Source organism: Streptomyces sp. NPDC050625, from assembly GCF_040654755.1.
Lineage (GTDB): Bacteria > Actinomycetota > Actinomycetes > Streptomycetales > Streptomycetaceae > Streptomyces.
Genome location: NZ_JBFAIQ010000004.1, coordinates 510,981 through 566,144, shown reverse-complemented (window position 1 = coordinate 566,144; position 55,164 = coordinate 510,981). Strand labels below are relative to the sequence as shown.

Below are 55,164 nucleotides of genomic sequence, written 5' to 3'. Positions count from 1 at the left end.
CATCCAGGCCTCGGTGATGACGCCGAGCGTGCCCTCGGAGCCCAGGAACAGCCGGTCGGGGGACGGACCGGCTCCCGAACCGGGCAGGCGCAGCGACTGATTGACCCCGACGGGCGTCACCACGCGCAGCGACTCGACGAGGTCGTCGATGTGGGTGTACAGCGTGGCGTAGTGGCCGCCGGCCCGTGTCGCGAGCCAGCCACCCAGGGTGGAGAACTCAAAGCTCTGCGGGAAGTGGCGCAAGGTGAGTCCGTGCGGCCGCAGTTGGGCCTCCAGACCGGGGCCGAGGGCGCCGGCCTGGATCCGGGCGGCCCGGCTGACCCGGTCGATCTCCAGCACCTGGTCGAGGCGGGAGAGATCCAGGGACACCACACCGCGATGCCGGTCCGCGCGGTACTCGACGCCGCCGACGACCGAACTTCCCGCACCGTAGGGGACGACGGCCACGTGCGCGTTCGCCGCCCAGTCGAGGACGTCGACGACCTCCTGCTCGCTTCGGGGACGGCCGACCAGGTCGGGCGCTGCGGCGAGGTCGCCGTTCAGGGCGCGGAACACATCCCGGTAGGCCTTGCCGTATGTGTGCGAGGCCCGGTCCCGGGCAGTGGACGACATCACGGGGGCGAGTGCGCGGGGCGGGTCGATGCGCACCTTCGGGAGTGCGAGGGCGGAGACGTCGGGCACGGGCAGGGGGCTCTGTGCCGCACCGGGGACCAGGGCTCCGAGGGCGATGCAGTCCGCATCCGGCAGTGCCTGGTCCGCGGCGCCCCAGCCCCACCAGGAGCGGAGCGGGGACGAGTCATGGGTGGACGCGGGTGGTGCGCTTCGGTCGGCCATATGAATTGACCCCTCAGTAATTTACCGTTCGGTAATTTCCGTAACGTATAGTCCGCGCATGACGACTGCAAGGGCCTCGGCCGCGCCGGATCCGGTCGGCAGTTCGGAACGGGGCCGAGGCAGAAGCCGCGGCGCCGGGACCAAGGGCGTCCCGCGCGCCCGGCGGGAGGAGCAGATCCTCGGCGCGGCCCTTGAGGAGTTCGGACGGCACGGACACGGCGCGGCGTCGATGGCCGAGATCGCCCGCCGCGTGGGCGTCACCAAGCCGATGCTCTACACCTACTTCGGCTCCAAGGACGGCCTGCATGTGGCCTGCCTCGACCACATCGGCCCGCTTCTCCTCGCGGCGATGCGCGAAGCCGTTGCGGCGAGCCCGTCGAAGGACCGGCTCCCCGTCACCGTACTCACAGCGGTCTTCGAGGCTCTGGAAGAGCGGCGGCACGCATGGTTCGTCCTCTACGACCGGACGCTGCCGCACGATTCCGAACCATGGCGCGCAGCCCGGCGTCACCGTGCGGCCATCGACGAACTGGCGATCTCGGGCACTGCCGCGCTGCTGCACGACCAGGGCAACGTCGACCCCCTGGACGCGGACGCCCTCAAGCATGTGTGGACGGGTACGGTCAGCGCGCTGGTCGGCTGGTGGGTCTCCCACCCCGAGCTGTCGGCACAGGACATGGGCGCGCGCTGCGAACGGCTGCTCTCCGCCATCCGGAACCACGTCTGAGGCAGCCCCCCGAGCGGTTGATGTCCGGCGTGGCCGGGAGACATCTCGTTTGACATCCGACGCCTCCCGACAGCAATGTATCTGCGTGACGCAGATAATGTGTCGCGAAGATGCAGGCGGCGGCATCGAAAGGCCCATCCCCTCGCCGCCTCCCGAACATCCTGAAAGGACTGGTCGACATGACCGTTCTCGTCACCGGAAGCCGCGGCGCCGTCGCCCAGGCCCTCATCCGTCTGCTGCGCGAGCGCGGACTTCCCGTCCGGGCCGCCTCCAGCACACCGGACGGCCCGGACGTCGTTCACTGCGACCTGAGCGACCCGTCCACCTTCGCCACCGCCCTCAAAGGCACGACCTCCGTCTTCCTCTATGCCGAGCCGTCGCGGATCGGCGAGTTCACCGAGGAGGCCACGGCCGCGGGCGTCGAGCACGTCGTACTGCTGTCCTCCTCCACCGTGCTCGCCCCGGACGCCGAGAACAGCCCGGTCGCCAAGTCCCACCTCGACGTGGAGAAGGCGCTCGACGCCTCCTGCCTGCACACGACCGCGCTGCGTCCCGGAACGTTCGCGGGCAACGCGCTCGCCTGGAGCCGGAACCTGCGGTCGGGGCGGCCGATCAGCCTGCCCTGTCCCGGTTCCCACAGCGACCCGATTCACGAGGCCGACATCGCCGAGTCCGCCCTCGCCGTACTCACCGAACCCGCCCTGGGCGGACGCCCGTACACCCTGACCGGCCCGGAATCCCTCACCTTCACCGAGCAGATCGGCATCCTGAGCCGGGTGACGGGCCGCTCCGTCCCCGTGCGGGCAGTGACCCGTGAGGAGTGGAAGCAGGAGACCGCCGGGTACATCCCGGCCGCGTTCGCCGACTCGCTGATGGACTGGTGGCAGTCCACCGACGGCCGCCCGATCGAACTCACCGCGGCCGTGGAGCAGTTGACCGGACATGAGGCCCGAACGTTCGAGACCTGGGCACGGGACCACGTCGGCGACTTCAGGGCGTAGCCGGAAGAGACGTCAGGGCGTAACCGGAAGAGATGCCCTTCCCCCTCCTCGCTGCCCCTGCTCACACGGGGCCGACAGGACCCTGGTCCTGCACCGTCTCCGAGGCCGGTTCCACAGGGGACGTCGTGGCCGGGCTCGGCCCTGACAGGGTGCGGCGCCGGCCGATCCAGGCGGCGACCGGTTCGGTGTAGCGGGCGGTGAGCGGGCCCAGAACCACGAGAATCAGCACGTAGGCGGTGGCGAGCGGGCCGAGGCGGGGTTCGATGCCGGCGGTGACGGCGAGTCCGGCGATGACGATGGAGAACTCGCCACGGGCGACCAGGGTGCCGCCCGCGCGCCAACGGCCCTTGGCCGAGATTCCGGCTCGCTTGGCCGCCCAGTAGCCGGTGGCGATCTTCGTCAGACCGGTGACGACGGCCAGCAGGAGGGCGGGCAGCAGGACCGGCGGGATCTCGGCGGGGTCGGTGTGCAGCCCGAAGAAGACGAAGAACACGGCGGCAAACAGGTCCCGCAGCGGTGCCAGCAGGTTGTGGGCGCCCTCGGCGACCTCGCCGGACAGGGCGATACCGACGAGGAAGGCACCGACGGCGGCGGAGACCTGGAGCTGCTGGGCGAGTCCGGCGACGAGGAGGGTGAGGCCGAGCACGACCAGCAGGAGCTTTTCGGGGTCGTCGCTGGAGACGAAGCGGGAGATGTGGCGTCCGTAGCGCACCGCGGTGAGCAGGACGAGTCCGGCGACACCGAGGGCAACGGCCAGCGTGAGGCTGCCCGCCGCGAGTCCGGCCCCGGCGAGCAGGGCGGTGATGATGGGCAGGTAGACGGCCATGGAGAGGTCTTCGAGGACCAGGATGCTGAGGATGACCGGGGTTTCACGGTTGCCGAGGCGTCCGAGGTCGCCCAGGACCTTGGCGATGACGCCGGAGGAGGAGATCCAGGTGACACCGGCCAGTACGACGGCGGCGACCGGACCCCAGCCGAGCAGCAGCGCCATGGCGGCGCCGGGCAGGGCGTTGAGCGCGGCGTCGACGAGGCCGGCCGGGTACTGCGTCCTGAGGTTGGAGACCAGGTCGCTGGCGGTGTACTCCAGGCCGAGCATGAGCAGCAGCAGGATCACGCCGATCTCGGCGCCGATCGCGACGAACTCCTCGCTGGTGCCCAGCGGGAGCAGACCGCCCTCGCCGAAGGCGAGCCCGGCCAGCAGGTAGAGGGGGATGGGAGAGAACCGCAGGCGCCCGGCGAGCCGGCCGAGCAGCCCCAACGCCAGGATGATCGTACCGAACTCGATCAGGAAGACGGCGGAGGAGTGCACGCGCCTCAGTCCCGTCCGAGTATCGCGGCGGCTGCCTGCACACCCTCGCGGGTGCCGATCACGATCAGGGTGTCCCCGCCGGCCAGCCGGAAGTCCGGCGCCGGCGAGGGGATCGCCTGTGCCCGCCTCAGCACGGCCACGAGGGAGGCGCCGGTCTCGGTACGCATCCGGGTCTCGCCGAGGACACGCCCGTTCCAGTAGGAGGCCGCCGACAGCTCGATCCGCTCCGCGACCAGCCCCAGGTCGGTCGTGGACAACAGGTTGGGGCTGTGATGGGCCGGTGCCAGCGCGTTGATCAGCGAGGCCGCCTCCGGCTCGGTCAGATGCAGCGACTGCGCGCACGCGTCCGGGTCGTCGACCCGGTAGACGTTCACCGTTCGGGTCCCGTCACGATGCGCGATCACCGACACCTGGCGGTGCTCCCGCGTCGTGAGGTCGTACTGGACACCGATTCCCGGCAGCGGCGTGGTGCTCATCCGCGGAGCAGGCACAACCTCTCCCTCCCTGTTCGTCGCGATGGTGGTGCGTCCGCCGCGGATCACTGGTGGTCCGGTGCGGCGAGGGGTCATGTTGCCAGGTGCGAACAGGCCGGGGACATGGGTGTCAGCACGGATGGACGCGAGCTGCCGGCAGCGGTCAGAGTGGGGCGGGGCATTGGGTCCCGCCGCAGGCCAGAGCCCTGATACGGGCCGGTCGGCGGCGGTACGAGACAGTGGAGGTGAGGACCACCGGAAAGGAGCGCACGATCATGACGTTGTACTGGAGGATCTTCCTCCTCAACGCCGCGGTGCTCGTCGTCGCGGTCCTGCTGCTCCTGGGCCCGGTCACCGTCTCCACCCCGGTGCTGTTCGGCGAGGCACTGGTTCTGATCGCCGGGCTGGTGGTGATGCTGATCGCGAACGCCGTCCTGCTGCGACTCGGACTCGCACCTCTTGCCCGCCTGAACCGGGCGATGGCCACCGCCGATCTCCTCAGGCCCGGCAACCGCGCGACCGTCACCGGACCCGGCGACGTCGCCGAGCTCACCAAGACCTTCAACGCCATGCTCGCCCGGCTGGAGTCCGAGCGGGCCACCAGCTCCGGCCGGGCCCTGTCCGCACAGGAGGCCGAGCGCAAGCGCCTCGCCCAGGAACTCCACGACGAGGTCGGACAGACCCTCACCGCCGTCCTGCTCCAACTCAAGCACGCGGCCGACCACGCCCCGCAGAGCGTGCGCGCCGACCTTCACCAGGCCCAGGAGACCACCCGGGCCGGGCTGGACGAGATCCGTCGCATCGCCCGCCGGCTGCGCCCCGGTGTGCTGGAGGAACTCGGTCTGCACTCCGCGCTGCGCGCCCTGACGACCGAGTTCACCACCCCTCGTACGAGCGCAACCGCCTACATCTCCCCCGGTCTGTCACCGCTCGACCCGGCCACCGAACTCGTCCTCTACCGCATCGCCCAGGAAGGGCTCACCAACACCGCTCGCCATGCCCGTGCCACGCGCGTGGAGGTCCATCTGAGCCCTCTGCCGGACGCCGGGGTGGCACTCCTGGTCCGCGACAACGGTACGGGCATCGGGAAGGCGCCCGAAGGCGCCGGCATCAGCGGGATGCGGGAGCGCGCCCTGCTCATCGGCGCCGACCTCGACATCGGCCAAGGCCCTCGGGGCGGGACCGAGATACGCCTCCAAGTGACCGGCAACACAGCTGACGACCGCATCCAGGAGCACGTGCGATGACTGCACCGGCCCGCATCCTGCTCGCCGACGACCACGCCCTGGTCCGCGGGGGCGTCCGCCTCATCCTCGATGCCCAGCCCGATCTGACCGTCGTGGCCGAAGCCGCCGACGGCGCCGAGGCCGTCGCCCGGGCCCGGGCCACCGCCATCGACCTGGCCATCCTCGACATCGCCATGCCGCGCCAGACCGGTCTGCAGGCCGCCCGTGAACTTTCCCGGATCCTCCCCGACCTGCGCATCCTGATGCTGACCATGTACGACAACGAGCAGTACTTCTTCGAAGCGCTCAAGGCGGGGGCCTCCGGATATGTACCGAAGTCCGTCGCCGACCGAGACCTCGTCGAAGCCTGCCGTGCGGCCCTGCGGGACGAGCCGTTCATCTACCCCGGCGCCGAGTCCGCCCTCATCCGCACCTACCTCGACCGTGCCAGAAGCGGCGACCGGCTCCCCGCGCGCCCCATCACCGAGCGCGAGGAGGAGATCCTCAAACTCGTCGCCGAGGGACACTCGTCCAAGGAGATCGCCCAACTCCTCGTGATCAGCGTCAAGACAGTGGAACGGCACCGCGCCAACCTCCTCCAGAAACTCGGCATGCGCGACCGCCTGGAACTCACCCGCTACGCGATCCGCGTCGGCCTCATCGAGCCCTAGAAGCGACCCACATGTTGATACCGCTCGCCCTGCTCACCGTGCTCTTCGCACTCGCCCTGCGATACACGCTCAGGGCAGCCCGCCTGCCGGACATCCCGCCCTGGCGCAGGTTTCTGCCCCTGGCCCTTCTCTTGGTCGCGGCCGGAGCCAGCCTGCTGCGCGCCGTCGAGGTCCTCGAACCCGCCCGCCTGATCGCCTTCCCCTGCAACATCGCCGCCATCGCCCTGGCCGGACGAGAGATCCGCGAGCACCGCGCCCGCGCCTCCGCAGCGCACTGAACCGCCGGCGGGCTACAGGTCGTTGCCCGCGTACGACAGGTTGAAGCTCTTGTTGGTCAGGGGGAAGTCCGGAACGATCGTGTCCGCCAACGCGACCGGTAGCGCGGGCCAGTTGAAGAAGGACGGGTCGACCGGCTTGACCCGGGCAAGGGTGGCGTCCGGGGCGAGTTCGACCCGGGTGGCGATGGTGCCGCGCCAGCCCTCGACCAGGCCCACTCCGGTGCCGGGGCCCGCACCGGGTGGCGGCTGGGCGGCGAGCACCGCCCTGGGGGCGGTCAGTCCGTCGGCGAACTGCTCGATCAGGGCAAGAGAGGTCTCGATCTCCTCGGCGCGGACGAGGAAGCGGGCCAGGACGTCACCGCCGTCGTGGACGGGTACGCCGAACTGCGTGCCGTAAGCGGTGAAGGGGTGCGCCACGCGGGTGTCGTCGGCGATGCCGCTGGCCCGGGCGACGTAGCCGAGGCAGCCGATCTCACGGGCGGCGGCGGTGTGCAGGATGGCCGTTCCGGTGAAGCGGTCGCGGACGGTGGAGTGGCCGAGGGCGAGGTCGGCGATCTCCCGGATGTCCGTGCCGATCGCCTTCAGCCGGGCTGGATCGGGCAGGGCGAGCAGGGCCGCACCGCCGGGTACGACACCGCCGCGCAGCAACCGGTGGCCGGTGATCTCCCGGTTGAGGCGCAGGAGTTGTTCGCGCACTCGCTGGGCATGGGCGTTGAGGATGCCGTGGCCGACGTCGTTGCAGAGCATGCCGAGGTCGGCGACGTGGTTGTGGACGCGCTCCAGCTCCAGGAGCATCGCGCGGGCGCGCTGTGCCGCGTCCGGCACCTCGGTGCCGGTGGCTTCTTCGACGGCGAGGCAGTAGGCGAGCGAGTGGCCGACTGCCGTGTCGCCGCTGATGCGCTCGGCCAGCGGGAGCCCGGCGGCGATCGACCGGCCTTGGAAGAGTTTCTCGATGCCCTTGTGGACGAACCAGAGGCGGGCCTTGAGCTTGAGGATGGTCTCGCCGACGACGGAGAAGCGGAAGTGGCCGGGCTCGATCAGGCCGGCGTGCACGGGACCGACGGGGATGTCGTACACACCGTCGCCTTCGACCTCCAGGAAAGGGTACGGCCCCTCCTGTTCGCTGAAGGTCGGTGCCGGTCCGGCGTCGGGACGCATGGGGTACCAGCCGCGCGGCCAGTGGAAGTGGCGGACGAGACGGCGGGGCAGTGGATGGTCGAGGGGGACGATGCCGAACAGGTCGCGCATCTCGCGCTCGAAGCGGCCTGCGGGGAAGGAGAGCGGGGCAAGCGTCGGGACTTCGGGGTGGTCGGGGTGGAGGCGGACGTGGAGTTCGGTGCGGGTGTCGGGCGGGCCGGAGGTGAACAGATACACCACGCGTGGCCCGGTCTCGTCGATGTGCGCGGCGACCAGGGCGAGTCGGTGGTTCTTGCTGAGCAGCTCCTCGGCGTGCCGGGGCAGTGCGGAGGGGCTCACTTGGTACGTCGTACGCATCGCTTCAGTGGCCTCCGATCACTTGGGCGGCGGCGTCCAGCAGGTCGGTGAGCGGGCCGGTGGCCAAGCCCAGGGCGGCGCAGGCGGCCAGGCCCAGCATCAGTGGCCCTGCGGCGGACGGATTCTCCTCGGCCGGAGTTCCCGGTCCGAGCAGCATCCTGGCCGTGCGGGCGGCGAGCGCGGCGAAGGCGACCAGCACGAACAGCAGGGCCGCCGCCGTGGCCCAGCGCAGGCCCGCCCCCGCGGCGAAGCCGGCTCGGGCGATGCCCAGTTCGGAGGCGAAGAGACTGAACGGCGGGAAGGCCATCAGCGCCACCAGCGCAAGCCCGAACGCCCCGGCCGTCCGGGGCACTTGGGCGATCAGCCCGCGCACGCGGCCGATCCGCGCCGTGCCCGTCACCTGCAGAATGCTTCCGGAGGCGCAGAAGGCGACGGACTTGGCGAGCCCGTGGCCGGCGATGTGCAGGAGCGCGGCGGACAGGGCGAGCGGGCTGCCGATCGCCGCGGCCAGGGAGATCAGGCTCATGTGCTCCATGGACGAGTAGGCGAGCATCCGCTTGTAGTCGCGCTGAGCGAGCAGGAGTCCGGCTGCCAGGGCGAGGGTGAGCAGGGCGATCCCGGCGAGCAGGACGCGGGTGAAGTCCGGGCCGAGGGCCGCGTCCGCGATGACCCGGTAGCGCAGGACCGCGGCGAACGCCACCGACAGCAGGACCCCGGACATCAGCGCGGAGACCGGCGCCGGGGCCTGGCTGTGGGCGTCGGGCAGCCAGGCGTGCAGCGGGACCAGGCCGGCTTTGGCGCCGAAGCCGAGGACGACGAGCGTGATGCCGAGCCGGGTCACCGCCGGGTCGAGGCGGTCGGCATGGGCGACGAGGGTGGGCCAGTCGAGCGCCCACGCCTCGGCGATGCCCGCCTGTCTGGCCGCGTAGTAGATCAGCACGGTGCCGAGGAACGCGAGCGCGATGCCGGCCGAGCAGATCACCACGTACTTCCAGGCGGCCTCCACGGAGGCGCGGGTGTGGCGGTGGCCGACGAGGAAGGCGGTGACGATGGTGGTGGCCTCGACCGCGACCCACAGCACGCCGAGGTTCGCGGTGACCAGGGCCAGGCACATCGCGGCCAGGAACGCCTGCACGAGGACGTGGTAGCGCCACGCGGCCTCGTCACTCGTCCGTCCGGCGGCCCGCTCGCCTCTCAGATACGCGGGCGCACAGCCGCAGGCGATCAGTGCGACGGCTCCGACCACCAGCAGCATCCACGCGGTCAGCGCGTCCGCGCGCAGCAGACCGGAGTACGCCGACCTCGGTCCTTCCGCGACGACGTCCGCCGCGAGCACGCTGCCGCACACGAGGATCACGGCCGGCGAGACGAGCCCCACCCAGTCCAGCGGGTGGCGCTTCGGGGCCTTGTCGGGCGGTGCCTCCGCGACCAGTACGGTGCCCCGTGCGGGTGCTCGTTGCAGGGGTGCGGGAAGCGCCGGGGAGGCCGAGCGGATGCGCAGTGCGGCAAGTGCGTACGCGCCGGCCACGGCCAGTGGCACGGTGGCGGGCGCGGTGAGGAGCAGCGCGGAAGCAGTAGGGCTCATCAGTCGTGCAGCTCCCGCAGGTCGTCGATGTCGGTGGTGCCGAACGCCGCCCGCATCCTGGTGGTGAGGATCTGCAGCACCAGCACCGCCAGGAGTACGTCGAAGGAGACGCCGAGTTCGACGATCAGCGGCACGCCGGAGGTGGCCAGGAACGCCGTGGCGGTGATGCCGTTGTCCAGCAGCAGGAACCCGACCACCTGGGCCAGCGCCCTGCGCCGTGTGACCAGGACGAAGAAGCCGATCAGGACGACGGCGAGGCCGACCGGCAGGGCGCGGGTGGCGGGTGTCGGGTTGAGCTCGGTCAGCGGTCGGGCCACCGCATAGGCCAGCAGTGTCAGCAGGGCGGCGGTCAACAGGGAGGCGGCGACGTTGACGAGGGGCTGTGTCTCGCGTGTCTCCGCTCCCCCGTCGCCGTGCCACTGCCGGTCCTGGGTGAGCGCGGCCAGGGCGCGCCGCATCAGATACGGCAGGAGGCCCGCCCTGAGGGCGCCGATGCCGAGTCCCACGGCGATCAGGTCCCAGCGTTCCTCGTGCGCGCCGAGCAGGACGGCGATCGCGGCGAGCGCGATGCCCTGCAGAGCGAAGACGCGCACGATCGAGGCCAGTTCGCGTCGCCACAGCACGATCACGGCGGCCAGCAGGAAGGCGCCGCAGGCCAGATCGAGGAGCTGGGTGTAGAGGCCGCTGCTCATGACGCTCCGCTCAGGAAGTACGAGACGGTCACCGCGAGCAGGGCCAGCAGGAAGGAGCCGGCGAGCAGTTCGGGCACGCGGAACAGCCGGACCTTGGCCCAGAACACCTCGGCCGCCGCGAGCACCGCGCCCAGCAGACAGACCTTCACCACGAACAGCACCAGCGCCACGGCGAGGGCCGCCCAGGAGGCGTGGGTGGCGATGCCCCAGGGCACGAACAGGGCGGAGAGCAGGCCGAGCAGCAGGGTGAGCCGCATCTGGGCGCCCAGTTCGACCAGTGCCAGGTCCGGACCGGCGTACTCCAGCACCATCGCCTCGTGGATCATGGTCAGTTCGAGGTGGGTGGAGGGGTTGTCCACCGGGATCCGCCCGGTCTCGGCGAGCACGGCGACCGCGAGGGCGGCCGTGGCCAGCAGCCCGGCCGGGGAGGCGAGGCGGGCCGGTTCATGGACCGCGCCGGTGACGATGGCGGGGATGTTGGTCGTCCCGGCCGGTATCGACAGGGCGAACACCGAGAGCAGGAGGGTCGGCTCGACCAGCGCGGCGACCGTCATTTCCCGGGAGGCGCCCATACCGCCGAAGGCGGTGCCGGTGTCCAGCCCGGCCAGCGCGAGGGCCATGGTCCCGAGCGCGATCAGCGCCACCACCAGGATGAGGTCCGCGTGGGAGCTGACCGGGGTGTCGGTGGACAGCAGCGGTACGAGGGCGGTGGCCACGACGGTGGTGGCGACCAGCAGCGCGGGGGCCGTACGGAAGGCGGGCCCGGTCCCCACGGGGGTGATGGGCTCCTTGCGCAGCAGCTTGCGGGCGTCCCGCCAGGGCTGGAGCACCCCCGCACCGGCCCGGCCCTCCAGGCGGGCCCGAACCTGCCGCATCCACCCGGTCACCAGGGGCGCCCCGGCGCCGACCACGACGATCTGACCGGCCACGGCGGCGTATCCGACAGCACTCATCTGTTCGCTCTCACCAGCCCACCACCAACGCCACCAGCAGGACGACCAGGCCGGCGAAGCCGTAGCCGAGATAGAGGTGGACACTGCCGCTCGCCAGCCGCCGGGCCGCCCGTCCGGTGCCCGCCAGGGCGGACAACACCGGTTCGTACAGCCGGTGTTCGATCCGGTCGGGCACCCGGCGCTGGAAGCGCACCCGTTCCACCAGGTAGGCCGACTCGCGCACCGGCGTGACGTTCAGGTCCTGCTCGGGGGCGAGGACGTCGTCGAAGACCCGTTGCAGCGGTTCGGCGAACGAGGTCGCGGTGTAGGCCATGCGCGCCGTCGGCGCCCCGCCACCGCAGTCCCACAACCGGGCGTTCGCCCGGCGCCGACGGCGTCCGTAGAGCCGGGGCAGTCCCGCGGCCAGCATGAGTGCGGCGCCGAGGGCGGCCACGACCCACACCGGTGACAGGGAGGCGGAGATGTCCGCGAGCCGCACCCGCGCTCCGCCGCCCGACACCGCGCCGGTACCCGGCAGCCCGACCGCGCTCACGGCCCGGTCGAGGCCGTCGCCCAGCAGCCCCGGCACCACGGCGAGCGTCGCACACGCGGCAGCGAGCAGTCCCATCCCGGCGATCATCAGGGGCGGCGCCTCCCGCGCGTCCTGCGCCGACGAGCTGCGCGGCCGGGCGAAGAAGCCCACTCCGAGCGCCTTGACGAACGCGACGGCAGCGACGCCGGCCGACAGGGCGATCAGCGCCACCGACAGGGGCAGCACCACCGCCACCGCAACGCCCGGGACCTGCAGTCCGTGGATCAGGGATTGCAGCAGCAGCCACTCACTGATGAACCCGTTGCCCGGCGGCAGCGCCATCGCTCCGAGTGCGGCCAGCGCGAACAGTCCGGCGGTGGCCGGCATCCGCGAGCGCAGACCGCCCAGCTGGTCGAGGTCCCGTCGGCCGGTGGCGCGCAGCACGGATCCGGCCGCGCAGAACAACAGGGCCTTGAAAGCCGCGTGGTTGACCACGTGCAGCAGCGCCGCCGCCAGCGCCAGCGCGGCCAGCGGCTGATTGCCGTAGGCGGCGAACAGCCCGCAGGCCCCGACCCCGATCAGGACCAGGCCCATGTTCTCGCTCGTCGAGTACGCCAGCAACACCTTCAGATCGGAGGCGATCGCCGCCTGCAGGATCCCGTACACCGCGCTGGCCCCGCCGACCGCCATCACTGCCAGCCACCACCAGGCCGGACCGCCGCCGAGCAGGTCGAGGCCGGTGCGGACGAGGCCGTAGACGCCGAGATTGACCATGGCCGCGCTCATGAGCGCCGAGACGGGGCTGGGTGCTTCGGGATGGGCCCGGGGCAGCCAGGCGTGCAGCGGCAACGCGCCCGCCTTCGACGTGAACGCCAGGCCGACCAGCACGAAGACCAGCCCTCGCATCGCCGGCGACACGGTGTGTGCGCCCGCTCGTAGTGCGGTGAAGGTCTCGCCGCCCGCATCGGCTGCGAACAGCGCGAGCCCGGCGAGCAGCAGCACCAGGCCGAGGTGTGTCATCACCGCGTACCAGACGGCGGCCTGCCGCACCGAGGCCCGCCCGCGGTGTTCGGCGAGGACCAGCACCAGCGAGGCGACCGCCATCAGCTCCCACAGCAGCAGGAACGTGGACACCGACGCGGCCACGGGCACCAGCACCAGGGTGAGCGCGAACAGCGGAAGCACCGCCTGCGCCGTCCGCGAGCCGAGTCCGTGCGGACCGTGCCCGGCCGCGTAGCCGATGCCGTACACCGCGACCGCGGCCACGACGGCCCCCGCCACCGCCATGAACAGGCCCGCCAGCGCATCCACCGCCACATACGACCCGGCCAGCGGCAGCAGCCCGGGAAAGACGGCCGACCAGCGGTTTCCGCCCAACGCAGCCACACCCGCCGTACCACCACCGACCCCCACGCCCGCCGTCAGCACTCCCACGACCGGCACGCGCAGCCGATACGGCAGCCCGAACCCGGCCAGCGCGCCCGTGCCGCCCAGTGCCGTGGCCGTCGCCAGGGCGGCCGGGATCACGCTCACCTTCCCGTCACTCTGCGCAGCGCCGCCACGATCTCACTCGGCTCCGGCGGGCACCCGGGCACGGCAAGGTCCACCGGTACGACATCGGCGACGGCGCCCTCGACGCCGTACCCGCCCGCGAACTCCCCGCAGTTGATCGCGCAGTCCCCCACCGCGATCGTCAGCCGCGGCTCGCCCATCGCGGCCACCGTGCGCCGCAGCGGCTCGGCCATGTTCCGGGTCACGGGCCCGGTCACCAGCGCCACGTCCGCGTGCCGGGGCGAGGCCACCAGCCGGGCCCCGTAGCGCTCGGCGTCGTACACCGGGTTGAAGGCCGCGGCGATCTCGATCTCGCATCCGTTGCAGGAGCCCGCGTCCACGCACCGCACCTGCACCGATCCGCCGAACGCCCTTGCCTCGTCCGGGACTTCGCCCTCCGGGGGCGGCGGTGCGGGCTCGGCCACCCGACCGGTGGTGCGGATCTTGCGCAACAGGCCCATGAGCCCCTCCCTGACACGGTGAGGACTTGTCTGCGAGTGACCAACGCGCCATCCCGCGAGTGAAGTTACGGTGCTTTGCCGTGGTTTTGCGTCCTTGGCCGAACTCGTACGGGTTCGGGAGGAGGCCGTGGCTACGGCGGCGGCTTTGCCTCGCCCTGCGCGGCCTGCAGATGGGCGAGGAGTTCGGCCTGGTCGGCCAGCACTCCGGACAGGATCGTGCGGGCCACTCGAAGCAGGTCGGCAACGTGGGGGCTGGCCAGCGAGTAGTAGACGCTCAAGCCCTCCTTGCGGGTCCTGACCAGGTTCGCCCGCCGCAGCACGGCCAGTTGCTGCGAGAGATGGGCGGGCTCGATGCCCACTTCGGGAAGCATCTCCGACACCGCGTGCTCGCGCTCGCTCAGCAGCTCCAGGACACGGATACGGGCCGGGTGGCCGAGTGTTTTGAAGAACTCGGCCTTGAGCTGGTACAGCGGCGTACTCACCGTGCGGTCACCTCCCCGGTGCAGCAGCACGACCCCGTCGGCCGGGCCTCGGCGCATCCCGTCCACCCATTCCCTGCAGTGACGACCTCAGCAATTGCTAAGATTAGCAACTGCTGAGGTCGTATGAGAGAGGTTTGCGTGAGGATCACCCCGCTGCGCGGCACCGGCGTCGTCTGGCACAAGTGCCCCGCCTGCCGGCTCGAGTGCAGGCCCGCCGCCCTGGCCCCGGGCGGCTCCTGCCCCCGCTGCGGCAACGCCCGGCTGCTGAAGCTGTCCCTGGGGGGTCACCCCGGTCGGTCGGCCTCCCACCGCGACGGCGACTGAACCACGCACGGCGGGCCGACCGGGGAGGGGCACGATGGGTGACTGGGACATCCAGTGCGGCACCGCAGTCCGCTTCGAATGGGGACCCGCAGGCGCACGTCGTCTCGCCACCGAGGCCGCGTGCCTGGTCGCCGTCGACGTACTGTCGTTCACCACCGCAGTGAGCGTCGCCGTGGAGAAGGGAATTCGTGTCCTGCCCTTCTGGTGGCCGGACGGGCCGGCGACCGAGGTGGAGCGGACCGGCGCCGCGCAGGCCGCCGCCGCGTACGCCCGTCAGTCCGGCGCCAGGCCGGCCGCCCACCGCCACACCGTCACCCCTGAGACGCCGAGGTCCCTGCCCCCGCCCATCTGCGCGCCGCCCCCTTCGTGGCCCGCCTTGTGCTGCCGTCGCCGAACGGCGCGTCCATCGCGGCCGCCGCACCACGCGGCGTGCGGGTGATAGCCGCCTGTCTGCGCCATGTCACCGCGGTCAGCAGCTGGCTCGTCGCCCGCGGCTACGGCACCCCCGAGCATCCGGTCCCCGTGATAGCCGCGGGTGAGCGGTGGCCGGAAGGGAGCCTGCGTCCCGCCCTGGAAGACCTGCTGGGCGCCGGGGCCCTCATCTCCGAGCTCTGCTGCCAGGGGTGCGGTCCCGCTCTCCGCGGAGGCGGTCGTCGGCTGGCCGCCATGGGATTCGTCGGGGACGTGGCCATCGCCACCGAGGAAGACGTCTGCACCGTCGTGCCCGTACGGGACGGCGACGGCGCCTTCGCCCGGGGCTGAGCCGAAGAGGTCACCCGCCTGCCTGTTGTCCGGCCGGCCATCCAGTGGTGCGCCACTCGTGGCGCCCCTCCACTTGTTCCGCGCGCTCCGGGCCGTGAACCGCCAGCGCGGCGGCCAGGTCGGTGTGGACCGGGATCGGCGGGCCGTCCCCGGTGGGGACGAGCGACCCGTCGGCTGGAATCGCGGCCAGCTCCAGGCCGCGGCCCGCCTCCTTGAGGCGCCGGGCGGCCTCGATGATCGCCAGCTGTCCCTCGGCCGACCAGCTGCGCAGCTCGGTCAGGTCGACGACGACCGGGCCGGTGCCGCGCGCCAGCGCCCAGCCGACCGCGCCGGTGAAGCGCCGGACGGCGTCGGGGCCCAGGTATCCGGCGACGGAGAGGATGCCGAAGTTGTCCTCGACGGTGTAGCGCCAGTCGATGGTCATGATGGTGAACTTCCTTGCGCGGGTGGGCAGTCGACGTCTGCTGTCCGGGGTCAGAGGGGGAGGGTGATCCAGATGCTCTTGCCACCGCCGTCGGCATCCGCGCGGACCACCGCGGTGCCGCCCAGGGCGAGCGTGAGCTCCATGACGGTCGCCAGACCGCCGGTGCCCGTTCCGGTGCCGGTCCCGGTGCCCGTGCCGGTGACCGACCCGTACAGCGGGGGCTGGTACGGGTGGCGGTCGTGGACGGCCAAGGCCAGGCAGTCCTGGCCCGCCGCGTAGATCACCGTCAACTGCGGGGAAACCAGGGCGGCGTGCCGCACGCTGTTGGTGACCAGCTCGGCGAGGATCAGCAGGGCCGGGTCCACCGTGGGGTGACGCAGTCCGATCCCCCACTCGACCAGCGCCTGCTCAGCGGTCTCGCGGGCCATCCGTACAGCTGAAGGCTCGGCGGGCAGGGTGAGCACGTGCCGGTAGGGCAGTGCTTCCAGCTGTGTCGACATCACTCACGCCTCCCCGCGGGCGAGACGGAAGCCCGTGACCGTCTTGGGGTGCAGGCGCAGCAGGGTGTCGTGCGGGCCGTGCGCCCAGCCGGCCAGACTGCGCCGGTAGTGGGCGGCCTCATCAGGGTCCGTGACCACCTCGGCCGCTCCGGAGACGGTGACCGTCCAGCCGGTGCCGGACACGGCGCGGATGTCGTCCACCTGGTACGTCGCCGCCGCCGACACCGCCGCGGCGGGTACCGGCGCACGGACGACCAGGCGGCCGTACTCCCATACGTGCCGAGCCGGCCGGATCACGGTCAGGTCCCGCTGCGCATACACCAGCCGCCCCAGACTGCTGCCCTCCAGCAGCCACAGGGCCTCCGCACCGGAGACCTCGACCATACGAAGGTTGGCGGGAAGAGTGCTCATCGCAGGGCTTCCTCGCTGGGGGTTCGGGGGTTCGGTACGGGAAGGACGGGCAGGACGCCGGAGCACTCCAGGTGGTCACGGGCGGCCCGGATCGCGTCGGGGGTGGAGGCGTACTCGCGGCCCTCGGCGCTCAGCGACTCCAGCGCGCCGACGGAGTCGAGGACCTGGCGCTGACCGGGTCGTATGCCCGACACCAGGACGACGATTCCGCGGCGGTGCAGCTTCTCCACCGCGTCCTTGAGGACCAGGGCGCCGGTCGCGTCCATGGTGGAGATCCGGGACATGCGCAGGATCACGACACGGACGTCGGCGACCTCGGTCAGCTCCAGCAGGAAGCGGTGGGCGGCGGCGAAGAACAGCGGGCCGTCGATGCGGTACGCCACGATGTGCTCGGCCAGGAGCGCGTGCTCCTCGGCGCTGTGGTCGCCCCGGTCGAGCGGCACCTGATCGAAGCGCGCCTGCTTGGCCACCGCACGCAGGGCGAGGGCGCCGGCCACGACGAGGCCGATGATGACGGCATACACGAGGTCCAGGGCCAGCGTCGCCACGGCGGTCAGGACGAGGATGAGCGCGTCGGAGCGGGTCGCCTTCGCCATGGCCTTCAGCGATCCGACCTCGACCATGCGGATCGCGGTGGCCAGCAGGACACCGGCGAGCGCGGCCAGCGGGATCCGGGAGACGAGAGGCGCCGCCGCGAAGACGATCACGGCGAGAACGGCGGCGTGGGTGAGGGAGGCGAGGCGGGAGCCCGCGCCCGTACGGACGTTGACCGCGGTGCGCGCGATGGCGCCGGTCGCGGGCACGCCCCCGAACAGCGGGGCGGCGACGTTGGCCAGTCCCTGCCCGAACAGCTCCCGGTCCGGGTCGTGCTTCTGCCCCACCGTCATACCGTCCGCGACCGAGGCGGACAGCAGGGACTCCAGGGCGGCGAGGGCCGCGACCGCCACGGCGGGAGCGAGCAGGGTCCCCACCGAGCCGAGGTCGAGGAAGGACAGGGACGGCACGGGCAGTCCCGCCGGAAGGTCGCCGATCGGCTTGGCCGCGTCCAGGTGGGCCAGCTGAGCCACGATCGTCGCCGCGATCACGGCGACGATCGAGAACGGCACGGTCGGCCGCCACCGGGCACCGAGCAGCATGATCGCGGCCACCGCGACGGCGAAGCCGACCGCCGTCCAGTTCGGAGCCTTCGCGAACTCCTCCACCGCCCGCCAGGTCACCACCAGCACCCGGTCGCCCTCCGGCTTGGGCACACCCAGCGCGTTCGGGATCTGCTGCAGGCCTATCACGCAGGCGATCCCGAGGGTGAAGCCCTCGACCACCGGGGCGGGCACGTACTGCATGTACTTCCCGGCCCGCAGCACCGCCAGGCCGACGAGCAGCACGCCCGCCATCAGCCCGACGGTCAGCACTCCGCCCGGCCCGTACTCACCGACGATCGGCACCAGCACGACCGTCATGGCACCGGTCGGGCCGGAGACCTGCAGGTTGGATCCGCCGAACACCGCGGCGAGCGCCCCCGCGACCACGGCGGTGGCCAGGCCCGCCTCGGCGCCCAGCCCGGAGGAGACGCCGAAGCCGAGCGCGAGGGGCAGCGCGACGATCGCCACGGTCAGACCGGCGAGCAGGTCCCGGCGCGGGTCGCGCCGGATCTCCGCAAGGTCGGAGCGGTTCGGCAACAGCACCATGATCCGGGCCCACGCCCGGCCGAATGCCGAGGTCACTGCGCGACGACCTCGGCTTCCCGCAGCTCGGCCAGCAGCTCGCTGCGGCCCGCCAGCATCTCGGTGAGGATCCGCCGCGCTGCCTTCATGAGATCGGCGACGTCGCCGCCGGCCAGTTCGTAGACAACCGTCGAGCCCTCGCGCGTCGAGGTGACGATGCCGGAGCGGCGCAGCACGGCCAGCTGCTGCGACAGGCCCGAAGCCTCGACCTCGATGGCGGCCAGCAGGTCCCGTACCGGCATCGGCCCGTCCTGCAGCAGCTCCAGGACTCGTATCCGCACGGGATGCCCCAGCATCCGGAAGAACTCGGCCTTGGCCTGGTACAGCGGAACGGACACGACTCCTCGGCTTCCCCTACGAGACCCCACTGCGGGGGCGGACGCGAAACGCTGCGCCCGCGGCTACCTGCGGACACAGCAAAGACAGCATCTAACTAATTGCGAACTTTTGCAATTCCGCATCCTGTGGCGCCCCGGGTGAACCCGCCAGGGACCCCCGCTCGGGAGGGTCAGGCCTTCTTGACCACGCTCGACTTGAGCTGCATCGCTCCGAAACCGTCGACCTTGCAGTCGATGTCGTGGCCGTCGACCCCGTCGACCAGCCGGATGTTGCGCACCTTGGTCCCGGCCTTGATCCCGGAGGGGCTGCCCTTGACCTTGAGCGCCTTCACCACGACCACGGTGTCGCCGTCCTGGAGCACATTGCCCACGGCGTCCTTGACGACGCGCTCTCCGGCGAGGTCACCGCCCTCGGCACCGGCCTCGGCGGGAACCCATTCGTGGCCGCACTCGGGGCACACCACCAGGGCGTTCATCTCGTAGGTGTACTCGCACGAGCACTTCGGACAGGGGGGAAGATTCTCGATCATCCCTCCAGCCTATCCGCCCTGGTACCTCGGTCATTCCACTCGGCACGGCGGCCGGTACGGGAGGTTCCCCAGGTGGTTCCTCCACCGTTGCCGGTCGAGGGCGTTGCCGGTCATGGCACAGATGTGGCGCACGGCCTCGTCGACATCCAGGTCCCACAGGCGTGCCGTGCCGTCGTCGGCGCCCGTGGCCAAAGTGCGGCTTGCGGGGCCGAGGACCGCTGACCGCACGGCGCCGGAATGGCCGACCAGCGCATCACCCGTGGCGGAGGGGTGCGCGGGGTCGGTGACGTCCCACAGCCTGATCAGGCCGTCCGTGGTGCCGGTGGCGAGTGTGCGTGCGTCGGGGCCGAAGGCGAGCGCGGAGACGGAGCCGGAGGCGTCGATCGGGGAGCTGAGCGGCCTTGGACGGGCCGCGTCCGAAACGGTCCACAGGCGCAGGGTTCCGTCCCTGGAGGCCACCGCAAGGGTGTGTCCTTGCGGGGCGAAGGCGACCGACTCGCCGGTGAGGGTCCGGGCAGCGCGGACCGGATGGGAGGGGTCGTGGGTGTCCCAGAGCCTGACCCTCCGTGTGGAGCCCGCGAGGGCAAGCGTGTGTCCGTCGGGGCTCAGCGCGAGGGACGGGGGTGTGTCGAACGCGAGGAACGGGGGTGTGTCGAAGATGTCTTCCTCGGGCGATTCAGCGCTTCCGAGGAGGCGAGGACGGCCGGGGCTGCCCACGTCCCACAGCCGGACCCGGCCGCCACCGTCGACCTGTCCATCACCCCAGGCCCGTGCGGCACTTCCACCGGACGCTTCGCTCCCGGCGTCGACGATGGGCTCCGCCACGACCTGGGGCTGCTCGTACTCGGCCATCGTGCGGCCGTCGGCACTGAAGGACAGGGCGGAGATCATGTGCTCGCGCCTGACCGACGTACGGCCCAGCCGGCGGGGACGCGCCGGATCGCTGACGTCCCACAGTCGCGTACCACCGTCCGGCTCCGCCACCGCAAGTAGGCGACCCCGGGGTGCGAATACGGCGGAGGTGCCGGGAAGGGCGCCGAGGCGCTTGGGGTTTCCGGTGTCCGCCGTGTCCCACAGCCTCACCTGCTCCGGACCGCAGGTGGTGACCAGGCTCCGCCCGTCGGGGCTCATCCCGCTCACCGAGACATCGGAGCAGTCCGTCAGCACGGGCGGCAGGCTCCATACCCGGATGACCCGGTCGTCGGTGACCAGGCTGCGGCTGTCGCGGCCGAAGACGAGGGCAATGCCGCCATAGGACGTCTGTCCCAACGGTTCGCCCAGTTGCGTCGGTTCGTCGTCGTTCGCGGTGTTCCACAGTTGGACTCCGTTGTCCCCGGCCACGGCGAGCGTACGGCCGTCGGGACTGAAGGCCACCGCGGCTATTTCGGATCCGTCCGCATTTTCGAGCGGTGGGGAGAGGAGTTCCGGGCGTCGGGGGTCCGCGATGTCCCAGAGCCTGACCTGCGTGTCGCCGTCGTCCGCGGCCAGGGTCCGCCCGTCCGGGCCGAACACCACCTCTTGTGTTCCGCCGGTACCAAGGTGCAGGACGCCCAGTGTCCGGAGGTGCATCGGATCGGCTGTGTTCCACAGCTGTGTGATGCCGCTCTGACTGCTCGCCGCGGCCAGGAGGTGGCCGTGCGGGCTGAAGGCGGGGAGGTCACCGGGCAGGGAGTGGCCCAGTCGTGCGGGGTGCCTGCGGTCACGCATGTCCCACAGGTAGACCCTCTGTCCGCCCGCCGCGAGCAGGCGCCCGTCGGGGCTCAGCGCAACGGTGTTGCCGATCGTGTCGCCCGGCAGGCCGAGAGTGGTGAGGTCGGCCGGGTGGCTGGGGTCGGAGGTGTCCCACAGCCGGATCCTCCCGTCGGTGTCGTCCTCGGCGGCCAGCAGGCTTCCGTCCCCGCTGAGCGCCACCACCGATCCGCGCAGGGCACGGCCCACGCGCCGGGGGTGGGTGACGTCACGGATGTCCCACAGCCGGATGACGCGGTCGGGCCCGGCGAGGGCCAGCAGCCTGCGTGACGCGTCGGCCGCCACCCGGCCGTTGCCGAAGTTGTTCACATCGTCCGAACTGCGGCTCTGGTCGGGAGTCTCGGAGAACAGCGCCGAATTGGCGGCGCCGAGCAGACTCGTGTACGTGCGTTCCGAGCGGCGCATCCGGTACGACGCAATGTCGAGCTGGGCCGCCAGGGAGGCGTTCTGCACCTGGGCCGGCAGCTGGATGCCGCGGAGCTGGTCCGCCTCCGCGGCGATCTGCCGGGACATGGCAACCGTGCGCTGGGCGCGGGCCGTGGCACGCTGCTGGAAGGCGACGGTCGCCGCGGTTGCGGCCACGAGGACCAGGGCCGTCAGGCCGGCGACCAGAGAACGCAAGCGCCGCGTGGTGCGCACGGCCGCCCGCTGTTCGCCGGCCCGGGCCTCCAGGCTCGCGGTCAGGAACGCGCCCTCCAGCCCGGTCAGTTCGTCCCGAACGGTGAACGTCTCCTCGGCGGCGGCCAGACGGGTGCCGCGGTAGAGCGCGCCGGGGTCCCGGTCCAGCGCGTCCCAGGCCTGCGCCGCCTCGGTGAGCCGACGGTGCGCGCGCAGCCGTTCGCGGTCGCTGTCGATCCAGCCGCGCAGCCGGGGCCAGGCGGTGATGAGTGCCTCGTGGGCCAGGTCGACGGTGTCGTGGTCGAGGGTGATCAGCCGGGCGTGGGCCAGCCGCTCCAGGACGGTCGCCACGTCGCCGGGGCCGTTCGCGCCGAGCTCGGCGCGGGTGACGGGGCGGCGCGTGTCCTGTGTGCCGTCGCCCGGGGTGACGAGCCGTAGGAGGATGCGACGGGCCGACTCGGCCTGGCCGGGCGTCAGTCGGGAAAAGACGCTCTCGGCCGTGCGGGCGACCGCACCGTGCAGGCCACCGGCCGCGTCGTACGCCTCCTCGGTCAGTGCGCGGCCCTTGCGGCGGTGCCAGGTCTCCAGCAGAGCGTGCGACATCAGCGGCAGGGCGCCGGGTTCGCCCTCGACCTCGTCGAGGATTCGGGCGGTCAGGGAACGCTCCACGATCAGCCCGCCGACCTGGGCGGGTCTGACCACTGCCGCACGCAGCTCTTCGCGGCTCATGGGCCCGACCAGCAGGCTGCCGTCCTGCAATGCGGAGGTCAGCCCCGGGTGTTCGGCGCAGCGGCCGAGGAAGTCGGCACGTACGGCGATAACGACACGCAGCCGAGCCGCGGGATCGGTGGCCGCCAGCAGGCGGCCGATGAACTGATCGCGTTCCGCAGGATCCGAGCAAAGGGTATAGATCTCTTCAAACTGATCGACGATCAGCCATGTGTCGCCGTCGCCGTCCTTGGGTGTCAGGCGCGCGGCATGGGTGCGCAGCGGGTGTTCGCCGGGGGTCAGGACGCGCAGCGCGGCGGGCCGCGGACCGGTCGGGCCCGGAGTGCGGAGGCGGGGGATGAGGCCGGCGCGCAGGAGCGAGGACTTACCGCTGCCCGACGGGCCGAACACCGCGGTGAATCGGCGGGACGACGCGAGTTCGAGCAGCCGGCCGGTGGGCTCGTCCCGGCCGAAGAACAACTCGGCGTCGGCGGGTTCGAAGCGGGCCAGGCCCCGGTAGGGCGGCACAGCGTCCTCGTCCTCGATGCGCGGCTCGGCCGCCGCTTGTTCGGCCGCCTCGCGCCAGCGCGCCTCCCACTCCGCCGGATCCCCGCCGCAGGCACGGACGTAGGCCAGCATCACCGGCAGTGTCGGCAGCCGCTCCCCCGCGGCCGCCTGCGACAAGGTGCTCGCGCCTTGCCCCGCGCCCTTCGCCATCGTCCGGTAGGTGGGACTGCCGGCTTCCGCCCGCAACTTGCGCAACTCGGCAGCAAACCGGGCCACCGGCCCATGGCTCGGATCGAGCGGACTTTCCGGACGCCCCGCCACCGGCAGCGCCCCCTCCCGTTCTCGGCCGCTTCCCCCGTGGACGCGACGCAAGGCCGGACAAGGTACGGAGCCGAGGCGAGGAGGGCAACCCGAGGGTGCTCAGTTCGGCCACCCCCGCACACCAAGCCCCTCAACGCCGCGTGTGCGGGCCCAGATTGAGCAGCACCGTGCCGAGGTGGGCGGAAGTGAGGGCCGGTCCGGGCAGAGGGGGCGTGGCCGGGCGGGCGCGACGTAGCGGGCCGACGCTGGATGGATGGCGGCAGTCGTTCGACCGCCAACCTCCAGCTGGCACGCGGGTACCGCCGGGTGCTGGCGGTCGTACCGATTCCCCAGGCGGTCGGGCCGCATCCGAGCGCCTCGCAACAGGCCGCGGAACTGTCCGACGCCGGGGCGCATGTCATCCTGCTGACCCCGGACCACACAGCGCGCCGTGTCATGGACCACAACATGATGGACGACAGGCGTCGGCCGGCCGCCGCCCGCGCGGGCCACACCCAGGCCAGTGCCCTGGCCCCCTCGGTGGCGGACATCTGGCAGGGGTGACGTGGGGGCGCCGTGTGAATCCGTGTCGGTCATGGCCGTGTGGGCCCTGCATGGGTGGCCGTGAGGTGGTCGTCGTGGGCCGTCGAGGACTCGTCGTACCCAGGATTCGGGCGGTGGAGTTCGACGAAGGGGCGGCCGGCTGCCGTCCACCGGCCGGTGGGAGTCCAGCCGGAAGCGTCGGCGGCATCCAGCAGGGCTGTCGTGCCGACGCGGGCCCAGGTGAACGGCCGCCCGTGGCGCCCGTGAGCGTCCTCGACGCGGACGGTGAGGCGCTCGTCGACGTCATCGCCCGCCGCCTCGACCAGCAGACGGCCACCGAGGCGGACCAGATCCCGCATGCGGACGAGCAGGGCGACCGGGTCCCCGCCGATTCCCACGTTGCCGTCCATCAGCAGAGCGGTGCCCCAGCGGCCCTCTCTCGGCAGGCGGTCGAAGACGGATCGCCGAAGGGCGACTCCGCCGTGACGCCGGGTCCTGGCGATGGCGGCCGGGCTGATGTCCACACCCAGCGCCGGTACGCCGCGCGCGGCCAGGGCGGCCACCAGGCGTCCCGGTCCGCAGCCGACGTCCAGGACGGGACCGGTGCAGCGGCGCAGCACGCCGGTGTCGGCGGTGTCGGGGGCGGCGCACCAGCGCTCCACGTCCAGCGGGAGCAGTTCTGCCGTCCCGGGCGTGCAGGGCGTCATGCGGCGCAGGTACAGCGGACCGCGGCCGGTGCGCAGGGCACGGGCGTAGGGATCGTCCGTCCAGGGCTCACCGGGCTCCGCGGGCGCCAGCCGATCGGCGGGCTGTGCCGGCGCAACGCGGCGTGCGGGCAACGGAATCACGATCTGCGGATGCGGTCCCGCCGGTGTCGACGTCCCGAGCAGCGGCAGCGCCTCTGCCTCGTCGAGGCGGGGCAGTACAACGTCCACGGGGAAGGAGGATGTCTCGATCACCCCACTCACCCTACGAACACAAAGCGGACATAAGGGGTTTGGTGTTCTTACCGATCGCTGACGTCGCCCTTCCTTACAGTTCGCTGACGTCGCCACCGGGACCGGGCCTGGGCGAACACCCGCAAGGCGGCCAAGAGGGTCGTCACTGCGGTCACGGCCGCCAGCGCGATGAGCCAGTTGCGCGGATAGTCCAGGGGGAGCACCGAGGCATTGGCCCGCGGCCCCGGGCGCAGCAGAACCGGCAGCGCCACCACCGTCAACGCACCCGCGGCCAGCAGCGCCCCGCGGACCGGCCCGCGAACGCCGCCACGGACCAGCACCAGCCCGGCCAGCAGCACCAACGGCGCGATCAACGCGTCGTGCAGAAGGATCGCCCCGCCCAGCCAGACCAGTACGTCCGTCAAGTCACGGACGTCGAGCAGCAGGAACACGCCGACACCCATGAACGCCACGCCGAGCGCACCCGCGAGGTAACGCGTCACCTTCATGCCAGCACCTCCAGCCGACCCACCCACTTGGTCTGCAGCACGCCCGGACGGTTGGGGGCGATGAGCCGCGCCGGGTAGCCGTGGTCGGGGTCGAGTTCTTCTCCGTTCAGGCGCAGGGCGAGCAGGGTCAGCGGGTCGCGGGCGTGCTCGTGCCCCATCTCCGACACCCGGTAGCCGCCGCGCAGTTGCAACGACACCACCCTCACCCGCGCATGGGGCGGAGCGCCGGCCCGATCCAGCAGGTCCACGATCCGCACGCCCGTCCAGTGCGCCGACTTGCTCCAGCCCTCCACGCAGGCCATCGGCAACTCCACCAAGTGCTGGGGCAGGGCACGCAGTTCGTCCAGCGTCAGGGTGTACGGCCGCGGCCCGGCCACCACCAGGCGGTACTCCTCGTCGGCGATCCGGCCGACTCCGGCCGCCGCAGCGGTCCGGTTGACGGGCAGGGCCTGCGGGCCGTGGTCCGGATGGCGGGGCGCGATCAGGATGAAGTCCTTCAGGGCGGTGAAGGACTGGCCCACCGTGGTCAGCGTGACGGCCCCGACGGCCGCGCCCACCGCGGCCAGCAGCGACCGCCGGTCCAGACCGTCCTGCGCGGGCAGGGCGAGGGTCCCGGGCGACCGTCGGCTCCAGTGCGCCCGGATCTCGGGTGCCTTGACCGCGATGTGCAGGACCAGCGCCCCGGCCACCAGCCACGCCACCGCGTAGTGCACCGGTACGAACGAGAACGGCCACGGGTACCACTGGGCCGTGTTCAGCAGCCCCGTGGCCAGTTCGAAGACGGCCCCGGCGACCAGCACCGCGACCGACAGCCGCTCAAGCGCGTGCCGGACCGACCGCAGCGGCGGCCACTCGAACAAGCGCGGATACACGGTCCACAACTTGGCCAGCAGCAGCGGAACCGCCGCGATACCGGAGGCGACATGCAGGCCCTGGGTGACCCGATAGCCCCATACCGGACGGCTCGGGATGTCGATGGCCGGCCAGCCCGGCGGATGTTGCATGAAGTGGCTGATGAGACCGGTGATGAAGCACACGACGAACGCCGCACCCAGCCAGCGACCGATCGAGGTCGCCGTGCGGGCATCGTGCAGCCTGCCCTTGAACACCGGTGGGGAGACATGCAGTTTCATGCCCTCCATCCCACTCGCCACAAGGCCGTTTCGGAGCATGTGAACCCTTACGGAACAGGGACGTCTCCGACCTCCGGTGGTCGCTGTCGGCCCGGGCAGGCGCCGGACGGCGTCGGCGGCCCGTGGGCCTCGTCAGGACGGGAGGGCGCCGAGCTGGCGGAGCTGCGCGAGGACGTCGACGATGCCCCGGATCTCGGTGATCCGCCCGTCGGTGAAGCGGAAGATGAAGATCTCGTTGTAGGTGACGGTCTTTCCGGTGGGCGGCAGGCCCTGGTACTCGCCCCGGTGGGTCCCGGTCACCGTGTTCCTGGAGACGACCTTGTCGCCCTCCGTGATCGTCTCCTCGACGGCGACGTGGATGTCGGGAAACGCACGCAGAAGTACCTCCCACACCCGCTTCAGGGCCTCCGCTCCCGTCGCGCCCATCGGTACCGGCGCGTGGAAGTGCACGTCCGGCGCGACGAACTCGTCGATGGCCTTCGCGACCGTTTCCGGGTCGCCGCTGTTCATGGCGGAGTGGAAGCGGTGGAGCGTCGCTGTGTTGAGTGGTGCCCCGGCTGCCGGCATACGGCCTCTCCTCTGCTCTGTGCTGGACGGTGTCTCAGCAGTAGGACGAGGCAGCCGCCGGGAATGTGACACGAAGCCGTCGACGAGCGGGAGCTATTCTTCGTACAGCGAGTGACTCACGAGGAGCGAAGACATGGTCGGTCGTCCGAGCACGCGTTGACGTCTGAGGCCGTGAGCGGCCTGTCATCGCGTGCTGCCCTTGATGCGCGGCACAGCGAGCCTTCCTTTCCCGCTGCCTGAAGTGGTCGATGCACCTCTCGTGCGCCGGTTGGCGGGTCTTGTCTCCGGTCATCCGAGGGGTCCCTGTGCCGCCTTCTTCCTCCGACGTATCCGATTCCGGTCGACGTGTTCCGTCAAGCCTGTGGCGGGACGTGGACTTCCGCAGGCTCTGGGTGGGCCAGACGGCCTCCCAACTGGGCGAACATACAAGTCTGGTGGTTCTGCCGCTGTTCGCCGTCCTGACGCTCAACGCCGGTGCCGGCCAGTTGGGCGTCCTGCGTGCGGTGGGGCAGGCGCCGATCCTGCTGCTGTCTCTCTTCGCCGGTGCGTGGGTGGACAGGTGGCGGACGCGCACGCTGATGGTGCTGACGGACGCCGGTCGGGCCCTGGCACTGGGCGCCGCCGCCGTGGCCGGCCTCCTCGGTGCGCTCGGCCTGCCGGCGCTGCTAGTGGTTGCCTTCGCCGTCGGGGCTCTGTCCGTGTTCTTCGACGTGGCATACCAGGCGTCTTTGGTACGGCTGGTGCAACGCGATCAGTTGGTACGGGGCAACAGCGCACTCGAAGGAAGCCGGTCCGCGGCGCAGATCGGCGGTCCCGCCCTCGGCGGTGCGTTGGTATCTGCGCTCTCGGCGCCGATCGCCGTCGCCTCCAGCGCAGTGTTCTTCGCCCTGTCGTTCCTGTCGATCCGACGGATCGGTCGCCGCGAATCCATCCCGGAACGCTCGGAACGTCCTCCTCGCGTCTGGCGGCGGATCCATGAGGGTCTCCGCTTTGTCGCCGGCGACACCTCGCTGCGGACTGTGTGCCTCGCATCAGCCGTCTTCCAGTTCTTCTTCGCGGCCGTGATGACCGTCTATCTGCTGCTCCTGCCGCGGGACCTGCACCTGTCGGGCACCGCCGTCGGGCTGGCGCTCGCGGCGACGGGGCCGGGCGCGCTCCTGGGCTCGCTGCTGGCCGCCCGCCTACCGCGCCGCTTCGGACATGGCGCTGTGCTCGTGTTCGCGGCTGTCCTCGGCGACGGCGTGTTCCTGTTCGTGCCCGCACTGCACGGCTCCTCAGTGGTGACGGTTCCCGCGCTCCTCGCGGTCAACTTCGTCTTCGGGACCTTCGGCCAGCTGGTGAATGTCACGGTCATGGCCGTCCGGCAGACCGTCACTCCGGACGGCCTGCAAGGCCGCGCGGCCGCGACGATCAACTGTGTCGGCATGGGGCTCACCCCGCTCGGCTCACTGCTCGGCGGCTTTCTCGCGGAAGCGTGGGGAACGCGCACCAGCCTCCTGGCGACAGCCGCAGGCATGCTGCTGTCACCGGCGCTGATGGCCCTGTCCCCACTCGCCCGCCTGGGGCGGACGCTTCCCGCCCCACCCCAAACTCCCCACCCTGGAGAGGACGTTGCCGCTGCAAGGCTCCGAGACAGCCACGCGTCCATGCCTCGCGGGCGGTGACCAGCCCTGTGATTGACTACCACCGTGTTGCCCGAAACCGTCTTCACCACCCAGGATCTTCCGGCGAGCGACCGCTTCGAGGCTTGGACGGAGCAACTGGGCCGCACCCACGCGCCGATGCAGCTGAGCAGCGAGCGCACCGCGGACTACCGGGGACACCAGCGCGTGATCGGGCTGGGCGACGTGACGCTGTGGCCCGCGACCTTCGACCAACTGGTCTTCCGCCGGACGGCCAGGCTCGTGCGCCGGTCCGACCCGGAGGTGTTCCACCTGTCCCTGCTGCGGCACGGCGACGGCGCGGCAAGCTGGGGCCAGGAGCAGGTGGCGTACCGGATCGATGACTTCCACGTGAACTACTCGTCCCGGTCCTACGAGATATCCACCGGGCCCGACCCGGTCACCATCGTCGGCGTCGAGATCCCGCGCGCCACCCTGGATCTCCCGGCCGACCGGGCGGACCGGGTGGTCGGACGCCGGATATCCGGCCGGGAGGGCATGGGTGCGTTGCTCGCGGGGATGCTCGTACAACTGACCTCGGACACCTCGCCCTACCGGGCGGCCGACGCGGAGCGGCTGGGCATGGTCGTCACCGATCTCGTCACTGCCGTGTTCGCTCATGCCCTCGACGCGGAGCCGGAGTTGCCGCCCGAGACTCACGCCCGCACCCTGACCCTGCGCATCAAGTCCTTCATCCGGCGGCATCTGGGCGATCCGGAGCTGACCCCCGCGAACATCGCCACCGCCCACCACATCTCGCGCAGCTACCTCTACCGACTCTTCCAGGACGAGGGCCTGACCGTGGCCTCGTACATACGCGACCAGCGGCTGGCCAACGCCCGCCGGGACCTCACCGACCCCGTCCTGCGCACACTCCCGGTCCACGCCGTGGCCGCCCGTTGGGGCTACCCCCGCCCGGGCGACTTCACCCGGGCCTTCCGCGCCGCACATGGCATGGCACCCAGTGAGCTGCGGGACCAGGCGCTGAACCGAACAGCCGTGGACGGTGTGCACACGGCCGTGGACGCCGTGCGAACGACAACCCCCGACGCACTCGCACATCATTGATCCGGCCGCTCAACAGGCTCACGTGCCCGATGGCGTGCCAGGGTCACGGGGGTGCCCTGGTACGCCCAGAGCACAACGGCGCCTCGGCCCGTCGGCGTCGGTCCGTCCGTGGACCGACGCCGCCGGACAGAGGATGCCCCGCGCGAGGCGGGCGCCGAACCCACCACCTGCGGGCCCCAGGTCCGGGATCACGCCGGCTCAGCGCTCGCTCTCACAGGTCCGGCTCGCCATGGCTCACGAAGAAGTGTCCGGAGGCGTGACTCATGGGGTGTCCCAGCTGCACATCCGTCAGCATGCGCAGTATGAACTCGCCGGCCCCGCCTTCGAATCGCTGATCGTCGCCGTCATGTGACTGCGTGACCACGGTCCACGAGTCGGGATCGGCCGAGCCCGTGCTCCACATGAGGAGCTCGTATTCGGACCAGCCGAAAGGCAGGAGTCCGCCGTGCGCCGGGTCGAATCCGTCGCTCTTCCACGGATTTCGGCCGGCGCCGGAATCGCGGGGCACGGCAAGCTCGACGTACTCGTCGAAGCTGCCCGCGCCGAACAGGTCGACGATCTCCTTGTAGTCGCCGGGCAGCCGTGTGCCTAGCTCGGCCTCGATGGTGGGCCAGTCGATGCGGGGCCGAGGTATCGGTTCCCAGCCCGTGACGATGCGCAGTTTCTCGGCCCAGGACGCGCTCTGTGGGAAACCTGCCAATGCCGGGTCCTCGCGGTGAGCGATCACAGCCACCGTACGGGGCCCTTGCGGCGAAGCCACCATGCCGCACCCGACCCAGCGGTTCCGGTAGCCCCAGCCCCGCATCTCGAACAACTCCCCTGCCCCAAAAGCCTCGACCAGCGGCAGGCCGGTACGTTCGGTCAGCGACGGATCGACGAACGCCCCTGCTGCCAGGTTCCGGTGCTGCCCTGCCCACGAACCGATCTCCGCAACGAGTTCATGCAGGTCCGTGCCCTGCGGGGCCTCCATGACGATGGGTTGGTCCCGATCAGGGGAATGCCCCTCGATTTCACGCCAGACGCTGTCGACGAATGCGCTGATTCCCATGGCGGCCAGTCAAGCCCATGCCACTGGCATCCCCCGCAGTGGGGAGCAGGCATCATGACGGGCACCCGTCTCAGCAGCGCTGCGAGGATGAACAAGGAGACTTCATGCCAGAGATCAGCGGGTTCGCCCCGGGTCTACGAACACGGTTGGCCGGCGCCGTGCGGCGACACCCGGTGCTCTCGATCGCCCTCGCGCTGAAGCTGACGACCGCCGTGGCCCTGGGCGTGGTGTGGCAGACCAAGATCCGTCGCTCTGGAGACCTCGACGACTACCGAGACCTTCTCGTGGACGATCCCGGTGCACCGGACGGAGCCTCGGTCAAGGTGACCTCGCTCGGCACCACCATGATGCTCGTCGATGACGGCACCACCCAGATTCTCATCGACGCCTTCATCACCCCGGCCGCACTTCTCGACGCCGCGCTCGGGCGACCGGTCTGCACGGACCGCAACGCGGTGGACGCCGCGCTCGACAAGGTGGGGGCGGATCGCGTGCGCGCCATCTTCATCTCTCACTCCCACCATGACCACGCGCTGGACGTCGCCTACATCGCAACCCGTACGGGGGCCACGGTCTACGGCTCACCCTCCACGCTGAACATCGCCAGGGGCGGCAACGTCCCCGAGGACCGCCTGGCACTCCTGAACCCGGAGAATCCAGTCGAGGTGGGCAACTTCACGGTACGCACCATCGTCTCCAAACACTCCCCCAACCCGATGGGCGGTGAGGGTGCGACCATTGACAGGCCTCTGCTGCAACCGGCGCCCATCAGCGCATACAAGGAGGGCGGAACCTACGACTTCCTCGTGGCGACACCGGAGACGAGCATCCTGTTCAAAGGTTCGGCGAACTGGATTCCCGGCGCGCTCACCGGAGTTCGCGCCGATGCGCTGTTCCTCGGCATCGGCGGTCTGGGACGCGCCGGACAACGCTTCAGCGAGGGCTTCCTCAGCGCGACCATCGGCGCCGTCCAACCCGCCCTTGTCGTCCCCACCCACTGGAACGACTTCTTCTGCCCGGCGCGCGAGGGCCTTCCGCTGCACCGCAAACTGATCGACAACACCCCCGCCGCATTCGACACGGTGCTCGCCCGCGCCAAGGCCGAAGGCATCGACGTCCGCCTGCTGGACGCGTTCGGCAGCGTCACGGTCCGCTAGGTCCTCAGCAAGGCGGCAGGGCCAAGTTGGCTGCCCAGTTCGTCAGCGCGGCAAAATCATCGGCCACCAGACCGGACCGGGGGTCGACTCGGTGCAACTTGTTCGGCAGCCCCCACTCAGTCAGCCGGCGCCGCTCGGCCGCCTCCCAGCGAGGCGTCAGCAGACGGTGCGTCTCATAGCCCTCGGTCCCGCCGCAAACAGTACGGGCTGACGACGAGACCGCCCAGTGAAATCTGTTCATGTGCGAGGCCTCCGGTCAGGGCGCCGACGAGTACACCCACGGGTACTCCCACGATCGTCGCTGTCTGAGCGACCATGGTCGGGACCGTAACTCCGATGCAATCCTCGCGCTCTCCCCCGTTAACATGTTCGAACTCACGATGATCGTCCTTGCCTGCTGTTCACCGGAAAACCATGCCATCCGGCATGACAAGACCCCTAGTTGCCAACTTCTAACAAACCGGCCAAAAAGTTGATATCGATAGCATCCCGGGTGTTTTCGCAAATAAAGAGCAGAGTGCCGTTCGCCGCGTGGCGTCAGCCACGGGCGATTCTGTGGGCCGGCGCGGGCGCGGTGGCCCTCGGATTCCTCATCGCTCTGGAGGTCGCCGCACGTCGCTACGGCCTACCGGGGCCGATGACCAATCAGGTGCGAGAGGTGATATTCCCGCCCAAGTCGGGGTTCCTGTTGTACGCCAGTCTGGCGTTGATGATGGTGGTGCTCCCCCGGCGGCAGCGGCTCATCGCGGCTGCCGTCGCGATCGGCATCGACGTCGTCTTCTTGTTGGTGCGATGGGCTGTCGGTGCCGAGCTGACCGAGGGCCATCCCTTCGGCAACGGCGCGTTGTGGGTGATTCTGGGATATACGGTCATCGCCATCACGCTCCGCACCGGCCAGGAACGTGTCCTGCTGCTGAAGGGTGTCGGGCTGGCGTTGCTGCTGGTGGCCGGCCGTAAGACCGGCGATACCTGGCTGCTCATCACGTCGAAGACCCGCCCGGCGGTGCTCGACCAGTACGTGGCCATCGCCGATCACGCGCTGGGCAATCCGTCGTGGCTGGTGGGCCGGTTCGTCAGGGCCACCGGTCCGATCGGCGCCCATGTTCTCGACTACGTCTACGTCCAGCTTGCCATGGCCGCTGTCATCGTCGCGCTGTACCAACTGCGCAACGTGGCGGCCGAGCGCCGGTTCCCGCGCCATCATCTGGTGCGCACCTTCCTGGCGATCGGCCTCCTCGGGCCGGGCATCTACATGATCTTCCCGGTGGTCGGACCGGTCTTCGCCTACGGCGCCGACGGCGGGCACTGGGCGTTGGCCAACCTGTGGCCGGACACGCCGCCGCCGGTCAATACCCCGCATACGATGCCATTCGACGAGATCACCCCACGCAACTGCATGCCGAGCCTGCATACCGCGTGGGCTACCACGATCTTCATTCATTCCCGCCAGGGCCCACGGATTCTGCGATTCGCAGGCACGTTCTGGCTGATTGCCACGCTCGGCGTCACGCTGGGCTTCGGCTACCACTACGGTGCGGATCTCGTTGCCGGCGTGGTGTTCACGGTCACGATCGAGTCAGCGCTGCGCTTGCAGGCGCGTGGCTGGGACCGGTCGGGAATCCAGCTCGTCGCCTACGGCGCAACGGTCTTCGCCGCGCTCTTGCTGTCGTATCGCTATCTGCCGATGGAGATGGCCAAGTATCCGTTGGTGTTCGGCCCGCTGCTCATTCTGGCGATGACTTCAGTGGTCTACGGCTACGTACGGACCACGAAACTGTGGGAACCCAAGGCCGTAACAGCGCCCCAAACGGAACTGCAACCCGAACTCGGGGCTGTTCCGTAACCACGCTTGAGAGTGCGCTCAATCGGTCCGGGTGCGGAGGCTCCGCGCCAGGGTGGGGATCATCACCGTCGCGGGGACGAGGTGCAGCCCGAGGAGGGCGGTGGTGGTGGCCGTGTTTGCCCCGGAGAGGAGGGGCGGGGCCAACGAGATCGCGGTCAGCGACACCGCCGTCCACACGAATCGCTTGGCGGGGTGAGCGCTCCAACGGAGAAGGGCGGCGGCGATGACGATGCCCACGACCGAGAAGAAGCCGGTCACTACGGCGAACCCGGACAGCGGGATCGTCTCGCCGCCGTCGGGGACCTCGAAGTCGACGCCGACGGCCCGGGCGAGCGTCGCGGCGAGGGTGGTGGCCACCATCGCCGCGAGCGTGGCAATGAAGCCGGTGCCGGCGAGCCCGCGGAGTCGGTGGGTGTGGCTGGTCCGGCCCGATGCCGGGCCTGCGACGACTCCGTTGTCGTTCGTGCTGTTCATGTCGTTCCTTCATCATTCGGCAACTGGTGTACGGGGGGGTTGACCGGCATGTGACGGTCCTGGCCCACACCGGGACTACTCCGTGCCGTCCGCCGGCAGGCGCTCCGGCAGCCCGAGTCGCGGGAACCGGTCGTCGTGGAACGTGACGATCTCGGTGATCGCCCCGCCGGTGACGCGCAGGACGTCGATCGTCAGCGGCAGGTACGCGCCCTCCTGCTTCCGCCAGAGGTAGAAGGCGACGGCGGGCTGCCGATTCACGGAGGTGAGGACGCCGCGCAGGCCCTTCATGCCCTCGAAGCCGCTCTCGACCCAGTCGTTCACCACCGCGTCACGGCCGACGTACAGGCCCGGTGTGGGCGGCATCGAGCACCGGACGTCGTCCCGCAGCATGGAGGCGAGCGCCGGGATGTCCGCGGCCACGCTGGCGTCGGTATAGCGGCGCACCAGCTCGCGCGTCCCGGTGTCCTGTTCGCCGCCGGTCCAGTCCTGCCGTTCGGCGGGCAGGTGCTCCCGCATCCCGGCGCGGGCCCGCTGCAGTGCGCTGTTCACGGAGTTGACGGAGTCCCCGAGGAGTTCCGCGACGTCCTTCGCCGGCCGGCCGAGCACGTCCCGCAGGATCAGCACGGCCCGCGGGCGCGGCGCAAGGTGCTGGACTGCGACCAGGTACGCCAGCTCGATCGTCTCCCGCGCGACGGCGACGGTCTCCGGCTCGTCCGCGTCACTCGCGGGCAGCTCGTCGAGCAGCCTGTCCGGGTAGGGCTGCAGCCACAACACCTCGCCGCCGTTCGCAGGCTCCGGACGGCACTTGGCGAGCAGGTCCAGGCAGGCGTTGGTGGCGATCCCGTACAGCCAGGCCCGGAAGGTCGACCGCCCCTCGAAGGTCTCCCGTCGCCGCCAGGCACGGAGGAACGTCTCCTGCACGGTGTCCTCAGCGTCCTCGAACGACCCGAGCATCCGGTAGCAGTGCACATGCAGCTCCCGCCGGTGCCGCTCCGCGAGCCCCGAGAACGCCGACTCGTCGACCTCGCCCAGGCCGCTCACGCCCAGTTCCTCCAGCCGCGTGTCCGCACTCATCACGTCTTCCTTCCGCCTCGTCGTGTCCCGTCGTAGGTGTGACGGGTGCGGGCGGGAAAACTCATCACTCGGGTCGGCTCATGACCGCGACCGCCGGCTTTCGGATGGCGCAGGCCTCCGGGGGCAAGGTTCCGGAGGCCTGCGCGAGTCCGTCTCCTACGAAGCACGGAGACGCCCAGCTGGTCAGCGGGCCGGCTCTGGAGCCTTCCCGCCCACGGCGGTTCGTTTCACGAGGCTTCGGCGGCTTCGACGTCGCTGCCGGCGAGCATGCGGAGTTCGAACGCCGAACGGGCAGCCGGGTGGGGTTTGTCCCTGCCCAGTACGGAGCCGAGCCATCCGAGCAGGAAGGCCAGAGGGATGGAGACGATGCTCGGATACTTCAGCGGGAACACGGCGAAGTCCATGTCGGGGAACAACGCCGACGGAGTTCCGGACACGGCCGGGGAGAACACCGCCAGGGACACCGAGCAGATCAGGCCGCCGTAGACACTCCACACCGCTCCGGTGGTGGTGAAGCCGCGCCAGTACAGGCCGTACAGCAGCGCGGGGAGGATGGCCGAAGCAGCGACGGCGAAGGCCAGTCCGGCGGCGAAGGACACGTTGAGGCGCGTGGCCCACAGCGAAAGGGCCGTCGCCGCGCAGCCGATCAGCACCACCGAGACCCGGGCCACCCGCACCTCCTGGGAGTCGGTGGCTCGGCCCTTCCTGATGACCACGCCGTAGATGTCGTGCGCCACCGAGGTGGCTGCTGCAAGGGCGACGCCCGCCACGACGGCCAGGATGGTCGCGAACGCCACGCAGGACATCACCGTCAGCAGCAGTGACCCACCGAGGGAGCCGCCCAGCAGCAAAGTGGCCGTATTCCCGGAGGAGTTGCCGCTCGTGATCGCCTCGGGGCCCAGTACGGCTGCCGCGCCGAACCCCAGTACACCGGCGATCAGACAGAAGACGCACGTCAGAACCGCCGTCCACTGGACGGAACGTCGGGCGGCGCGTGCGTCGGACACCACGCACAGGCGCAGCAGGAGATGCGGAAGGCCGGCGGCCCCGAGCACCGCCCCCAGTTGGAGGCTCAGCGAGTCCAGCGTGTCTGCGTCACCGCCCGGTGACCGTGCCCCGGGTGCCAGGAAGTGCTCACCGACGCCGCTGCGGTGGGCCGCGGCCTCCAGCAGGTCGCTGGGGTTCCAGCCGAACTTCGCCAGGACGAGCAGGGCCAGGTATGCGCTGGCGACCATCAGGAAGGCGGCTTTGAAGCACTGCACCAGCGTCGCTCCCTGCATACCGCTGAGAGCCACGTAGATGATCATCAGGATGCCGAGGAACAGCATCATGAAGTGCTGGGCGACTGCTCCGGTGATGCCGAGCAGAGGGGCGGCAAGGGCGCCGGCGCCCACCAGTTGCGCGGTCAGATAGAACAGGGAGATCACCAGGGTGGCGACCCCCAGGGCCAAGTGGACCGGGCGGGGCCGGAGATGGTGCGCCAGCACATCGCCGACCGTGTAGCGGCCCGTGTTGTGATACGGCTCCGCGATCAGCAGGAGAATGACGGCCCAGGCCACGATGGGGCCGAGCAGATAGGGGATGCCGTCGAACCCGGCGAGTGCGATCAGCCCGGGAGTGCCCAGCAGCGTCGCGGCGGAGATGAAGTCGCCGAACATTGCGATGCCGTTGCGGGCGGAGGACAGGCGGCCACCGCTGACGAAGAAGCGGCGGGGCGTGTCCGATTGCGAGGCGTCCAGCAGGGAGATGAGCACGACTGCGACGACGAACACCGCGAAGACGGTGATGACGAGTCCGGTGTGGGTCGTCCGGGCGAGCACGGAGGCAGTGTTCAACGCTCCTCCCCTCGGTACCCGAGCCCGGCGCGGGCTCGTTCCACGAGCGGATCCACGGTGGTGCGTGCGTATCGTGCGTACCACCGGCAGACCGCGAGCGTGGTGCCGCACTGCAGCAGCGCCAGCCCCAGCCCGACGTTCACATGACCGACGATTCTGAGCGCCATGACGTCTGCCGCCGTGCTCGCCAGGAGGGCGTTGAGCAGGTACAGGACGACAACGGCGGCGGCGACGGGGGCGATCCGGGAGCGGCGCGCGGCGCGCAGTCCCGCCAGAGAGGCCATCGCCTCGGGCGTGGTGCCACCTTCGGGTGTTCCCCCCAAGGGGGACGGCGTTCGTCTGCGTGGCTCGTGCAGCCCGTGGGGCGGCTCATGGATTCCGGACACGACATCAACTCCTCGCTGAGAGCGGTGGCGCGTGGTCGTGTCCGCACCGGGGTCCTGCAACCCCACAAAACCGAACGCCGTTCGGTTGTGGGAGCTTAGAGCGGGTCACACCGCCGTACAAGGCATCGGCGCATAACACCGGCGCAAAGTCGGTGACGGGCAGGGTGGGGCCGCAAGCTGTGCGGCTCAAGTGCCCTCGACGGACCCTTGAGGTGTTGCGACGCGCGCGTGCAGGCGGTCGAGGCCGTCGAGGAACATCTCCAGGGCCAGTTCGAAACTGTCCCGGTCGATGGTGTCGGCATGGTCACGCAGCCGGTGCGCGTCCACCAGGTGTGCGTAGCGTTCGCCGTAGACCTGCGCCTCGTCCTCGAACCCCCGGGCGAACGAGGTCATCGCCGATCCGATCACCAGATACTTGGTCGAGGCCCCGATCATCGTGGCGTACCGCGGCGGCCACCCGGCCCCCACCAGGCCGCCGTGCACGGCATCGGCGCGTCGCAGCGACGCCTCACGGCGGGCCGGTCCGTACGCCAGGAACGGCACGATGTGGGGATGTGCGGCGAGGGCGGCGCGGTAGGACCGGGCCCAGGACGCCACGGCGTGCCGCCAGTCGCCGGTGCCGAAGGCGGAGACGTCCACGCTCTCCATGATGGTGTTGGCGACATCGTGAAGGACGTCGTCCTTGGTCTTGACGTGCTCGTACAGCGAGGAGACCTGGACGCCGAGTTCCCCGGCGAGCTTGCGCATCGACAACTCGGCGAGCCCGTCACGGTCCACGATGGCCAGTGCCGCGGCGCAGATCCGTGCCCGGCTGAGGATCGGCCTGGTCGGTCGGGCCACCGCTGCACCCCCTTATCGCTCCGCGCTCCGCTCTCGGTAGCGCCGTGACTGTCGTGTTCACGGTACCCGCGCTCCGATAACCGAACACCGCTCGGGGTGGTGGAATCAGGTCATGCGGAGGCCTCGATGCCGAGTTCGGCGAGCAGACCGCGCACGCGCTGCTCCACGGCGTCCCGGATCGGCCGTACCGCGTCGACGCCCTGGCCGGCGGGGTCGTCCAACTGCCAGTCCAGGTACCGCTTGCCGGGGAAGACCGGGCAGGCGTCCCCGCAGCCCATGGTGATGACCACGTCCGAGGACCGCACGGCCTCCGTGCTGAGGACCTTCGGTGTCCGGTCGGAGATGTCGATACCGACCTCCTTCATCGCCTCCACGACCGCCGGGTTGACGGAATCGGCGGGCGCGGAGCCCGCCGAGCGGACCTCGACCCGGTCACCGGCGAGGTGGGTGAGGAAGGCGGCGCCCATCTGGGAGCGGCCGGCGTTGTGGACGCAGACGAACAGCACCGACGGGCGCGGGGCGGACGTGCTCATGGCGGGGTTCCTTCTCGGAGGGCGGGGTGTGGTCAGGAGGAGGCGAGTTCGGGTTCGCCGTGCGCGGCCGCCTCACGACGGGCCGGGGCGGGGTTCGGGCCGTGGACGACGGCCACCATGCCCAGCCCGAGCGCGGCGCCCAGCAGTTGGGCGGCGATGAACGGGGCGACGGAGACGGGCGCGATCCCGGCGAAGGTGTCGGTGAAGGCCCGGCCGACGGTCACCGCCGGGTTGGCGAACGACGTGGAGGAGGTGAACCAGTAGGCGGCCCCGATGTAGCAGGCGACCGCGACCGGGCCGAGGGCGGCCCGGCGGATGCGCTCCAGGCCGAAGACCAGGGCGACAAGCCTGGCGGTCGCCACGATTTCCCCGAGCCACAGATGGCCGGCCGACCGGTCGTGGGTGGAGAACTTCACCAGCGGCTTGGCGAACATCGCGTCGGCCAGGACGGCACCGCCGATCGCGCCGCAGATCTGGGCGGGCACATAGGCGGCGACATCGCGAAGGGTGAGGCCGTCGGCGTCGCGGCGGCCGGTGAACCAGGCGGCGAGGGTGACGGCGGGGTTGAAATGCGCGCCGGAGACCGGCCCGAGCAGGGCGATCAGCACGCCCAGGCCGAAGACGGTGGCGAGGGAGTTGGCGAGCAGCTGCACGCCGACGTCGCGCGACAGTTCGGTGGCCTGGATGCCCGAGCCGACCACCACCGCCACCAGCAGCCCGGTCCCGATCGCCTCGGCCGCTGCGCGGCGGACGAGCGGCGCGCTCACGCGGTGACTCCGGCGCTGTGGGGCGTGGTGAGGAACGCGGCGAGTCGGTCCAGGACGCCGGGCAGCACCCAGTAGTAGACCCAGGTGCCGCGGCGCTCGCAGTCGATGAGCCCGGCCTGACGCAGCAGCTTGAGGTGGTGGGAGATCGTCGGCTGGGAGAGGTCGAAGGCGGGGGTCAGCTCGCAGACGCAGACCTCGCCGCCCTGGCCGCGTGAGGCGATCATCGACATCAGGCGCAGCCGGACCGGATCACCCAGGGCCTTGAAGACCTTGGCCAGCTCGGTCGCCTGGTCCTCGTCGAGCGGCGCGGTGGACAGGCCCGGGCAGCAGCCGGCGTCCTGGCCGATCACCTCAAGCTCTTGTTTCGACATGCCTCTATGTTGACGTTTTTCGATTCAAGGCGCAAGCTTGCATCAATGAACGTCAATACAGGCCGTTCAGGGGCCATGCTGTGCCCCGTCACCTGGGAGTGAGTCATGAGCGAGCAGTCCACCGACCTGCGTGAAACCGTCCGTCGGCGATACGCGGCGGCGGCCGTGCAGGTCACCGAGGGCCGCGCCGGCTGTTGCGGGCCGCAGCCGGTCGAAACCGACGAGAACTTCGGCTCGACGTTGTACGCAGCCGACGAGCGCGACGCCCTGCCCGCCGAGGCCGTGGCCGCCTCGCTCGGCTGCGGCAACCCCACCGCCGTCGCGGAACTGCGCGCAGGCGAACGCGTCCTCGACCTCGGCTCCGGCGGCGGTATCGACGTCCTGCTGTCCGCCCGCCGCGTCGGCCCCACCGGCAAGGCCTACGGACTCGACATGACCGACGAGATGCTCGCCCTGGCCCTTGCCAACGCGGAGAAGGCGGGCGCCACGAACGTGGAGTTCCTCAAGGGAACCATCGAGGCCGTCCCGCTGCCCGCGAGCACGATCGACGTGGTGATCTCCAACTGCGTCATCAACCTGTCCACCGACAAGCCCGCCGTCTTCGCCGAGACGTTCCGCGTCCTCAGGCCCGGCGGCCGCCTCGGCGTCTCCGACGTCGTCGCCGACGACGCCCTCAGCCCCGCACAGCGCGCCGAACGCGGCGACCACGCCGGCTGCATCGCCGGTGCGTTGTCCTTCGCCGAGTACCGGGCAGGCCTGGAGGCCGCCGGCTTCACCTACATCTCCATCACCCCGACCCACCCCGTCGCCGACGGCATGCACTCCGCCATCGTCCGCGCCATCAAGCCCGCCGGCGCCGAGGAGGCCGCCGCCCAGGCCGCATCGGACGAGACATGCTGCGGGGTCAGCGCCTGCTGCACACCGGCGGAGACCTCCGCCGATCCCGCGCTCACCGTCACCGAGGCCAAGGCGGCGTCCGGTTGCGGGTGCCAGAACTGACACCCGAAGGCAATACTGACTGGTCGGTATGTCCTGGACGTCCGGGGGCGACGCGATCCGCCCCCGGACCCTCCCGTGCTCAACCGGTGAGCGGGCCGAACTCCTTACGCGTGTCCACGGGCTTGCCGAAGAGCTGCCACCGTTCGCCCTTGAACCGCATCAACTGCAGCGTCTCGATCGGGAAGGCGTCGTCCGGCCCGGTGGACAGGGTGACCCCGGGCAGCAGCATGCCCACCTTCACGTCCTTGAGGTTGCGCACCGCGTCCCGCAGCCCCTCGCGGGTCGGGCACTTCATCGCATCCAGGGCCTTGTGCAGGCTCGACGCGACCGCCCAGCCGTAGGCGTTGAACTGGTTGGCCGGGTCGGTGTCCGGTGCGTACTTGTGCATGGCGTCCTGATACGTCTTCACCTCCGGGTCCTGCGCCCACCGCGGGTCGGCCGGGTCCTTGAAGTACGTGGCGGACACCACCCCTTGGACGTTCTTGAAGCCGACCGGCTTGAGCACGGCGGCGGACGAGGACACGTTGTTCACGATGTGCAGCGGATTCCACCGGGTGTTCCTGGCATCGGCGGCAAGGGCCTGGCTGCCGAACTTGGGTGTGGTGACATCCAGCAGCACATCCGCCTTGGAGCGGGCGAGACTCGTCATCTGCGCCGAGACGGACGGATCGGTGACCTCGTAACTCTCCTCCGCGACCACCTTGACGCCACTGCCGGCGACGGCCTTCTTGAACCCGCCGAGCAGGTCCTTGCCGAAGTCGTCGTTCTGGTAGAGGACCGCGACCTTCGCCTTCGGCTTCTCGTCCTTGAGGTACTTGGCGTACATGCGTGCCTCGGCGACGTAGTTGGGCTGCCAGCCGATCGTCCAGGGGTGTTTGGTGTCCGTGCCCCAGACGGAGGCACCGGTCGCGACGAAGGGCTGCGGCACCTTCTGCTGGTTGAGGTAGTCCCACACGGCCGCCGTGGAGGGAGTGCCCAGGGTCTGGAAGACGGCGAAGACCTTCTCCCGCTCGACCAGCCGGCGGGCCTCCTCCACCGCCTTGGGCGGCTGATAGCCGTCGTCACGGACGACGAACTCCACCTTGCGGCCGCCGATGCCGCCGTGGTCGTTGACGTAACGGAAGTAGGCACCGACGCCCTTGCTGATCGTGCCGTAGGCGGAGGCCGGCCCGGACAGCGGGTAGATCCCTCCCAGCTTGATGGTCTTGTCGGTGATGCCCGTGGTCTGCTGGCCCTTGCACGCGCCGCCGGCGACGGTGCCCTGGTCGTCCTGACCTCGCTGGGTGCTGCAGGCGGTCGCGGTGAGCAGCGCGGCGGTCGCTGCCGCCGCCGCCCGCAGAGCGGTGATGTTGCGCATGTGATTCATTCCTTTTCCGTGCGGGGCGGTGCGCCCACGGGTTCGGCCTCGACAACTGCGGGATCCGCAGGAGTGGGGGGCGCGGAGGGTTCGGACGTGGACTCGGGAGCGGACCGCGCCAACGGCGACCGGTCGGACGGGGCTGCGCGGGCGCGGCGACGGGCGAGGGCACCCCCGGCCCGGCTCGCCAGGCCGGCCAGCCCGGTCGGAGCCACGAACATCACCGCGATGATCAGCAGGCCGAACACCACACCGGGTGCCGCCTCGCTGAGGTCCTGGGCCACGCTCGGCACGTACATCACGAACGCCGCACCGAGCAGCGGCCCGTACAGCGAGGCGAGCCCGCCGACCACCAGGCCGGCCAGCAGCGTGATGGACAGGACGAAGCTGAAGGAGTCCGGCGAGACGAAGCCGATCACCCAGGTGTACAGGCACCCGGCGACACCCGCGAACATCGCGCTCCATGCGAAGGCGAGGGTCTTGTGCACCGACAGCCGCACGCCCATGACTTCAGCCGCGCTCTCGTGGTCCCGCACCGCTAGCAGCGCGCGCCCGACCCGGGAGCGCAGCAGGTTGCGGGCCAGCAACAGCGCCACCGCGGCGACGGCGAGGACGACGAAGTACGTCCACTGGTCCTCCGCCAGCCCGCTCCAGGCCGGCGGCTGCGGCTTTGCCACCGTCAGGCCCATGGAGCCGCCGGTCACGGCCTCCAACCGCTTGAGCAGCGGTGGCAGGAACACCGCCAAGGAGAGGGTGACCAGCGCCAGGTACAGGCCGCGCAGCCGCAGTGCGGGCACCCCGAAGCCGAGTCCCAGCAGGAAGCATGCCGCGGCCGCGACCGGCAGGGTGGCCAGGTGGCCGGTGTCGAACCGGTCGAGCATGATCGCCGCGGTGTAGGCGCCGGCCGCGAAGAACGCGCCGTGGCCGAGCGAGATCTGTCCGCCGAATCCGACGAGCAGGTTCAGTCCGGCCAGCGCCACGGCGTACACCAGCACCATGCTCAACTGGAAGACCTGGAAGGGGGCGAAGTAGAAGGGCACGGCCAGGGCGACGGCCGCCGCGAGCAGCGCGGTGAGCGCGAGGCGCGCGTGCCGGGTGCGGTCGAGGACCGCGGTCATCGTTCTCATGCCCGCTCCACCGCCGCCCGTCCGAACAGGCCCTGGGGCCGCACCAGCAGCACCGCGAGGATGATCACCAGGGGTACGCCGACCTTCAGATCGGCGCCGATGACGTCCACGTACGCACCCGCCAGCGTCTCGGCCACTCCCACGAACAGGCCGCCGACGACGGCGCCCACCGGACTGTCGAAGCCCCCGAGGGTGGCCGCGGCGAACGCGTAGATGAGCACTCCGCCCATCATGTTCGGCTCCAGGAACAGCACCGGAGCGACCAGCACGCCCGACACCGCGCCGACCGTCGCGGCCAGCCCCCAGCCGAGCATCAGCACCCGGCTCACACGGATGCCCGACAGCCGGGCGGACACGGGGTTGCCGGCGACCGCCCGCATCACCAGGCCGATCGAGGTGTGCTGGAAGAGCAGGTACAGCAGGCCCATCACCGCGGCCACCACGCCGATGATCCCGAGGGTGGACCAGTCCATGCTCACCCCCGCCAGGTCGATCCCGCCGTCGGGGAACGGCTGCGGGAAGTCCTTGACGGTGAACGACCAGATCAGACCGGCCGCCGCGTTGACGAAGATGAACAGGCCCACGGTGACGATGACCACCGTCAGTTCGGGGGCACCCTGCACAGGGCGGATGACGATCCGCTCCACCAGCATGCCGCCGGCGAAGGACACCGCCAGGGTGACCGGCAGCGCCAGCCAGAACGGCATTCCGGACGCCATCAGTTGCCAGGCCACGTACGTGGAGAGCATCGCGAGTTCACCCTGCGCGAAGTTGACGATGCCCGTGAACCGGTGGATCAGTACCAGCGCGAGTGCCAGGCTGGCGTACACCGCTCCGGAGCCGATCCCTTCCACCACTTGCTGGAGCAGATCCGTCAAGGCGCTCACCCGCCCTGCCCGGAGCGGGCCGGAACGCCGAGGTACACCTCGGCGACCTGCCCGTCCTCGCGGATCTGCGCGGCCGGTCCCGACAGCACCAGCCGTCCGGCCTCCAGTACGTGGGCCTGATGCGCGATGTCCAGCGCGAGTTGGGCGTTCTGCTCGACGACGACCACGGTGGTGCGCTCCTCCTCGTTGATGGTGCGGACGATCTCGAACAGCTCACGCGTGACCAGGGGCGCGAGCCCCAGCGACGGTTCGTCCAGCAGGAGCAGCGCGGGCCGCAGCATCAGCGCCCTGCCGATGGCGAGCATCTGCTGCTCGCCGCCGCTGAGACTGCCCGCTGCCTGCCGGGACCGCCGGCGCAGCTTGGGGAAGTGGTCGTAGATCCGTTCCAGGTCCGCCGCCACGGCCGCACGCTCGCCGCGGCCGCGCCACCGGCCCCGGGTGCGCAGGTGCGCGCCGATGCGCAGGTTCTCCTCGACGGTCAGCTCGTTGAAGGTGCCACGGCCCTCGGGCACGTGCGCCACACCGAGCCGGGCGGCCTGCTCCGGGGAACGGCCCAGCAACTCGGCACCGTTCAGGGTCACCGATCCGCGGCCGCGGATCATGCCGCACAGGGCCCGCAGGGCTGTGGTCTTGCCCGCGCCGTTGGGTCCGAGGACGGCGCACACCTCGCCCCGGGCGACGGAGAAGTCCAGGCCGTGGAGCACCCGGGCCTGGCCGTATCCGGCATGCAGGCCGGAGACCTTCAGGAAGTCCCGCTCCGCGGTCGCCCCGGCCTCGGTGCCGTCGAGGGAAGGCCCGCTCACGCCGCCACCCCCAGGTACGCCTCGATGACGGCCGGATCGCGCTGGATCTCCTCCGGCGGACCCTCGGCGATCTTGCGCCCGAAATCGAGGCACACCACCTTGTCGCACAGACCCATCACGAACCCCATGTGGTGCTCGACCACGACGAGCGTGACGTCGAAGTCCCGGCGCACCGCACGGACCAGATCCGCGAATTGGCCGACCTCGCCGTGGCTGAGACCGTTGACGGGTTCGTCGAGCAGCAGCAGCCGGGGCCGAACCGCGAGGGCTCGTGCGAGTTCGACGCGTTTGAGCGTGCCGAACGGCAGCCCGGAGGCGGGATGGTCGGCGACGTCCTCCAGGCCGAGCCGTCGCAGCAGTTCGTCCGCCCGATCACGCAGTTCCGCCTCCTCCCGCCGGACGCGGGGCAGCCGGAGCGCCGCGGCGAGGTGTCCGGTACGCCCCCGGCTGTGGGCGCCGATCATGACGTTCTCCCGGACCGTCAGCCGCGTGAACAGGCCGAGGTTCTGGAAGGTGCGGGCGATGCCGCACCCGGCCACGGCGTGCGGCGCCACGGCGAGCAGGTCCTCACCGTCGAACGACACCGACCCCGCGTCGGGGGCGCAGCGCCGGGTGAGGCAGTTGAACAGCGTGGTCTTGCCGGCTCCGTTCGGCCCGATGAGCCCCACGGCGGTGCCCGGCTCGACGGTGAACGCGACACCGTCCAGTGCCGTGATGCCGCCGAAACGCACGGTGATACCGTCGACCGTGAGCATGAGTGACGCCCCTTCCGATGTGCTGGGATGTGGGCGAGCGTCACAGTAGGTGGGGGCCTTCCCGGCGCACATTGGGTGCGAGCACCCAACTTCGGGTCCGCCGGCCTGTGCGCGGCGCACAATGCCTCGGACATCTCCCCCGCCGGGCCTGTTGACGGGACACGAGGACACGGCCACGATCTGCGCATGCCTCGCGGTCTCGCCCTGGGCACCCCAGGTCTGTCCGAACCGCTGCTCCAGGAGCGGCGGCGGATCCTGCGCGCCGTCGAGGAGCGGCTGGAGGACGTGGTGGAGACCGCCGTTGCCGTGATGCGTGCCGAGATCCCCTCGTACGCGCTCCAGAGCGAGCCGTTCTTCGACGACGTACGCGACCAGGTGCTCACGCACTACCGCATCAAGCTGGCAGCACTGGCCGGTGACCGGGAGATCGCCCCGGAGGACCTGGGCTTCAGCCGTGCGGCGGCGATGCGCAGAGCGCGCGCGGGGTTCGCCCTGGAGGACTGGATGAGCGCGTTCCGGATCGGCCGGCAGGTCTTCTGGGACGCGATGGTGGCCGACGTGGGCGCCTCGGAGGCGGCACACCAGGCCGCGCTGTCCCTGGTCACCCCCATGATGCGGTACGTGGACTACGCCAGCACGCATGCGGCGCAGGCCTATGTGGAGTACCAACAGCACGTCGTCGCGGACGCGGACCGCGAGCGCCGGGACCTGCTGGAGCAGCTCCTGGCGGGCGTGGCACCGACGCGTGGGCCGCTGCTGGCCGCGGCACAGGCGTACGGCATCGGACCGCACTCACCGATGATGGTGGTGGTGGCGGTCTGCGACAGCAGTATTTCCAGCGGGGACCTCGCCGCCGCCGAAAGCGGCTACGCCACCAGCGCGGCGATCAGCGTCGCCGGCCTCTGGGCCAGCAGGACACTCGTCGTCGTGCGGCAGGGCGAGGTGGTGGCCGTACCCGTGATGCGCGCCGGCATGGACGAAGAGGACATGTGCAGCCACTTCGAGGGCGTGCAGCAGCGGCTCGGCCGCAAGGGAACCGTGCTGTCCATGGGCATCAGCACGGTCGCCCGGGGCGCGGCCGAACTGCCGCGTGCCTACCAGGAGGCGCGGGCCGCCCTCGACCTGGTGCCGATGGGGGGCGGGGTTGCGGCGCTGCCGCGGCTGTCCCCCTTCGACTACCTGGCGCTGCGCGCCGACGACCTCGCCCGCCAGTTGGTCGATCCCCGGGTGCGTGCGCTGCTGGACGAGGACCGCAGACGCGGCGGCACGCTGGCGGCCACCATACGGGCGTTCGCGGAGGCGGACCTGAACCTGCGGCTGGCCGCCGACCGGCTGCGGGTGCACCACAACACGGCGCACTACCGCTTGCGCCGTATCGAGGAACGCACCGGATGCAATCCGCGCCGGATCGCGGACCTCATGGAACTGCTGGTCGCCCTCGCCATCCGCGACGAGGCCGGGGAAGGTGAGGACTGCCCGTGAGCGGCATCGTTGAGCCTGCGCAGACCGGGGTGGCGGCACGCCGTCGGCCCGGCGAGCACGCGGCGTCGGGCGTGCCGGAGGAACCCGGCGAGCCGGACCTCCCCCTTCGAAGGGCCCTTCTGGACGCGGCGTTGAAGGTGTTCACCGAGCGCGGCTACGCCGATGCCGGCCTCGCCGAGATCGCGGCGCACTCCGGCATCCCCGTGGGCAGCCTCTTCCAGCACTACGGCGGCAAGCGCGGACTGTATCTGGCGCTGTGGGAGGAGTTCCGGGAGGAGCAGGAACGCCGGACCGCGGCAGCGCTGGCCGCGGCGCGCAGCCGCGGGGTGGACGACCCCGTCGCCGTGTTCACCGCGGGCGCGCGGGCCTACCTGGACGGCATCTGGAACAACCGGCCGCTCGGCAGGCTCCTCGCCGAGGACGACGGTCCGGCCGGCTTCGACACGCTGCGCCGCCAATGGGACCGGGCCTGGGTACGGCGCAACGCCAGACTGCTGCAGGTGGACGAGCGGCACCGCGCGGGCCGGGTCAGGGTGATCGTGCTGACGACGGTCATCGGAGGAGCGGCGCGCGAGCTGGGCGACTGCGCGGACGAGACGGAGGCCCGGGAGATCGTGGACGAGGTGTGCGGCATCCTCACCCACCTGTCGACTCCGCCCGGCTGAACGGCGACGCCGGTCCCGGTCCTGTGCCGACCGTGGCTGACGCCTGCTCAGCAAGCCTTTGCTTTACGTGACTTGTACATTGCCTTTGCTTGCCGGTGTCCACCGTTCGTCTGTCCTTCACACGGACCCTGCTTGAGACTCCTAGGGTTGCCGCGCCGCTCCCCGTACGACCGTCACCCCTGCCCGGAGGACAGTCATGACCGCCGTCAAGGCTCCCAAGCGCACCAGTCGCCCGCTCGCCGCACTCGCCGGGGCCGTCGCCCTCACCGCCACGTCGATCGGTCTGTGGGCCGCGACGACCTCCCCCGCTCAGGCCGCCGCTCTCCCGACCCCGGACCACGTCGTGGTCGTGGTGATGGAGAACCACGCCTACTCGCAGATCATCGGCAGCTCCAGCGCCCCGTACATCAACAACACCCTCAAGGCGGGTGGCGCCAACCTCACCCAGTCCTACGGCCTCACCCACCCCAGCGAGCCGAACTACTACATGCTCTTCTCGGGCTCCAACCAGGGCCGCACCGACGACAGTTGCGTCCCCGTCGGTTCCATCTCCGCGCCCAACCTCGCCTCCGAGCTGATCGCCGCCGGGAAGACCTGGAAGAGCTACAACGAGTCGCTGCCCAGCCAGGGTTCGACGACCTGCAGCAGCGGCAACTACGCGCAGAAGCACAACCCGTGGTTCGGCTTCTCCAACGTGCCGACCAACACCGCCATGACCATGGCGCAGTTCCCGACCGACTACACGACCCTGCCGAAGGTCTCCTTCGTGGTGCCGAACCTGTGCAGTGACATGCACGACTGCTCGGTCTCCACGGGCGACACCTGGATCCAGAACCACCTGGGTGCCTACGCCACCTGGGCCCAGAGCCACAACAGCATCCTCGCCGTCACCTTCGACGAGGACAACAAGCTGTCCGGCAACCGCATCCCCACCGTCTTCTACGGGCAGCACGTCGCGCCCGGCAGCTCCACCTCCACCACCTACAACCACTACAACGTGCTGCGCACCGTCGAGGACCTGGCCGGTCTGACCACGCACGCGGGCAACGCCGCCTCGGCATCCGACATCGCGGGCATCTGGAACTGACGCCCGTGTATCTCGCGGACTCCCGCAGCACCAAGCCCGCCGTCGCCCCGGACACCCGTCCGGGGCGGCGGCCGGCCGCTGTGCCCAACGCCGTGCTGGCCCTGGGTGCGGTCAGCCTGATCACCGACGTCTCCTCGGAAATGGTCACGGCCGTCCTGCCGCTCTACGTGGTGGCGGGCCTCGGCCTGTCGCCCCTCGGGTTCGGTCTCCTCGACGGCATCAACAACGGTGTCGGAGCCCTGGTCCGGCTGGCCGGCGGCCACCTCGCCGACCGGGGAGGCCGCCGACACAAGATCGTGGCGGGCGTCGGCTACGGCCTGTCGGCGCTGTGCAAGCCGCTGCTGCTGCTCGCCCACACCCTCCCCGTGATCAGCGCCGTGCTCGCGGCCGACCGCACCGGCAAAGGGCTGCGCACGGCCCCCCGGGACGCGATGATCTCGCTCGCCACCGAACCCGAGCACCGGGGACGGGCGTTCGGGGTGCACCGCGCCATGGACACCACCGGTGCGCTGCTCGGTCCGCTCGTCGCCTTCGCCGTACTGCGGGCCACCGTCGACGGCTACGACGCGGTCTTCGCGGTCAGCGGCTGCGTCGCCGTGCTCGGGGTCCTGGTGCTGGTGCTGTTCGTGCCCCGCCACATCTCCCCCGCCGGTCCCGCACGGCCGCCCGAGGAGGCAGAGCGGCCGACGCTGCGCGCCGCCATCGGGCTGCTGCGCCGCCCGCAGCTGCGCCGGCTCACCGTGTGCGCGGCTCTGCTCGGCCTGACCACCGTCAGCGACTCCTTCCTCTATCTGCTGCTCCAGCGCGAAGAGGGCCTGCCTGCCGACCTGTTCCCGCTGCTGCCGCTCGGTACCGCCGCTGTCTTCCTACTGCTCGCCGTCCCGCTGGGCGCACTCGCCGACCGCATCAGCCGACGCCGGCTCTTCCTGGCCGGCCACGGCGTCCTGCTGCTCGGCTACGGCCTGGTGCTCGGCCCCTGGCGCGGTGTCCCGACCGTGGTCGCCGTTCTCGTGCTGCACGGCACCTTCTATGCGGCCACCGACGGAGTCCTCGCGGCCGCCACCGCCGGGGTCGTCCCGGCGCAGCACCAGGGTGCCGGGCAGGCGTTGGTCGGCACCGGCCAGGCGCTGGCCCGATTCACCTGCTCGCTCGCCTTCGGCGCGGCCTGGAGCCTGTGGGGCGGGCGCAACGCGCTGGCCGTCACCGCCGTCGCACTGGCCGTCAGCGCCGTCGTGGCCTGGTTCGTCCTCCGTACCGCCGATGAGGTGCCCGCATGAGAAGAACCACCCGCCTCGTGATCCTGCTGGTCGCCGTCGTGGTGCTCGGGAGCGTGGGCACCGGGGCGGTGCTGTACGCCGCCCACCGCTCAAGCATGCGTGACCAGCAGCAGGCGAACGGTCCGACCGTGCGGGCCGGTACCGTCTCGCTCCGGCCGGCCGGTGGCCGTCGGCTGCTGGTACGCAACCTGGCCTGGGGCCCGCACCGTGACGAGATCGCCACCGTGCCGGCCGACGATCCGCAGGGGCCGCGCACCGCGTCGGGCGTCAAGTGCCTGCGTTTCCACGCGGCGGCCGGTACCGGCATCTGCCTGCAGGCCGTGCACGGCACGCTGCAGGACACCTACCGGGCGGTGGTACTCGACTCGCGGCTGCACGAACTGCACCACTTCCCGGCAGCAGGCATCCCCACCCGGGCCCGGGTCTCACCCTCCGGGCACCTGGTGGCCTGGACGGTCTTCGTCAGCGGGGACTCCTATGCCGGCACCCACTTCTCCACCCGCACCGCCATCGTCGACACCCGCACCTGGGCGATCGACGACAACCTGGAGACGTTCCGCGTCATCAAGGACGGCCGGACCCACCGCGCCGCGGACATCAACGTCTGGGGTGTCACCTTCGCCGACGACACCCGCTTCTACGCCACGCTGGCCACCGGCGGCCGCACCTACCTCGTGCGGGGCGACGTCGCCGCACGCACCCTGACCACCGTGCACCGCAACGTCGAATGCCCGTCCCTCTCGCCCGACGGCACCCGGATCGCCTACAAGAAGCGCGTCCCGGGGGCCTCGTCCGACGCTCCCTGGCGGCTGTACGTCCTCGACCTGCGCACCATGAAGGAGACCGCGACCGCCGAGCAGCGCAACATCGACGACCAGGCCCTGTGGCGCGACGACTCCACCCTCGTCTACGCCCTTCCCGGCGACTACGGCTCGGACCTGTGGACCGTCCCCGCCGACGGCACCGGCACGGCCCGCCGACTGATGACCTCCGCCGTCGCCCCCGCCTACCTGGGATGACAGGCCGCACAGCCGTCCGTGCGTCTCTCTCACCCTTGACAAACCCCCTGGCACAGCTGAAATGCTGACCGACCAGTCGGTATGAAGGGACGGGCCGTGACCGAGTTGAGCATCTCCACCGCGGCGGGACTGTTCGACGCGGTCGCGGAGGGCCCGTGCGAGGGTCGCCCGGTGCTGTTGCTGCACGGCTTCCCGCAGACGGGCCTGGCATGGCGGCAGCAGCTCGCGACGCTCGCCGCGCACGGATACCGGGTCGTGGCACCCGACCAGCGTGGATACTCCCCCGGGGCTCGCCCCGAACGGCCCGAGGACTACCGCATCAGCGTCCTGGTCGACGATGTGGTCGCGATCACGGAGGAGTTGGGCTGGGCCTCGTTCGACCTGGTCGGTCATGACTGGGGAGGCGCGGTTGCATGGTGGACCGCCCAGGCCCACCCCGGCCGCGTACGCACCCTGACGGTTGTCTCGACCCCGCACCCGGGCGCCCTCGCCACCACGCTGCGCACCGACGCGGACCAGCGCGAACGCTCGCGCTACATGATCGACTGGCGCGAAACGCCCGCGACAGAAGAGCTCATGCTCGCCGACAACGCCGAGGCCCTTCGCTCCGTCTACGCCGGAAAGATCCCGCAGGAAAGTGCCGAGGCCTACGTGCGGCACCTCTCCCAGCCCGGCGCTCTCACCGCGGCGCTGAACTGGTACCGGGCCGGCCGCCCTGACGGCGCGATCCGCGCCGTCGACGTGCCCACGCTGTACGTCTGGAGCACGGAGGACAGCGCGTTCGGCCCGGCGGCCGCGCAGGAGACGGGGCAGTGGGTCAACGGGCCGTACCGGTTCGAGACCCTCCAGGGCGTCAGCCACTGGGTCCCCGAGGAGGCGCCCGAGACGCTGAGCCGACTGCTGCTCGAACATCTGCGCGCGCACGGCGAGTGAGGAAACACGGCGAACACCCGTCTGCCGAATCCCGGAAGGTGACTTCAATGAAGACAGCGCGAGCAGCCTGGCGCCGGCTCGAACCCGTGCACGGCATGATCTACTTCGCCCCCGAGGCAAGGCGGCGCTACGCGGAGCTCGGACTGGGCGGACGGGCCGGGTACTTCGCTTCCCGCAGCGCCGCCTTCGGCCGGGCGTCCGCCGAGCTCGTCATCGCGACCTTCTACAACTTCAACCCCGATCTGGTACGGAAGGCGGTGCACGGGGTCTGGGACGCGACGACACCACAGCAGGTGCTGGACGCGCGGTACGCGGGCGCGAGTGAGGCCCTGCGGCGGGCCGGGATCCACGAACTCCCCGCTCTCGACGAGGTCTTGGCACTGACGCGCCGGGCCGCCGAAGCCGCCCGCGAGCACGCTCAGGGCCGCCCGCTGTTCGCCGCGCATGCCGCGCTGCCCTGGCCCGACGAACCGGTGCTGCAACTCTGGCACGCCCAGACGCTGCTCCGGGAGTTCCGTGGAGACGGCCATGTCGCGTGCTTGCTCAACGAAGGCGTGGGAGGCCTGGAGGCCCTGATCCTGCACGCCGCCACCGCCGAAATCCCCGTCGACTTCCTCAAGGCGAGCCGCGCATGGCCCGAGGACGAGTGGACCGCCACCAAAGAGCGCCTGCGCACGCGAGGCCTCCTCGACGGTGACTCCCTCAGTCCGGAAGGCGCACGCCTGCGCCGGCACATCGAGGACCGCACCGACCGCCTGGCCCTCCCCGCCTACGCCGCCCTGGGTGACGCCGACTGCGAGCGTCTTGCCGAACTGGCAAGCCCCTTCGGCCGGGCCGTCGTCGACGCGGGCCTCCTCAAGGTCGGCTGACCAGGTCTTTCACCCGGGCCGCAGCCACACCGTGCTGCCAACGGCCGCTCACACGGAGCGCAGGTCCGCGTCGGCCGGAGCCGGCACGCACGCCCGACGGGTTCTGTCGCGCATCTCCCGGGGGCTGAGGCCATAGCGCTGGCGGAAGGCGGTGCTCAGCGCGCTGGCCGAGGAGAACCCCGAGGCGTAGGCCAGCTCCGTGATCGTCATGTGCTCGCAGTCGGCGCACTGGAGGCGGTCGCGAACCAGGCGCAGGCGCTCTTCGCGGATCAGTCCACGGGGAGTGGTACCCACGCACTGGAGGGCCAGCTGGATCTGGCGCAGGGACCAGCCGAGGGCGCGTGCCATGGACGCACCCGTGAGACCGGGATCGGCCGCGTGGTCGCGGACGTAGCGCCGGACGAGCGCCTCGACCTCGACGAGATGGCCCGGGACGTCGGGGCGGTCGTCGCCGCAGGCGAGCATGCACAGAAGCTCGACGATGCGGTCCGCGATCGCGTCGAACGCCGTGGCGGTGAGTTGGTCGCGCTCCTCGTGCAGGGTGCGCACCATGCCGAGCACGATGCGGCCCAGCCCCCGGCCCAGATCGAATCCGGTGGCCAGCGGGGCCTTCCGGTTCAGCGGGCTGTCGATCTCCCGGGCCGGGATCGACAGGATGAATCCGTCCAAGGACGCGTCGTGGAGCAGCTCGAAGGGCGCGCCCAGCGTCATCAGGCTGCCCGTCCCCGGCGTCAGCCGTGACTCCTGGTCGTCCTGCCGCAGGACCACCTCGCCGGCGAGCGGGAGGACGAACCGGTAGTCGGGGTCGGGTTTCTGGCGGATCAGGCCGGGGGTGCGGACGTACTCGATCTGGTCGCTGCGCCATTTGACGAGCTGGTAGTTGTCACTGCGTTGCCGGACCAGCTCGCCCCGGAAGGTGTCGGGTCGGGTGAACCGGAGGTCCATGCGCGTCTGGTAGACGTCGATGCGCTCGCTCCAGAGGTCGGTCCCCTCGCGCGACGAGACCTCGCCGGTCCTGGTCGTCTCCACGAAGTAGCTTCCCGCGGACAACCCATCTCCTCCGCTGCGACGCGTCACGACGGCGCTTGACGAGCGGCTCGTGTCCTTCGCCGCCATCGGCCGTTACGCGTAGTCAGACTAGGGCAACAGCCGGTCCCCGTAAGGCAATCTCAGCCGTTTGGCATATGCCAAAGGTAAGCCGGTCGCCTGAAACGTCTCATCCGGCCTGTTTGCGCCTGGTGACAACTTCCTTGCGCGCACGCACAAGTACGGGTGCGGAACCGTCGCTACCGTCAAGCGCCCGTCAACTCACGTCCGTCTTTGAGGACTTCATGACCGAACAGATACCGGAAGCGGTGTTCTGGTGCCTGGCCGTATGCCTGTTCGCCGCCACCGTGCTGCTGGTGCGCCAACGCGGGATCACCGCACGGCAGCGCCGTCGCAACGCCGAACTCGCGGACGGCCTGCGGGCGCGGGACGAGGAGGTACGTCACCTCGTGTCCGCCCGGCTGCCGGCCCTGGAGGACACGGCCCGGCAGCAGTCCCCGGCCGTCGGTCCGCTCGACGACCGTCTCGCCGACACGGAGTTCGCCAAGTGCCTGGACGAGGTGCTGGCACGGTTCGCCGGAGCCGTCGAGGACGCGCAGTCCCGCGCCGACCAGTCCGCGAAGGCCGCCCTGAAGGCGTCCATGCGATCCATCCAGGCCCTGGCCAACGAACAGCAGGTGTCCATCGCGGAGATGCAGGACCGGCACGACCACCCCCACGTGCTGCGCGACCTGCTCGAAATCGACCACACCAACGCCCAGTTCGGCCGCCGGGCCCAAGCCATCGCCGTGCTCTGCGGCTCATGGCCCGGCCGCCAGCGTGCCACCTCCGCACTCATCGAGGTCGTACGCGGCGCCACCTCCCGCATCCGCGACTACCGGCGCATCCGCATCCACGGGGAGGTCGCCATCGCCGTGGCCAGCCGGACGGTGGAACCGGTGGTACTCGCGGTCGCCGAACTGCTCGACAA

General features: G+C 70.8%; 58 protein-coding genes (2 of these 58 running past the window's edge). 22 read left to right on the top strand and 36 right to left on the bottom strand.

The annotated features are described in order from the left end of the window. A protein-coding gene (locus AB0I54_RS13060; RefSeq protein WP_363296021.1) for an FAD-binding oxidoreductase crosses the window boundary here: on the bottom strand, nt 1-834 show its 5' portion. 804 nt of this gene lie to the left of the window's left edge; the window shows 834 of its 1,638 coding nt (coding positions 1-834); the start codon lies at nt 832-834; its stop codon lies beyond the left edge, outside the window. Between the two features lie 58 nt (nt 835-892). Between AB0I54_RS13060 and AB0I54_RS13055 the strand changes: the two genes are divergently transcribed. Next, the gene (locus AB0I54_RS13055) at nt 893-1,561 is read left to right on the top strand and encodes a TetR/AcrR family transcriptional regulator (protein ID WP_363296020.1); all 669 of its coding nucleotides are present in this window, start codon (nt 893-895) and stop codon (nt 1,559-1,561) included. A 179-nt stretch (nt 1,562-1,740) separates the two neighbouring features. Beyond that, a complete protein-coding gene (locus tag AB0I54_RS13050) occupies nt 1,741-2,562 on the top strand; it encodes an NAD(P)H-binding protein (protein WP_363296019.1) in 822 nt (273 codons plus the stop codon). Nucleotides 2,563-2,623: 61 nt separating this feature from the next. On the opposite strand, the gene AB0I54_RS13045 is transcribed toward AB0I54_RS13050, so the two are convergent. Both AB0I54_RS13045 and AB0I54_RS13040 read right to left on the bottom strand, forming a co-directional pair. Continuing rightward, the gene (locus AB0I54_RS13045) at nt 2,624-3,871 is read right to left on the bottom strand and encodes a cation:proton antiporter (RefSeq protein WP_363296018.1); all 1,248 of its coding nucleotides are present in this window, start codon (nt 3,869-3,871) and stop codon (nt 2,624-2,626) included. A 5-nt stretch (nt 3,872-3,876) separates the two neighbouring features. Beyond that, nucleotides 3,877-4,347 carry a TrkA C-terminal domain-containing protein gene (locus tag AB0I54_RS13040; RefSeq protein ID WP_363296017.1) on the bottom strand — a complete coding sequence of 157 codons (471 nt, stop codon included), beginning with the start codon at nt 4,345-4,347 and terminating at the stop codon, nt 3,877-3,879. Between the two features lie 272 nt (nt 4,348-4,619). On the opposite strand from AB0I54_RS13040, the gene AB0I54_RS13035 reads away from it, so the two are divergent. From AB0I54_RS13035 to AB0I54_RS13025, 3 genes are read left to right on the top strand one after another with little or no spacing between them, the layout of a single operon-like run. After that, complete coding sequence (locus AB0I54_RS13035; RefSeq protein WP_363296016.1) at nt 4,620-5,591, top strand: HAMP domain-containing sensor histidine kinase; 972 nt, start codon at nt 4,620-4,622, stop codon at nt 5,589-5,591. Further along, on the top strand, nt 5,588-6,241 hold the full coding sequence (locus tag AB0I54_RS13030) for a response regulator transcription factor (RefSeq protein ID WP_363296015.1): 654 nt from the start codon (nt 5,588-5,590) through the stop codon (nt 6,239-6,241). The genes AB0I54_RS13035 and AB0I54_RS13030 overlap by 4 nt, the downstream gene beginning before the upstream one ends. An 11-nt stretch (nt 6,242-6,252) precedes the next feature. Then, entirely contained in the window at nt 6,253-6,519 is a 267-nt protein-coding gene (locus AB0I54_RS13025) for a hypothetical protein (RefSeq protein WP_363296014.1), read from the top strand. A 12-nt stretch (nt 6,520-6,531) separates the two neighbouring features. Here AB0I54_RS13025 and AB0I54_RS13020 read toward each other — a convergent pair whose 3' ends face one another. From AB0I54_RS13020 to AB0I54_RS12990, 7 genes are all read right to left on the bottom strand, one after another. Further along, the gene (locus AB0I54_RS13020; RefSeq protein ID WP_363296013.1) at nt 6,532-7,995 is read right to left on the bottom strand and encodes an NADH-quinone oxidoreductase subunit C; all 1,464 of its coding nucleotides are present in this window, start codon (nt 7,993-7,995) and stop codon (nt 6,532-6,534) included. Nucleotides 7,996-8,017: 22 nt separating this feature from the next. Further along, nucleotides 8,018-9,598, bottom strand: a complete 1,581-nt coding sequence (locus tag AB0I54_RS13015) for a proton-conducting transporter membrane subunit (RefSeq protein WP_363296012.1) — start codon at nt 9,596-9,598, stop codon at nt 8,018-8,020. Beyond that, nucleotides 9,598-10,290 carry a hypothetical protein gene (locus AB0I54_RS13010; RefSeq protein WP_263204855.1) on the bottom strand — a complete coding sequence of 231 codons (693 nt, stop codon included), beginning with the start codon at nt 10,288-10,290 and terminating at the stop codon, nt 9,598-9,600. Before AB0I54_RS13010 ends, AB0I54_RS13015 begins: the two co-directional genes overlap by 1 nt. Beyond that, entirely contained in the window at nt 10,287-11,243 is a 957-nt protein-coding gene (locus AB0I54_RS13005; RefSeq protein ID WP_363296011.1) for an NADH-quinone oxidoreductase subunit H, read from the bottom strand. The genes AB0I54_RS13010 and AB0I54_RS13005 overlap by 4 nt, the downstream gene beginning before the upstream one ends. 10 nt (nt 11,244-11,253) lie before the next feature. After that, the gene (locus tag AB0I54_RS13000; protein ID WP_363296010.1) at nt 11,254-13,287 is read right to left on the bottom strand and encodes a proton-conducting transporter membrane subunit; all 2,034 of its coding nucleotides are present in this window, start codon (nt 13,285-13,287) and stop codon (nt 11,254-11,256) included. Beyond that, entirely contained in the window at nt 13,284-13,766 is a 483-nt protein-coding gene (locus AB0I54_RS12995) for an oxidoreductase (RefSeq protein ID WP_363296009.1), read from the bottom strand. The genes AB0I54_RS13000 and AB0I54_RS12995 overlap by 4 nt, the downstream gene beginning before the upstream one ends. Before the next feature lie 131 nt (nt 13,767-13,897). After that, on the bottom strand, nt 13,898-14,248 hold the full coding sequence (locus AB0I54_RS12990) for a metalloregulator ArsR/SmtB family transcription factor (protein ID WP_363296008.1): 351 nt from the start codon (nt 14,246-14,248) through the stop codon (nt 13,898-13,900). Between the two features lie 138 nt (nt 14,249-14,386). Here AB0I54_RS12990 and AB0I54_RS12985 point away from each other — a divergent pair, with 138 nt between their 5' ends. Genes AB0I54_RS12985 through AB0I54_RS12975 form a run of 3 tightly spaced genes read left to right on the top strand, consistent with a single transcriptional unit; the run spans nt 14,387 to nt 15,334 of the window. After that, entirely contained in the window at nt 14,387-14,572 is a 186-nt protein-coding gene (locus tag AB0I54_RS12985) for a hypothetical protein (protein ID WP_363296007.1), read from the top strand. Between the two features lie 34 nt (nt 14,573-14,606). Next, complete coding sequence (locus AB0I54_RS12980; protein WP_363296006.1) at nt 14,607-15,011, top strand: hypothetical protein; 405 nt, start codon at nt 14,607-14,609, stop codon at nt 15,009-15,011. Beyond that, a complete protein-coding gene (locus tag AB0I54_RS12975; protein WP_363296005.1) occupies nt 15,002-15,334 on the top strand; it encodes a hypothetical protein in 333 nt (110 codons plus the stop codon). Before AB0I54_RS12980 ends, AB0I54_RS12975 begins: the two co-directional genes overlap by 10 nt. A gap of 10 nt (nt 15,335-15,344) precedes the next feature. On the opposite strand, the gene AB0I54_RS12970 is transcribed toward AB0I54_RS12975, so the two are convergent. The 7 genes from AB0I54_RS12970 to AB0I54_RS12940 form a co-directional block, all read right to left on the bottom strand. Beyond that, a complete protein-coding gene (locus AB0I54_RS12970) occupies nt 15,345-15,758 on the bottom strand; it encodes an STAS domain-containing protein (RefSeq protein ID WP_363296004.1) in 414 nt (137 codons plus the stop codon). 50 nt (nt 15,759-15,808) lie between these two features. Continuing rightward, nucleotides 15,809-16,258: an ATP-binding protein gene (locus AB0I54_RS12965; RefSeq protein WP_363296003.1), complete on the bottom strand. Its 450-nt coding sequence runs from the start codon at nt 16,256-16,258 to the stop codon at nt 15,809-15,811. A gap of 3 nt (nt 16,259-16,261) precedes the next feature. Beyond that, nucleotides 16,262-16,669 (bottom strand): pyridoxamine 5'-phosphate oxidase family protein, encoded by a 408-nt coding sequence (locus AB0I54_RS12960; protein WP_363296002.1) that lies wholly within the window; start codon nt 16,667-16,669, stop codon nt 16,262-16,264. After that, nucleotides 16,666-18,390 carry a SulP family inorganic anion transporter gene (locus tag AB0I54_RS12955; protein ID WP_363296001.1) on the bottom strand — a complete coding sequence of 575 codons (1,725 nt, stop codon included), beginning with the start codon at nt 18,388-18,390 and terminating at the stop codon, nt 16,666-16,668. The genes AB0I54_RS12960 and AB0I54_RS12955 overlap by 4 nt, the downstream gene beginning before the upstream one ends. Then, on the bottom strand, nt 18,387-18,728 hold the full coding sequence (locus AB0I54_RS12950; RefSeq protein ID WP_363296000.1) for a metalloregulator ArsR/SmtB family transcription factor: 342 nt from the start codon (nt 18,726-18,728) through the stop codon (nt 18,387-18,389). The genes AB0I54_RS12955 and AB0I54_RS12950 overlap by 4 nt, the downstream gene beginning before the upstream one ends. A 170-nt stretch (nt 18,729-18,898) precedes the next feature. Continuing rightward, nucleotides 18,899-19,258 carry a zinc ribbon domain-containing protein YjdM gene (locus tag AB0I54_RS12945; protein ID WP_363295999.1) on the bottom strand — a complete coding sequence of 120 codons (360 nt, stop codon included), beginning with the start codon at nt 19,256-19,258 and terminating at the stop codon, nt 18,899-18,901. Nucleotides 19,259-19,288: 30 nt separating this feature from the next. Then, a complete protein-coding gene (locus AB0I54_RS12940; RefSeq protein ID WP_363295998.1) occupies nt 19,289-23,116 on the bottom strand; it encodes a hypothetical protein in 3,828 nt (1,275 codons plus the stop codon). A gap of 294 nt (nt 23,117-23,410) precedes the next feature. Between AB0I54_RS12940 and AB0I54_RS12935 the strand changes: the two genes are divergently transcribed. Continuing rightward, complete coding sequence (locus AB0I54_RS12935; protein WP_363295997.1) at nt 23,411-23,704, top strand: hypothetical protein; 294 nt, start codon at nt 23,411-23,413, stop codon at nt 23,702-23,704. A gap of 29 nt (nt 23,705-23,733) precedes the next feature. Here AB0I54_RS12935 and AB0I54_RS12930 read toward each other — a convergent pair whose 3' ends face one another. The 4 genes from AB0I54_RS12930 to AB0I54_RS12915 all read right to left on the bottom strand — a co-directional run bounded on the left by AB0I54_RS12930 (nt 23,734) and on the right by AB0I54_RS12915 (nt 26,830). Continuing rightward, a complete protein-coding gene (locus AB0I54_RS12930; protein ID WP_363296084.1) occupies nt 23,734-24,534 on the bottom strand; it encodes a class I SAM-dependent methyltransferase in 801 nt (266 codons plus the stop codon). A gap of 155 nt (nt 24,535-24,689) precedes the next feature. After that, nucleotides 24,690-25,130, bottom strand: a complete 441-nt coding sequence (locus AB0I54_RS12925) for a hypothetical protein (protein WP_363295996.1) — start codon at nt 25,128-25,130, stop codon at nt 24,690-24,692. Then, a complete protein-coding gene (locus tag AB0I54_RS12920) occupies nt 25,127-26,272 on the bottom strand; it encodes a molybdopterin-dependent oxidoreductase (RefSeq protein ID WP_363295995.1) in 1,146 nt (381 codons plus the stop codon). Before AB0I54_RS12920 ends, AB0I54_RS12925 begins: the two co-directional genes overlap by 4 nt. A gap of 123 nt (nt 26,273-26,395) precedes the next feature. After that, nucleotides 26,396-26,830, bottom strand: a complete 435-nt coding sequence (locus AB0I54_RS12915) for an ester cyclase (RefSeq protein WP_363295994.1) — start codon at nt 26,828-26,830, stop codon at nt 26,396-26,398. A gap of 359 nt (nt 26,831-27,189) precedes the next feature. On the opposite strand from AB0I54_RS12915, the gene AB0I54_RS12910 reads away from it, so the two are divergent. Further along, nucleotides 27,190-28,494: an MFS transporter gene (locus AB0I54_RS12910; RefSeq protein WP_363296083.1), complete on the top strand. Its 1,305-nt coding sequence runs from the start codon at nt 27,190-27,192 to the stop codon at nt 28,492-28,494. A gap of 24 nt (nt 28,495-28,518) precedes the next feature. Next, nucleotides 28,519-29,559, top strand: coding sequence for a helix-turn-helix domain-containing protein (locus AB0I54_RS12905; RefSeq protein WP_363295993.1), 1,041 nt, complete (start codon nt 28,519-28,521; stop codon nt 29,557-29,559). Between the two features lie 211 nt (nt 29,560-29,770). On the opposite strand, the gene AB0I54_RS12900 is transcribed toward AB0I54_RS12905, so the two are convergent. Further along, a complete protein-coding gene (locus tag AB0I54_RS12900) occupies nt 29,771-30,607 on the bottom strand; it encodes a hypothetical protein (RefSeq protein WP_363295992.1) in 837 nt (278 codons plus the stop codon). Between the two features lie 104 nt (nt 30,608-30,711). Here AB0I54_RS12900 and AB0I54_RS12895 point away from each other — a divergent pair, with 104 nt between their 5' ends. Continuing rightward, on the top strand, nt 30,712-31,764 hold the full coding sequence (locus tag AB0I54_RS12895; protein ID WP_363295991.1) for an MBL fold metallo-hydrolase: 1,053 nt from the start codon (nt 30,712-30,714) through the stop codon (nt 31,762-31,764). A 517-nt stretch (nt 31,765-32,281) separates the two neighbouring features. Then, on the top strand, nt 32,282-33,607 hold the full coding sequence (locus AB0I54_RS12890; RefSeq protein WP_363295990.1) for a phosphatase PAP2 family protein: 1,326 nt from the start codon (nt 32,282-32,284) through the stop codon (nt 33,605-33,607). An 18-nt stretch (nt 33,608-33,625) separates the two neighbouring features. On the opposite strand, the gene AB0I54_RS12885 is transcribed toward AB0I54_RS12890, so the two are convergent. From AB0I54_RS12885 to AB0I54_RS12850, 8 genes are all read right to left on the bottom strand, one after another. Then, nucleotides 33,626-34,081: a DUF6069 family protein gene (locus AB0I54_RS12885; protein ID WP_363295989.1), complete on the bottom strand. Its 456-nt coding sequence runs from the start codon at nt 34,079-34,081 to the stop codon at nt 33,626-33,628. 75 nt (nt 34,082-34,156) lie between these two features. After that, nucleotides 34,157-35,155, bottom strand: a complete 999-nt coding sequence (locus AB0I54_RS12880) for an RNA polymerase subunit sigma-70 (RefSeq protein ID WP_363295988.1) — start codon at nt 35,153-35,155, stop codon at nt 34,157-34,159. A gap of 227 nt (nt 35,156-35,382) precedes the next feature. Then, nucleotides 35,383-36,990 (bottom strand): cation acetate symporter, encoded by a 1,608-nt coding sequence (locus tag AB0I54_RS12875; RefSeq protein WP_363295987.1) that lies wholly within the window; start codon nt 36,988-36,990, stop codon nt 35,383-35,385. Continuing rightward, nucleotides 36,987-37,376 carry a DUF485 domain-containing protein gene (locus tag AB0I54_RS12870; RefSeq protein ID WP_363295986.1) on the bottom strand — a complete coding sequence of 130 codons (390 nt, stop codon included), beginning with the start codon at nt 37,374-37,376 and terminating at the stop codon, nt 36,987-36,989. Before AB0I54_RS12870 ends, AB0I54_RS12875 begins: the two co-directional genes overlap by 4 nt. Nucleotides 37,377-37,562: 186 nt before the next feature. Beyond that, nucleotides 37,563-38,216 carry a TetR/AcrR family transcriptional regulator C-terminal domain-containing protein gene (locus AB0I54_RS12865; protein WP_363295985.1) on the bottom strand — a complete coding sequence of 218 codons (654 nt, stop codon included), beginning with the start codon at nt 38,214-38,216 and terminating at the stop codon, nt 37,563-37,565. 110 nt (nt 38,217-38,326) lie between these two features. Beyond that, entirely contained in the window at nt 38,327-38,749 is a 423-nt protein-coding gene (locus AB0I54_RS12860) for an arsenate reductase ArsC (RefSeq protein WP_363295984.1), read from the bottom strand. 32 nt (nt 38,750-38,781) lie between these two features. Next, on the bottom strand, nt 38,782-39,516 hold the full coding sequence (locus AB0I54_RS12855; RefSeq protein WP_363295983.1) for an MIP/aquaporin family protein: 735 nt from the start codon (nt 39,514-39,516) through the stop codon (nt 38,782-38,784). After that, a complete protein-coding gene (locus tag AB0I54_RS12850; protein WP_363295982.1) occupies nt 39,513-39,887 on the bottom strand; it encodes a metalloregulator ArsR/SmtB family transcription factor in 375 nt (124 codons plus the stop codon). Before AB0I54_RS12850 ends, AB0I54_RS12855 begins: the two co-directional genes overlap by 4 nt. A gap of 105 nt (nt 39,888-39,992) precedes the next feature. Between AB0I54_RS12850 and arsM the strand changes: the two genes are divergently transcribed. Continuing rightward, the gene (arsM, locus tag AB0I54_RS12845; RefSeq protein ID WP_363295981.1) at nt 39,993-40,886 is read left to right on the top strand and encodes an arsenite methyltransferase; all 894 of its coding nucleotides are present in this window, start codon (nt 39,993-39,995) and stop codon (nt 40,884-40,886) included. Nucleotides 40,887-40,965: 79 nt separating this feature from the next. On the opposite strand, the gene AB0I54_RS12840 is transcribed toward arsM, so the two are convergent. The 5 genes from AB0I54_RS12840 to AB0I54_RS12820 are packed head-to-tail and all read right to left on the bottom strand — an operon-like array spanning nt 40,966 to nt 45,815. Further along, complete coding sequence (locus AB0I54_RS12840; protein ID WP_363295980.1) at nt 40,966-42,243, bottom strand: ABC transporter substrate-binding protein; 1,278 nt, start codon at nt 42,241-42,243, stop codon at nt 40,966-40,968. 5 nt (nt 42,244-42,248) lie between these two features. Further along, nucleotides 42,249-43,370 carry a branched-chain amino acid ABC transporter permease gene (locus tag AB0I54_RS12835; protein ID WP_363295979.1) on the bottom strand — a complete coding sequence of 374 codons (1,122 nt, stop codon included), beginning with the start codon at nt 43,368-43,370 and terminating at the stop codon, nt 42,249-42,251. Beyond that, the gene (locus AB0I54_RS12830) at nt 43,367-44,257 is read right to left on the bottom strand and encodes a branched-chain amino acid ABC transporter permease (protein WP_363295978.1); all 891 of its coding nucleotides are present in this window, start codon (nt 44,255-44,257) and stop codon (nt 43,367-43,369) included. Before AB0I54_RS12830 ends, AB0I54_RS12835 begins: the two co-directional genes overlap by 4 nt. Next, nucleotides 44,254-45,060: an ABC transporter ATP-binding protein gene (locus tag AB0I54_RS12825; protein WP_363295977.1), complete on the bottom strand. Its 807-nt coding sequence runs from the start codon at nt 45,058-45,060 to the stop codon at nt 44,254-44,256. The genes AB0I54_RS12830 and AB0I54_RS12825 overlap by 4 nt, the downstream gene beginning before the upstream one ends. Continuing rightward, nucleotides 45,057-45,815: an ABC transporter ATP-binding protein gene (locus tag AB0I54_RS12820; RefSeq protein WP_363295976.1), complete on the bottom strand. Its 759-nt coding sequence runs from the start codon at nt 45,813-45,815 to the stop codon at nt 45,057-45,059. The genes AB0I54_RS12825 and AB0I54_RS12820 overlap by 4 nt, the downstream gene beginning before the upstream one ends. A 186-nt stretch (nt 45,816-46,001) precedes the next feature. On the opposite strand from AB0I54_RS12820, the gene AB0I54_RS12815 reads away from it, so the two are divergent. The 7 genes from AB0I54_RS12815 to AB0I54_RS12785 all read left to right on the top strand — a co-directional run bounded on the left by AB0I54_RS12815 (nt 46,002) and on the right by AB0I54_RS12785 (nt 53,147). Continuing rightward, nucleotides 46,002-47,297: a helix-turn-helix domain-containing protein gene (locus tag AB0I54_RS12815; RefSeq protein WP_363295975.1), complete on the top strand. Its 1,296-nt coding sequence runs from the start codon at nt 46,002-46,004 to the stop codon at nt 47,295-47,297. Further along, the gene (locus tag AB0I54_RS12810) at nt 47,294-47,962 is read left to right on the top strand and encodes a helix-turn-helix domain-containing protein (RefSeq protein WP_363295974.1); all 669 of its coding nucleotides are present in this window, start codon (nt 47,294-47,296) and stop codon (nt 47,960-47,962) included. Before AB0I54_RS12815 ends, AB0I54_RS12810 begins: the two co-directional genes overlap by 4 nt. A gap of 196 nt (nt 47,963-48,158) precedes the next feature. Then, nucleotides 48,159-49,049 (top strand): alkaline phosphatase family protein, encoded by an 891-nt coding sequence (locus tag AB0I54_RS12805; RefSeq protein ID WP_363295973.1) that lies wholly within the window; start codon nt 48,159-48,161, stop codon nt 49,047-49,049. Between the two features lie 5 nt (nt 49,050-49,054). Continuing rightward, nucleotides 49,055-50,326: an MFS transporter gene (locus AB0I54_RS12800; protein WP_363295972.1), complete on the top strand. Its 1,272-nt coding sequence runs from the start codon at nt 49,055-49,057 to the stop codon at nt 50,324-50,326. Further along, the gene (locus AB0I54_RS12795; protein WP_363295971.1) at nt 50,323-51,345 is read left to right on the top strand and encodes a TolB-like translocation protein; all 1,023 of its coding nucleotides are present in this window, start codon (nt 50,323-50,325) and stop codon (nt 51,343-51,345) included. The genes AB0I54_RS12800 and AB0I54_RS12795 overlap by 4 nt, the downstream gene beginning before the upstream one ends. A gap of 96 nt (nt 51,346-51,441) precedes the next feature. After that, nucleotides 51,442-52,278: an alpha/beta hydrolase gene (locus AB0I54_RS12790; protein WP_363295970.1), complete on the top strand. Its 837-nt coding sequence runs from the start codon at nt 51,442-51,444 to the stop codon at nt 52,276-52,278. Between the two features lie 47 nt (nt 52,279-52,325). Then, complete coding sequence (locus AB0I54_RS12785) at nt 52,326-53,147, top strand: hypothetical protein (protein WP_363295969.1); 822 nt, start codon at nt 52,326-52,328, stop codon at nt 53,145-53,147. 48 nt (nt 53,148-53,195) lie between these two features. Here the strand turns inward: AB0I54_RS12785 and AB0I54_RS12780 are convergent, their stop codons facing one another. Next, nucleotides 53,196-54,197, bottom strand: coding sequence for an AraC family transcriptional regulator (locus AB0I54_RS12780; RefSeq protein WP_363295968.1), 1,002 nt, complete (start codon nt 54,195-54,197; stop codon nt 53,196-53,198). A 281-nt stretch (nt 54,198-54,478) separates the two neighbouring features. Between AB0I54_RS12780 and AB0I54_RS12775 the strand changes: the two genes are divergently transcribed. Next, a protein-coding gene (locus AB0I54_RS12775) for an ATP-binding protein (protein WP_363295967.1) crosses the window boundary here: on the top strand, nt 54,479-55,164 show its 5' end (the start). It continues 700 nt past the right edge of the window; the window shows 686 of its 1,386 coding nt (coding positions 1-686); the start codon lies at nt 54,479-54,481; the stop codon falls past the right edge of the window.

Excerpts from the sequence above, each read along its gene's own strand:
- AB0I54_RS12980 (WP_363296006.1), top strand. The coding sequence starts at position 14,607 with ATGGGTGACTGGGACATCCAGTGCGGCACCGCAGTCCGCTTCGAATGG.
- AB0I54_RS13040 (WP_363296017.1), bottom strand. The coding sequence starts at position 4,347 with ATGAGCACCACGCCGCTGCCGGGAATCGGTGTCCAGTACGACCTCACG.
- AB0I54_RS12785 (WP_363295969.1), top strand. The coding sequence starts at position 52,326 with ATGAAGACAGCGCGAGCAGCCTGGCGCCGGCTCGAACCCGTGCACGGC.
- AB0I54_RS12795 (WP_363295971.1), top strand. The coding sequence starts at position 50,323 with ATGAGAAGAACCACCCGCCTCGTGATCCTGCTGGTCGCCGTCGTGGTG.
- AB0I54_RS12895 (WP_363295991.1), top strand. The coding sequence starts at position 30,712 with ATGCCAGAGATCAGCGGGTTCGCCCCGGGTCTACGAACACGGTTGGCC.
- AB0I54_RS12925 (WP_363295996.1), bottom strand. The coding sequence starts at position 25,130 with ATGAAGGTGACGCGTTACCTCGCGGGTGCGCTCGGCGTGGCGTTCATG.
- AB0I54_RS12945 (WP_363295999.1), bottom strand. The coding sequence starts at position 19,258 with ATGATCGAGAATCTTCCCCCCTGTCCGAAGTGCTCGTGCGAGTACACC.
- AB0I54_RS13025 (WP_363296014.1), top strand. The coding sequence starts at position 6,253 with ATGTTGATACCGCTCGCCCTGCTCACCGTGCTCTTCGCACTCGCCCTG.
- AB0I54_RS13035 (WP_363296016.1), top strand. The coding sequence starts at position 4,620 with ATGACGTTGTACTGGAGGATCTTCCTCCTCAACGCCGCGGTGCTCGTC.
- AB0I54_RS13015 (WP_363296012.1), bottom strand. The coding sequence starts at position 9,598 with ATGAGCCCTACTGCTTCCGCGCTGCTCCTCACCGCGCCCGCCACCGTG.
- AB0I54_RS12965 (WP_363296003.1), bottom strand. The coding sequence starts at position 16,258 with ATGTCGACACAGCTGGAAGCACTGCCCTACCGGCACGTGCTCACCCTG.
- AB0I54_RS12920 (WP_363295995.1), bottom strand. The coding sequence starts at position 26,272 with ATGGAGGGCATGAAACTGCATGTCTCCCCACCGGTGTTCAAGGGCAGG.
- AB0I54_RS12840 (WP_363295980.1), bottom strand. The coding sequence starts at position 42,243 with ATGCGCAACATCACCGCTCTGCGGGCGGCGGCGGCAGCGACCGCCGCG.
- AB0I54_RS12915 (WP_363295994.1), bottom strand. The coding sequence starts at position 26,830 with ATGCCGGCAGCCGGGGCACCACTCAACACAGCGACGCTCCACCGCTTC.
- AB0I54_RS12835 (WP_363295979.1), bottom strand. The coding sequence starts at position 43,370 with ATGAGAACGATGACCGCGGTCCTCGACCGCACCCGGCACGCGCGCCTC.
- AB0I54_RS12885 (WP_363295989.1), bottom strand. The coding sequence starts at position 34,081 with ATGAACAGCACGAACGACAACGGAGTCGTCGCAGGCCCGGCATCGGGC.
- arsM (WP_363295981.1), top strand. The coding sequence starts at position 39,993 with ATGAGCGAGCAGTCCACCGACCTGCGTGAAACCGTCCGTCGGCGATAC.
- AB0I54_RS12815 (WP_363295975.1), top strand. The coding sequence starts at position 46,002 with ATGCCTCGCGGTCTCGCCCTGGGCACCCCAGGTCTGTCCGAACCGCTG.
- AB0I54_RS13030 (WP_363296015.1), top strand. The coding sequence starts at position 5,588 with ATGACTGCACCGGCCCGCATCCTGCTCGCCGACGACCACGCCCTGGTC.
- AB0I54_RS13005 (WP_363296011.1), bottom strand. The coding sequence starts at position 11,243 with ATGAGTGCTGTCGGATACGCCGCCGTGGCCGGTCAGATCGTCGTGGTC.
- AB0I54_RS12805 (WP_363295973.1), top strand. The coding sequence starts at position 48,159 with ATGACCGCCGTCAAGGCTCCCAAGCGCACCAGTCGCCCGCTCGCCGCA.
- AB0I54_RS12880 (WP_363295988.1), bottom strand. The coding sequence starts at position 35,155 with ATGAGTGCGGACACGCGGCTGGAGGAACTGGGCGTGAGCGGCCTGGGC.
- AB0I54_RS12860 (WP_363295984.1), bottom strand. The coding sequence starts at position 38,749 with ATGAGCACGTCCGCCCCGCGCCCGTCGGTGCTGTTCGTCTGCGTCCAC.
- AB0I54_RS12970 (WP_363296004.1), bottom strand. The coding sequence starts at position 15,758 with ATGACCATCGACTGGCGCTACACCGTCGAGGACAACTTCGGCATCCTC.
- AB0I54_RS12995 (WP_363296009.1), bottom strand. The coding sequence starts at position 13,766 with ATGGGCCTGTTGCGCAAGATCCGCACCACCGGTCGGGTGGCCGAGCCC.
- AB0I54_RS12900 (WP_363295992.1), bottom strand. The coding sequence starts at position 30,607 with ATGGGAATCAGCGCATTCGTCGACAGCGTCTGGCGTGAAATCGAGGGG.
- AB0I54_RS12960 (WP_363296002.1), bottom strand. The coding sequence starts at position 16,669 with ATGAGCACTCTTCCCGCCAACCTTCGTATGGTCGAGGTCTCCGGTGCG.
- AB0I54_RS12850 (WP_363295982.1), bottom strand. The coding sequence starts at position 39,887 with ATGTCGAAACAAGAGCTTGAGGTGATCGGCCAGGACGCCGGCTGCTGC.
- AB0I54_RS12935 (WP_363295997.1), top strand. The coding sequence starts at position 23,411 with ATGGATGGCGGCAGTCGTTCGACCGCCAACCTCCAGCTGGCACGCGGG.
- AB0I54_RS12820 (WP_363295976.1), bottom strand. The coding sequence starts at position 45,815 with ATGCTCACGGTCGACGGTATCACCGTGCGTTTCGGCGGCATCACGGCA.
- AB0I54_RS13050 (WP_363296019.1), top strand. The coding sequence starts at position 1,741 with ATGACCGTTCTCGTCACCGGAAGCCGCGGCGCCGTCGCCCAGGCCCTC.
- AB0I54_RS13010 (WP_263204855.1), bottom strand. The coding sequence starts at position 10,290 with ATGAGCAGCGGCCTCTACACCCAGCTCCTCGATCTGGCCTGCGGCGCC.
- AB0I54_RS13055 (WP_363296020.1), top strand. The coding sequence starts at position 893 with ATGACGACTGCAAGGGCCTCGGCCGCGCCGGATCCGGTCGGCAGTTCG.